Origin of the sequence: Klebsiella pneumoniae complex sp. WS1778 (assembly GCF_049472055.1) — a bacterium.
GTDB classification, from domain to species: domain Bacteria; phylum Pseudomonadota; class Gammaproteobacteria; order Enterobacterales; family Enterobacteriaceae; genus Klebsiella; species Klebsiella quasipneumoniae.
In genome coordinates this window covers 230,236-286,314 of record NZ_JBKGTJ010000002.1, presented here as the reverse complement: position 1 = coordinate 286,314, position 56,079 = coordinate 230,236, and the positions used below count along the sequence as shown (strand labels likewise).

General features: G+C 58.5%; 55 protein-coding genes, 1 pseudogene and 1 riboswitch (2 of these 57 cut by a window edge). Of the genes and pseudogenes, 26 read left to right on the top strand and 30 right to left on the bottom strand.

The genetic code is table 11. The annotated features are described in order from the left end of the window. The 3 genes in view from bioF to bioD are tightly spaced (each overlapping or abutting the next) and all read left to right on the top strand, a layout consistent with a single transcriptional unit that may run on beyond the window. Positions 1-231, top strand: the end of a protein-coding gene (bioF, locus tag ACLEXF_RS11310) for an 8-amino-7-oxononanoate synthase (protein WP_004886112.1). 927 nt of this gene lie to the left of the window's left edge; only the last 231 of its 1,158 coding nucleotides appear in the window; its start codon lies beyond the left edge, outside the window; the stop codon is at positions 229-231. Beyond that, complete coding sequence (gene bioC, locus ACLEXF_RS11305) at positions 215-970, top strand: malonyl-ACP O-methyltransferase BioC (RefSeq protein WP_004886115.1); 756 nt, start codon at positions 215-217, stop codon at positions 968-970. Before bioF ends, bioC begins: the two co-directional genes overlap by 17 nt. Then, complete coding sequence (gene bioD / locus ACLEXF_RS11300) at positions 963-1,685, top strand: dethiobiotin synthase (RefSeq protein ID WP_004886117.1); 723 nt, start codon at positions 963-965, stop codon at positions 1,683-1,685. The genes bioC and bioD overlap by 8 nt, the downstream gene beginning before the upstream one ends. Here bioD and ACLEXF_RS11295 read toward each other — a convergent pair. Then, on the bottom strand, positions 1,627-2,349 hold the full coding sequence (locus ACLEXF_RS11295; RefSeq protein ID WP_017900923.1) for an ABC transporter ATP-binding protein: 723 nt from the start codon (positions 2,347-2,349) through the stop codon (positions 1,627-1,629). The two genes, bioD and ACLEXF_RS11295, sit on opposite strands and share 59 nt — an antisense overlap. Before the next feature lie 86 nt (positions 2,350-2,435). Continuing rightward, a complete protein-coding gene (locus tag ACLEXF_RS11290) occupies positions 2,436-2,648 on the bottom strand; it encodes a hypothetical protein (RefSeq protein ID WP_004886124.1) in 213 nt (70 codons plus the stop codon). Positions 2,649-3,058: 410 nt separating this feature from the next. Between ACLEXF_RS11290 and uvrB the strand changes: the two genes are divergently transcribed. Next, on the top strand, positions 3,059-5,080 hold the full coding sequence (uvrB, locus tag ACLEXF_RS11285; RefSeq protein ID WP_004886127.1) for an excinuclease ABC subunit UvrB: 2,022 nt from the start codon (positions 3,059-3,061) through the stop codon (positions 5,078-5,080). A 252-nt stretch (positions 5,081-5,332) separates the two neighbouring features. On the opposite strand, the gene pmrB is transcribed toward uvrB, so the two are convergent. From pmrB to yvcK, 4 genes are all read right to left on the bottom strand, one after another. Beyond that, positions 5,333-6,430 carry a two-component system sensor histidine kinase PmrB gene (gene pmrB / locus ACLEXF_RS11280; RefSeq protein WP_407259882.1) on the bottom strand — a complete coding sequence of 366 codons (1,098 nt, stop codon included), beginning with the start codon at positions 6,428-6,430 and terminating at the stop codon, positions 5,333-5,335. A gap of 3 nt (positions 6,431-6,433) precedes the next feature. Next, positions 6,434-7,105 (bottom strand): two-component system response regulator PmrA, encoded by a 672-nt coding sequence (pmrA, locus tag ACLEXF_RS11275; RefSeq protein ID WP_004886130.1) that lies wholly within the window; start codon positions 7,103-7,105, stop codon positions 6,434-6,436. Next, positions 7,105-8,745, bottom strand: coding sequence for a phosphoethanolamine transferase EptA (gene eptA, locus ACLEXF_RS11270; RefSeq protein WP_064189345.1), 1,641 nt, complete (start codon positions 8,743-8,745; stop codon positions 7,105-7,107). The genes pmrA and eptA overlap by 1 nt, the downstream gene beginning before the upstream one ends. 103 nt (positions 8,746-8,848) lie before the next feature. Beyond that, the gene (gene yvcK, locus ACLEXF_RS11265) at positions 8,849-9,754 is read right to left on the bottom strand and encodes a uridine diphosphate-N-acetylglucosamine-binding protein YvcK (RefSeq protein WP_004886135.1); all 906 of its coding nucleotides are present in this window, start codon (positions 9,752-9,754) and stop codon (positions 8,849-8,851) included. 208 nt (positions 9,755-9,962) lie between these two features. After that, positions 9,963-10,101, top strand: a riboswitch (molybdenum cofactor riboswitch). Here yvcK and moaA point away from each other — a divergent pair. The 6 genes from moaA to ACLEXF_RS11235 all read left to right on the top strand — a co-directional run bounded on the left by moaA (position 10,089) and on the right by ACLEXF_RS11235 (position 13,551). Beyond that, entirely contained in the window at positions 10,089-11,078 is a 990-nt protein-coding gene (gene moaA, locus ACLEXF_RS11260; protein ID WP_004886137.1) for a GTP 3',8-cyclase MoaA, read from the top strand. Its footprint overlaps the riboswitch before it by 13 nt. A 23-nt stretch (positions 11,079-11,101) precedes the next feature. Continuing rightward, positions 11,102-11,614 carry a molybdenum cofactor biosynthesis protein B gene (moaB, locus tag ACLEXF_RS11255; protein ID WP_004886139.1) on the top strand — a complete coding sequence of 171 codons (513 nt, stop codon included), beginning with the start codon at positions 11,102-11,104 and terminating at the stop codon, positions 11,612-11,614. 3 nt (positions 11,615-11,617) lie between these two features. Beyond that, the gene (gene moaC / locus ACLEXF_RS11250) at positions 11,618-12,106 is read left to right on the top strand and encodes a cyclic pyranopterin monophosphate synthase MoaC (protein ID WP_004886142.1); all 489 of its coding nucleotides are present in this window, start codon (positions 11,618-11,620) and stop codon (positions 12,104-12,106) included. After that, complete coding sequence (gene moaD / locus ACLEXF_RS11245; RefSeq protein ID WP_004886145.1) at positions 12,099-12,347, top strand: molybdopterin synthase sulfur carrier subunit; 249 nt, start codon at positions 12,099-12,101, stop codon at positions 12,345-12,347. The genes moaC and moaD overlap by 8 nt, the downstream gene beginning before the upstream one ends. Before the next feature lies 1 nt (position 12,348). Continuing rightward, positions 12,349-12,801 carry a molybdopterin synthase catalytic subunit MoaE gene (gene moaE, locus ACLEXF_RS11240; RefSeq protein WP_114464978.1) on the top strand — a complete coding sequence of 151 codons (453 nt, stop codon included), beginning with the start codon at positions 12,349-12,351 and terminating at the stop codon, positions 12,799-12,801. A 45-nt stretch (positions 12,802-12,846) separates the two neighbouring features. Then, positions 12,847-13,551 carry a Bax inhibitor-1/YccA family protein gene (locus tag ACLEXF_RS11235; RefSeq protein ID WP_017900170.1) on the top strand — a complete coding sequence of 235 codons (705 nt, stop codon included), beginning with the start codon at positions 12,847-12,849 and terminating at the stop codon, positions 13,549-13,551. A gap of 296 nt (positions 13,552-13,847) precedes the next feature. Here the strand turns inward: ACLEXF_RS11235 and ACLEXF_RS11230 are convergent, their stop codons facing one another. The 3 genes from ACLEXF_RS11230 to ACLEXF_RS11220 are packed head-to-tail and all read right to left on the bottom strand — an operon-like array spanning position 13,848 to position 16,812. Next, positions 13,848-14,813: a lysylphosphatidylglycerol synthase domain-containing protein gene (locus ACLEXF_RS11230; protein ID WP_017900169.1), complete on the bottom strand. Its 966-nt coding sequence runs from the start codon at positions 14,811-14,813 to the stop codon at positions 13,848-13,850. Next, complete coding sequence (gene clsB / locus ACLEXF_RS11225) at positions 14,810-16,054, bottom strand: cardiolipin synthase ClsB (protein ID WP_004886156.1); 1,245 nt, start codon at positions 16,052-16,054, stop codon at positions 14,810-14,812. Before clsB ends, ACLEXF_RS11230 begins: the two co-directional genes overlap by 4 nt. After that, positions 16,051-16,812 carry an endonuclease/exonuclease/phosphatase family protein gene (locus ACLEXF_RS11220; RefSeq protein ID WP_017900168.1) on the bottom strand — a complete coding sequence of 254 codons (762 nt, stop codon included), beginning with the start codon at positions 16,810-16,812 and terminating at the stop codon, positions 16,051-16,053. Before ACLEXF_RS11220 ends, clsB begins: the two co-directional genes overlap by 4 nt. A gap of 131 nt (positions 16,813-16,943) precedes the next feature. Here ACLEXF_RS11220 and ACLEXF_RS11215 point away from each other — a divergent pair, with 131 nt between their 5' ends. Then, entirely contained in the window at positions 16,944-17,354 is a 411-nt protein-coding gene (locus tag ACLEXF_RS11215; RefSeq protein ID WP_012542390.1) for a YbhQ family protein, read from the top strand. Here the strand turns inward: ACLEXF_RS11215 and ACLEXF_RS11210 are convergent. The 6 genes from ACLEXF_RS11210 to ACLEXF_RS11185 all read right to left on the bottom strand — a co-directional run bounded on the left by ACLEXF_RS11210 (position 17,316) and on the right by ACLEXF_RS11185 (position 24,057). After that, entirely contained in the window at positions 17,316-18,422 is a 1,107-nt protein-coding gene (locus ACLEXF_RS11210) for an ABC transporter permease (protein ID WP_004886162.1), read from the bottom strand. The genes ACLEXF_RS11215 and ACLEXF_RS11210 overlap by 39 nt on opposite strands. A 129-nt stretch (positions 18,423-18,551) precedes the next feature. Beyond that, positions 18,552-19,685: an ABC transporter permease gene (locus ACLEXF_RS11205; protein ID WP_004886164.1), complete on the bottom strand. Its 1,134-nt coding sequence runs from the start codon at positions 19,683-19,685 to the stop codon at positions 18,552-18,554. Then, positions 19,675-21,414: an ATP-binding cassette domain-containing protein gene (locus ACLEXF_RS11200; protein WP_032455747.1), complete on the bottom strand. Its 1,740-nt coding sequence runs from the start codon at positions 21,412-21,414 to the stop codon at positions 19,675-19,677. The genes ACLEXF_RS11205 and ACLEXF_RS11200 overlap by 11 nt, the downstream gene beginning before the upstream one ends. Further along, positions 21,407-22,402, bottom strand: coding sequence for a secretion protein HlyD (gene hlyD / locus ACLEXF_RS11195; RefSeq protein ID WP_136084601.1), 996 nt, complete (start codon positions 22,400-22,402; stop codon positions 21,407-21,409). Before hlyD ends, ACLEXF_RS11200 begins: the two co-directional genes overlap by 8 nt. After that, entirely contained in the window at positions 22,402-23,076 is a 675-nt protein-coding gene (gene cecR / locus ACLEXF_RS11190; RefSeq protein ID WP_085956527.1) for a transcriptional regulator CecR, read from the bottom strand. The genes hlyD and cecR overlap by 1 nt, the downstream gene beginning before the upstream one ends. Positions 23,077-23,133: 57 nt before the next feature. Then, positions 23,134-24,057 carry a LysR substrate-binding domain-containing protein gene (locus ACLEXF_RS11185; protein WP_023320018.1) on the bottom strand — a complete coding sequence of 308 codons (924 nt, stop codon included), beginning with the start codon at positions 24,055-24,057 and terminating at the stop codon, positions 23,134-23,136. Between ACLEXF_RS11185 and ACLEXF_RS11180 the strand changes: the two genes are divergently transcribed. The 8 genes from ACLEXF_RS11180 (at position 24,049) to ybiB (ending at position 33,373) form a co-directional block, all read left to right on the top strand. Then, on the top strand, positions 24,049-24,186 hold the full coding sequence (locus tag ACLEXF_RS11180) for a hypothetical protein (protein ID WP_032431308.1): 138 nt from the start codon (positions 24,049-24,051) through the stop codon (positions 24,184-24,186). The genes ACLEXF_RS11185 and ACLEXF_RS11180 overlap by 9 nt on opposite strands. Before the next feature lie 288 nt (positions 24,187-24,474). Then, positions 24,475-25,809, top strand: a complete 1,335-nt coding sequence (locus ACLEXF_RS11175) for an MFS transporter (protein ID WP_048294416.1) — start codon at positions 24,475-24,477, stop codon at positions 25,807-25,809. Between the two features lie 50 nt (positions 25,810-25,859). Beyond that, the gene (locus tag ACLEXF_RS11170) at positions 25,860-26,609 is read left to right on the top strand and encodes an SDR family NAD(P)-dependent oxidoreductase (RefSeq protein ID WP_004886175.1); all 750 of its coding nucleotides are present in this window, start codon (positions 25,860-25,862) and stop codon (positions 26,607-26,609) included. A gap of 13 nt (positions 26,610-26,622) precedes the next feature. After that, a complete protein-coding gene (locus ACLEXF_RS11165; protein ID WP_049092359.1) occupies positions 26,623-27,468 on the top strand; it encodes a transketolase in 846 nt (281 codons plus the stop codon). Next, entirely contained in the window at positions 27,468-28,460 is a 993-nt protein-coding gene (locus tag ACLEXF_RS11160; protein WP_017900160.1) for a transketolase family protein, read from the top strand. The genes ACLEXF_RS11165 and ACLEXF_RS11160 overlap by 1 nt, the downstream gene beginning before the upstream one ends. 215 nt (positions 28,461-28,675) lie before the next feature. Continuing rightward, positions 28,676-30,031: an ATP-dependent RNA helicase RhlE gene (rhlE, locus tag ACLEXF_RS11155; protein WP_407259880.1), complete on the top strand. Its 1,356-nt coding sequence runs from the start codon at positions 28,676-28,678 to the stop codon at positions 30,029-30,031. A 192-nt stretch (positions 30,032-30,223) separates the two neighbouring features. After that, entirely contained in the window at positions 30,224-32,380 is a 2,157-nt protein-coding gene (dinG, locus tag ACLEXF_RS11150) for an ATP-dependent DNA helicase DinG (RefSeq protein ID WP_407259879.1), read from the top strand. Between the two features lie 27 nt (positions 32,381-32,407). Further along, complete coding sequence (gene ybiB / locus ACLEXF_RS11145) at positions 32,408-33,373, top strand: DNA-binding protein YbiB (protein WP_004886183.1); 966 nt, start codon at positions 32,408-32,410, stop codon at positions 33,371-33,373. A 109-nt stretch (positions 33,374-33,482) separates the two neighbouring features. On the opposite strand, the gene ybiJ is transcribed toward ybiB, so the two are convergent. From ybiJ to ACLEXF_RS11125, 4 genes are all read right to left on the bottom strand, one after another. Beyond that, on the bottom strand, positions 33,483-33,743 hold the full coding sequence (gene ybiJ / locus ACLEXF_RS11140; protein WP_004176772.1) for a DUF1471 family protein YbiJ: 261 nt from the start codon (positions 33,741-33,743) through the stop codon (positions 33,483-33,485). Between the two features lie 285 nt (positions 33,744-34,028). Continuing rightward, positions 34,029-34,295, bottom strand: a complete 267-nt coding sequence (locus ACLEXF_RS11135) for a DksA/TraR family C4-type zinc finger protein (protein WP_002895824.1) — start codon at positions 34,293-34,295, stop codon at positions 34,029-34,031. Positions 34,296-34,315: 20 nt separating this feature from the next. Beyond that, positions 34,316-34,576 carry a DUF1471 domain-containing protein gene (locus ACLEXF_RS11130; protein ID WP_025999233.1) on the bottom strand — a complete coding sequence of 87 codons (261 nt, stop codon included), beginning with the start codon at positions 34,574-34,576 and terminating at the stop codon, positions 34,316-34,318. A 140-nt stretch (positions 34,577-34,716) separates the two neighbouring features. Further along, positions 34,717-35,331, bottom strand: a complete 615-nt coding sequence (locus tag ACLEXF_RS11125; RefSeq protein ID WP_004886190.1) for a flavin reductase family protein — start codon at positions 35,329-35,331, stop codon at positions 34,717-34,719. Positions 35,332-35,427: 96 nt separating this feature from the next. Between ACLEXF_RS11125 and rlmF the strand changes: the two genes are divergently transcribed. Next, positions 35,428-36,342: a 23S rRNA (adenine(1618)-N(6))-methyltransferase RlmF gene (gene rlmF / locus ACLEXF_RS11120; RefSeq protein ID WP_017900155.1), complete on the top strand. Its 915-nt coding sequence runs from the start codon at positions 35,428-35,430 to the stop codon at positions 36,340-36,342. Here the strand turns inward: rlmF and ybiO are convergent, their stop codons facing one another. The 6 genes from ybiO to rhtA form a co-directional block, all read right to left on the bottom strand. After that, entirely contained in the window at positions 36,343-38,538 is a 2,196-nt protein-coding gene (gene ybiO / locus ACLEXF_RS11115) for a mechanosensitive channel protein (protein WP_004886194.1), read from the bottom strand. Positions 38,539-38,648: 110 nt separating this feature from the next. Further along, a complete protein-coding gene (gene glnQ / locus ACLEXF_RS11110) occupies positions 38,649-39,371 on the bottom strand; it encodes a glutamine ABC transporter ATP-binding protein GlnQ (protein WP_004212183.1) in 723 nt (240 codons plus the stop codon). Beyond that, positions 39,368-40,027 (bottom strand): glutamine ABC transporter permease GlnP, encoded by a 660-nt coding sequence (gene glnP / locus ACLEXF_RS11105; RefSeq protein ID WP_002895837.1) that lies wholly within the window; start codon positions 40,025-40,027, stop codon positions 39,368-39,370. The genes glnQ and glnP overlap by 4 nt, the downstream gene beginning before the upstream one ends. 125 nt (positions 40,028-40,152) lie before the next feature. Beyond that, entirely contained in the window at positions 40,153-40,899 is a 747-nt protein-coding gene (glnH, locus tag ACLEXF_RS11100) for a glutamine ABC transporter substrate-binding protein GlnH (protein ID WP_004886198.1), read from the bottom strand. Between the two features lie 415 nt (positions 40,900-41,314). Beyond that, entirely contained in the window at positions 41,315-41,818 is a 504-nt protein-coding gene (dps, locus tag ACLEXF_RS11095) for a DNA starvation/stationary phase protection protein Dps (protein WP_004886200.1), read from the bottom strand. Positions 41,819-42,055: 237 nt separating this feature from the next. Beyond that, positions 42,056-42,943, bottom strand: a complete 888-nt coding sequence (gene rhtA, locus ACLEXF_RS11090) for a threonine/homoserine exporter RhtA (RefSeq protein ID WP_004886203.1) — start codon at positions 42,941-42,943, stop codon at positions 42,056-42,058. Positions 42,944-43,294: 351 nt separating this feature from the next. Between rhtA and ompX the strand changes: the two genes are divergently transcribed. Then, positions 43,295-43,807, top strand: coding sequence for an outer membrane protein OmpX (gene ompX / locus ACLEXF_RS11085; RefSeq protein ID WP_004886207.1), 513 nt, complete (start codon positions 43,295-43,297; stop codon positions 43,805-43,807). 96 nt (positions 43,808-43,903) lie between these two features. Here the strand turns inward: ompX and ACLEXF_RS11080 are convergent, their stop codons facing one another. Both ACLEXF_RS11080 and mntS read right to left on the bottom strand, forming a co-directional pair. Beyond that, a complete protein-coding gene (locus tag ACLEXF_RS11080; RefSeq protein WP_423265765.1) occupies positions 43,904-45,484 on the bottom strand; it encodes a phosphoethanolamine transferase in 1,581 nt (526 codons plus the stop codon). A gap of 268 nt (positions 45,485-45,752) precedes the next feature. Next, positions 45,753-45,878: a manganase accumulation protein MntS gene (gene mntS, locus ACLEXF_RS11075; RefSeq protein WP_004886214.1), complete on the bottom strand. Its 126-nt coding sequence runs from the start codon at positions 45,876-45,878 to the stop codon at positions 45,753-45,755. Positions 45,879-46,063: 185 nt separating this feature from the next. Between mntS and mntR the strand changes: the two genes are divergently transcribed. From mntR to ACLEXF_RS11055, 4 genes are all read left to right on the top strand, one after another. Next, positions 46,064-46,537, top strand: a complete 474-nt coding sequence (gene mntR / locus ACLEXF_RS11070) for a manganese-binding transcriptional regulator MntR (protein WP_004886216.1) — start codon at positions 46,064-46,066, stop codon at positions 46,535-46,537. After that, positions 46,534-47,646: an anion transporter gene (locus tag ACLEXF_RS11065; protein WP_004886219.1), complete on the top strand. Its 1,113-nt coding sequence runs from the start codon at positions 46,534-46,536 to the stop codon at positions 47,644-47,646. Before mntR ends, ACLEXF_RS11065 begins: the two co-directional genes overlap by 4 nt. A gap of 170 nt (positions 47,647-47,816) precedes the next feature. Next, positions 47,817-49,193 carry a glycoside hydrolase family 1 protein gene (locus ACLEXF_RS11060; protein WP_004886222.1) on the top strand — a complete coding sequence of 459 codons (1,377 nt, stop codon included), beginning with the start codon at positions 47,817-47,819 and terminating at the stop codon, positions 49,191-49,193. 67 nt (positions 49,194-49,260) lie between these two features. Next, complete coding sequence (locus tag ACLEXF_RS11055; protein ID WP_004886227.1) at positions 49,261-49,977, top strand: GntR family transcriptional regulator; 717 nt, start codon at positions 49,261-49,263, stop codon at positions 49,975-49,977. 130 nt (positions 49,978-50,107) lie between these two features. On the opposite strand, the gene ldtB is transcribed toward ACLEXF_RS11055, so the two are convergent. Both ldtB and ACLEXF_RS11045 read right to left on the bottom strand, forming a co-directional pair. Continuing rightward, positions 50,108-51,022: a L,D-transpeptidase gene (gene ldtB / locus ACLEXF_RS11050; protein WP_004886230.1), complete on the bottom strand. Its 915-nt coding sequence runs from the start codon at positions 51,020-51,022 to the stop codon at positions 50,108-50,110. A gap of 177 nt (positions 51,023-51,199) precedes the next feature. Beyond that, positions 51,200-52,115: pseudogene (locus ACLEXF_RS11045) on the bottom strand (tyrosine-protein phosphatase). A 48-nt stretch (positions 52,116-52,163) separates the two neighbouring features. On the opposite strand from ACLEXF_RS11045, the gene ACLEXF_RS11040 reads away from it, so the two are divergent. After that, a complete protein-coding gene (locus ACLEXF_RS11040; protein WP_004886235.1) occupies positions 52,164-53,756 on the top strand; it encodes an ABC-F family ATPase in 1,593 nt (530 codons plus the stop codon). A 376-nt stretch (positions 53,757-54,132) separates the two neighbouring features. Here ACLEXF_RS11040 and ACLEXF_RS11035 read toward each other — a convergent pair whose 3' ends face one another. Next, positions 54,133-56,079: the 3' portion of a glycoside hydrolase family 31 protein gene (locus tag ACLEXF_RS11035; protein ID WP_004886238.1), read on the bottom strand. Its footprint extends 417 nt past the window's final position; the window shows 1,947 of its 2,364 coding nt (coding positions 418-2,364); its start codon lies off the right edge, out of view; the stop codon is at positions 54,133-54,135.

Genomic DNA, 56,079 nt, shown 5'->3' with positions numbered 1-56,079 from the left:
TCGCTGGGGTTGACCGACTCCGTCAGCGCGATCCAGCCGCTGATCGTCGGCGATAACGGCCGGGCGCTGAGCCTGGCCGCACGTCTGCGCGACGCGGGCTGCTGGACGACGGCGATCCGTCCACCGACGGTGCCGGTCGGCAGCGCTCGTCTGCGCCTGACCCTGACCGCCGCCCATCAGGCTGAGGACATTAACCGTTTACTGGAGGTGCTGCATGGCCACGGTGAATAAGCAGGCGGTGGCCGCGGCGTTTGGCCGGGCGGCCGGCGGCTATTCGCAACATGATGAACTGCAGCGGCGCAGCGCGGAATTGCTGCTGCGCCAGCTGGCGCGTCGCGATTTTCCCCGGGTGCTGGATGCTGGCTGCGGCCCCGGCGGCATGAGCCGCCGCTGGCGTGAGGCGGGCAGCGTGGTGACCGCGCTGGATCTCTCCCCCGGGATGCTGGCAGAGGCGCAGCGTAACGACGCCGCTCAGTATTACCTGCTGGGCGACATTGAGGCGCTGCCGTTGCCGGACGCCTGCGTCGATCTGGCGTGGAGCAATCTGGCGGTGCAGTGGTGCGACGATCTGCGCGCCGCCCTTGGCGAGCTGTACCGGGTGGTGCGCCCCGGCGGCAGGGTGGCGTTTAGCACGCTGCTGGCCGACTCGCTGCCGGAGCTCAATCAGGCGTGGCAGGCCATCGACGACCGGCCGCATGCCAACCGTTTTCTCAGCGAAGCGGCGGTGCGCGCGGCGCTGAGCGGCCTGCGGGCGTCCGGCGAGGTGCATCAGATTAGCCTGCCGTTCGCCGACGCGCTGAGCGCCATGCGATCGCTGAAGGGCATCGGCGCCACCCATTTGCACCAGGGGCGGGCATCGGCCCCGCTTGGCCGCGGCAAACTGCGCGAGCTACAGCTGGCCTGGCCGCAGCGGCAGGGCGTCTGCCCGCTGACGTATTCTCTTTTTACAGGAGTCATTGAGCGTGACTAAACGTTTTTTTGTCACCGGGACCGATACTGAAGTCGGGAAAACCATCGCCAGCAGCGCCCTGCTGCAGGCGGCGAATCAGCTGGGTTTTCACACCGCTGGCTACAAGCCGGTGGCTTCCGGCAGCGAGCTTACCGCCGCAGGGCTGCGTAATGAAGACGCCCTGGCGCTGCAGCGTCATAGCCGGGTCGCGCTGCGCTATGAACAGGTTAACCCGTATACCTTCGCCGAGCCGACCTCACCGCACATCATCAGCGCCGACGAAGGGCGGCCGATCGCCGCGGCGAGGCTCTCCAGCGGGCTGCGCGAGTTAGAACGCCTCGCCGACTGGGTGCTGGTGGAAGGGGCCGGCGGCTGGTTTACGCCGCTGTCGGAAACCCTGACCTTTGCCGACTGGGCGCAGGCGGAGCAGCTGCCGGTGATTCTGGTGGTGGGCGTCAAGCTCGGCTGCATCAATCACGCGATGCTTACCGCCCAGGCGGTACGCCAGGCAGGGCTGCCGCTCGCGGGGTGGATCGCCAATGACGTGCAGCCGCCGGGCAAGCGCCACGCCGAGTATCTGGCGACGCTGAAAAACCGGCTGGCCGCGCCGTTCCTCGGCGAAATACCGTGGCTTGCCGATATCGCGCAGCGCGACGATCTCGGCCAGCATCTGGATCTCAGGGCGCTGGATCCGGCGTCATCCACTGCGCCAGCAGCGGTTCATCCAGCGCCATAATATCGCCTTCGGCGACGTTACGGCCCCGGTGCAAAACACAGAAACGATCCGCCACCCGGCGGATAAAGGGCAGGTGCTGCTCGGCGAGCAGCACCGTCAGGCCGATATCGCGATTCAACCGCAGCAGCAGATCCGCCAGCTTTTGCAGACAGCGCGGCCCTCTGCCGCGCGAGGGTTCATCAAGGATCAGCAGCCGAGGCTGGACAATCAGCGCCCTGGCCAGCGCCAGTTGGTACTGATCGTCGTCGCTCAGCGAGGCGCCTTTGCGCTGCCGTAGGGCATAGAGTTCGGGAAAATGCTCATAGATTTCGCCGCCGCTGGCGTTAGCCCCGGGTTTCCCGGCCGCGAGGGCAATATGCAGATTCTCTTCCACGCTGAGCTGCGAAAAGATGCGTTTATCCTGCGGCACATAGCCGATACCGATGGCGCTGCGCGACTGGGCCGACAGGGGGGTGAGATCCTGCGGCGGGGCGCCAATGTCATGCCAGGTCATCCGGCCGCTGGCCACCGGCAGGTGCCCGGCAATGCAGTTAACCAGGGTGGTTTTTCCCATGCCCTCGCGTCCCAGTACGCCAATGCACTCCCCCGGGCGTAGTTCAAGATCGACATTCCACAGCGAATGCTGGTTGCCGTAAAAGTGATTTACTGCCTGTAAATTCAACATGGACGTTTTCTCCTTATCCTGGCGTCAGGGCGACAGAAAGATGCTGCAAAACTCTTGCCAGGAAAAAGAACGCTCGGAAAAAAACGCTAAATGCCGATACCATCAGGCACAGCCAGCGCCTGGGGTGCACTTTTCCGGTGCCCGACGCTAAAGGGTGGTGCAAAAAGCAGCAAAAATCGAGCGGCTTTAAGCGGATAGTTATCAAAAATAGTTCGATAAAAATTTTTCGCCACGTGATTAAGGCCGCCAGACGATTTGCGCCGGGCGGCGGCGGTCTTGGGCTGCAGACAGTTATCCACTATTCCTGTGGATAACCTTGTGTATTAGAGTTAGAAAACCTGCGGTAAGCTAGAGCGTACGCGGCTTGCGGCTGAATTGGCGCGAAAGGCGTCTTTTCTTTAAAAGCATTAAATATCAGCTTGTTAGATAAAATCAATGGGTGTAAGAAAAGCGTCATCTGCTGCCATAAAACTTTCACCCGTCCGCTTGACAAATGTTAAAAGGTAAAAATTTCTGGGGATAACCCTGACGGCCGGAGGATTATTCCGCCCGGCGCGCGTTTTATACCCTGCTTACCGGCAAAAAAGGCCATATTGTGGCGCTATCATAAGCACGCACTGTTTAAATATCCAGTATAATTTATTGGCAAAAAACGGCCCGGGGGGTAGAATTAAACACCGGCCGCTAAATCTTTTTCAGGTTCTGATTGATGAGTAAATCGTTTGTTCTGCATTCCGCCTTTCGCCCCTCCGGAGACCAACCGGAAGCCATCCGCCGCCTGGAAGAGGGGCTGGAGGATGGGCTCGCGCATCAAACGCTGCTGGGGGTCACCGGCTCCGGTAAGACCTTTACCATCGCCAACGTGATTGCCGATCTGCAGCGGCCGACGATGGTGCTGGCGCCAAACAAAACTCTGGCGGCCCAGCTCTACGGCGAGATGAAAGAGTTTTTCCCGGAGAATGCCGTCGAGTATTTCGTCTCCTACTACGATTACTATCAGCCGGAAGCCTATGTCCCCAGCTCAGATACCTTCATTGAGAAAGATGCCTCGGTAAACGAACATATCGAGCAGATGCGCCTGTCGGCCACCAAAGCGCTGCTTGAGCGGCGCGATGTGGTGGTGGTGGCCTCGGTCTCGGCTATTTACGGCCTCGGCGACCCGGACCTGTATCTGAAAATGATGTTGCATCTGACGGTGGGGATGCTGATTGACCAGCGGGCGATCCTGCGCCGCCTGGCGGAACTGCAGTATACCCGCAACGATCAGGCCTTCCAGCGCGGCACCTTCCGGGTGCGCGGCGAGGTGATCGACGTCTTCCCGGCGGAATCGGACGATATCGCCCTGCGCATTGAGCTGTTTGACGAAGAAGTTGAGCGCCTGTCGCTGTTCGACCCGCTCACCGGCCATGTGGAATCGACGGTGCCGCGCTACACCATTTATCCCAAGACCCACTACGTGACGCCGCGGGAGCGCATTGTCCAGGCGATGGAAGAGATCAAGCTGGAGCTGGCGGAGCGGCGTAAGGTGCTGCTGGCCAACAACAAGCTGCTGGAAGAGCAGCGCTTAACCCAGCGCACCCAGTTCGACCTCGAAATGATGAACGAGCTGGGCTACTGCTCGGGCATTGAAAACTACTCGCGCTTCCTCTCCGGGCGCGGCCCCGGCGAGCCGCCGCCCACCCTGTTCGACTACCTGCCGGCAGACGGCCTGCTGGTGATTGACGAATCTCACGTCACGGTGCCGCAGATCGGCGGTATGTACCGCGGCGACCGGGCGCGCAAAGAGACGCTGGTGGAGTACGGCTTCCGCCTGCCGTCGGCGCTGGATAACCGGCCGATGAAGTTTGAAGAATTCGAAGCGCTGGCGCCGCAAACCATCTACGTGTCGGCCACCCCCGGCGCCTACGAGCTGGATAAATCCGGCGGCGAGGTGGTGGATCAGGTGGTGCGGCCGACCGGTCTGCTGGATCCGATCATCGAAGTGCGGCCGGTGGCGACCCAGGTCGACGATCTGCTGTCGGAGATCCGCCTGCGCACGGCCATCAACGAGCGCGTGCTGGTCACCACCCTCACCAAGCGGATGGCGGAAGACTTAACCGAGTACCTTGAGGAGCACGGCGAGCGGGTGCGCTATCTGCACTCGGATATCGACACCGTCGAACGTATGGAGATTATCCGCGACCTGCGTCTTGGCGAGTTTGACGTGCTGGTCGGGATCAACCTGCTGCGTGAGGGGCTGGATATGCCGGAGGTGTCGCTGGTGGCGATCCTGGATGCGGACAAAGAGGGCTTCCTGCGCTCCGAACGCTCGCTGATCCAGACCATCGGCCGCGCGGCGCGCAACGTCAACGGCAAGGCTATCCTGTACGGCGATAAGATCACCCCCTCGATGGCGAAAGCCATCGGCGAGACAGAGCGTCGACGGGAGAAACAGCAGCGCTATAACGAAGAGCACGGCATTGTGCCGCAGGGGCTCAACAAGAAAGTGGTGGATATCCTGCAGCTGGGCCAGAGCCTGGCGAAAACCAAAGCCAAAGGGCGCGGTAAAGCGAAGGCCGTCGAGCCTGCCGGGCTCAGCGGCGTGGATATGACGCCAAAAGCGCTGCAGCAGAAAATCCACGAGCTGGAAGGGCAGATGATGCAGCACGCGCAAAACCTCGAGTTCGAAGAGGCGGCGCAAATTCGCGACCAGCTGCATCAGCTGCGCGAACTGTTTATCGCCGCCTCCTGAGTCCCGGCGTGTACTGCCGGGAGGTGGACGTGCGGGAAGCAGACAAGGCGTGGCCCTTATCGCCCTGTTCCGCAGCCAGATAACCATTCGCGGTGAAGAAAAAAGGCCGCAAAGCGGCCTTCTTAATGTTTGCTTAATCTCGCCAGGCGACACTATCCTCAACCTGATGAGGATAGCGCCCATGCAAAAAATCAACTTCCGTGAATATCTGGCGGTCGCCACCGCCCTGGTCATTATTGTTGCCTTCTTCCATCAGTGGGTGCTGACGTTCTGACCCGCGCGCCGCGGGAATAACACCCACGCGCGGACCCCTGGCCCCGGCTGGCGGTTATGTAAAAAGAACTGGGCGTCATGCAGCTGAGCGATGCGCGTGACGATGCTCAGTCCTAGCCCTATACCGCCGTAGCGACTGTCCATGCGCACGAAGGCCTTACTGAGTTCGCCGCTTTTCGCCTCATCAATCCCCGGTCCTTCATCTTCCACTGCCATCACTGGCATCAGACCCGCTTTCACCGACACGCGGATCCTCGACCCTTGCGGGCTATAGCGATGGGCATTTTCCACCAGATTGCGCAGAATGACGCGGATGAGCGTCGCGTCGCCAGAGACGACGGCCTCGCTTTCGACATCCGTCAGCAGCAGCCGTTGCTGGCGCTCGGCCAGCATGGTCTCCAGCTCATCCTGCAGCGGTTTGACCACGTCATCCAGCAGCAGCACCTGCTGATAGCTGCCGGCGGAAAAGGACTGACCGACGCGCGCCAGCTGCAGTAGCTGCGAAATGCTGGTGGTCATCTGGTCGAGCCGCTGGATCAGCGGGTCGACGCCCACGCCGTGCACTTTCGCCAGCAGCTCCAGGTGCAGCCGCAGTCCGGCCAGCGGGGTGCGCAGCTCGTGCGCCACGTCGGCGGTAAACAGCCGTTCGCGATCGAGAGTCAGATTGAGGCGGGAAACCAGCTGATTCAGGGCGGTGGTCACCGCCGTCACCTCGGGCACCGATTCGCTGAGTACGATAGGAGTGAGGTTATCCGGAGTGCGACTCTCCAGCTCGCTTTGCAGACGTGACAGCGGGCGGGTGATTTTGCGTACCGCCAGCATGCTGATATACAGCGCCAGACCCACGATCAGCAGGCTCGGCACCAGCAGGCTGGCGACCGCTTCCCGAACCTCATGCTCCACATGCTTTTGGTTGTTGTGCCCTTCGATGGCGCTGGCCACCAGCAGCTGGATCTGCTCTTTGCTCTCATGCCATAGCCAGAAGACGCTGATCAGCTGGCAGACCACCAGAATGGCGCCGATGGTCAACAGCAGCCGGTGACGCATGGTCCAGTTTTCGGTTGCAAACAGAGCCATGGTCTATTCCGTATCGATGTGGTTAGCCAGCATATAGCCGAAGCCCCTGACGGTGCGGATCCGCGATTTGCCAATCTTATCGCGCAGGTTATGGATATGCACTTCCAGGGTATTGGTCGCTGGCTCATTGTCCCAGCTGTAGATATCGTTGTAGAGGATCTCACGATGTACCGGGCTGCCGGCTTTCATCATCAGCCGCGACAGCAGGGCATACTCCTTCGGCGTCAGATCCAGCGCCGTCTCACCGAGCCACACCTGGCGGCGGGTGACGTTGAGGCGCAGATCGCCGACGCTGATTTCGTTATCGCCCTGATTATTATGCCGACGGAGCAGGGCGCGAATGCGCGCGTTTAGCTCTTCCAGGGCAAAGGGTTTCACCAGATAGTCATCCGCGCCGGTGTCGAGACCGCTAATGCGATCCTCAAGGGTATCGCGGGCGGTGAGGATCAGCACCGGCTGGGTCATTTTCTCCCGCCGCATACGGGCGAGAAAATGCAGGCCGTCTTCGTCCGGCAGGCCGAGGTCGAGTACGATCAGGCTGTAGTGATTGCTGGCCAGCGACAGCGCCGCTTCGTGCGCCGTGGAGACGCCGTCGCACACGTATCCTTCGCTTTGCATCGCCAGGATTAACCCCTGCAACAACAGCGCATCGTCTTCAATGACTAAGATTTTCATCAACCAGCCTCTCTACATGGCGTTAAAATATCATCTGCCGCCTGGTACTCGTGGGTGCTGACGCCGAGCAGGCCGAGCAGGGTGGAGAACAGATTATCTTGTGAATAATCCTTCGTCTTAGCCTGTTGTTGCAAACACTGGCTGGAAACACCGTAACGTTGCTGGTAATCCGGCGACAGCCACAGCAGCATGGGCACGTGCTTTTGCGTATCCGGCGCAATGGAGTACGGCAGACCATGCAAATAGACGCCATTTTCGCCCAGCGATTCGCCGTGGTCGGACAAATAAACCAGGCTAGTGGTGAATTTGTCCTGTTTAGATTGCAGTAGTTTTATCGCTTTATCAACGACATAGTCGACATACAGAATGGTGTTATCGTAGGTATTGGTCAACTGTTGTTGCGTACAACTTTGGATTTCATTGGTATCGCAGGTTGGGGTGAATTTTTTGAACTCAGCCGGATAGCGATTGTAATAGGTTGGGCCGTGGCTGCCGATGGTATGCAGTACGATAATGCCATCCTGTTGCAGGTTATCGATATAGCTGTCGAGATTATGGAACAGCACGTCGTCGTAGCACTCGCCGTCGATGCACTGTCCGGTTAGCTTCAGATCGGTCACGTTCTGATGCGGTACCCGATCGCATGCCCCCTTGCAGCCGCCATCGTTGTCGTTCCACAGCACCTGGATGCCGGCGCGCTGCAGAATATCCAGGACGCCTTCCTGGTGATGGGCCAGCTCTTCGTCGTAGCGCGCGCGCGGCATATTGGAGAACATGCAGGGCACGGAAACCGCAGTTGCTGTGCCGCAGGAGGTGGTTTTCGGGAAGTACACCACGTTGTCCTGTTGCAGGCGCGGGTTAGTCTCCCGATCGTAGCCGCCCAGTGAGAAGTTATCCGCTCGCGAAGTCTCGCCGAGCACCACAATCGTCAGGTTCTTACGGGGACCGTTATGCATCACCGGTTTCTGTTTGGCATCTTCGCCAATCTTCACCAGAGGCAGGTTGTCCATGCGATGGTGCGCATACCAGGAGTTCAGCGCCACAATGCTGTTGGAGGGGCTCAGGGATTTCACCAGCTCTTTGTTGTTACGGAACACCGAGGCGTAATCTTTGTAGAACAGCGCGGCCACCAGAATTATCAGTAGTGCCGAAACGGCGATATTGAGCAGACGCATCGCCGCGCCGCGCCAGAAAGAGGCAGGTTTACGAACTTTAATCCACCAGGCCACCAGAACCATCAACAGGCCGGAAACTCCAAGCACGATGACCATTTTCGTCGACAACAGAGCGAAGCTTTCCGCCGGTGTGGTATCGAAGATATTGGCGATCATCGAACGGTCAATCACCACGCCGAAGGACCAGATAAAGTACTGAGCCGAAGCGCTGAGTAGAATAAAAAGGCTAATCACCAGCCGGTCCAGCTTCAGGAACGAGGCGAGGGTGGTGAGGATATTCATCACGCAAATGGCCACGATTGGCATACTGAGGAATACCAGCCAGTTATGCAGGCTATTTACCGGCAGTAGCGGGAAAACCTGGCGATAAAAAGCCAGGTTGAGAAAGATACCGATATAGCAAGCAAAGAGAATCAGATACGTTGTGCGGCTGAGAACGGGCCGACGCAGAGGCAATAAAGACATAACACCTACCTACAGAAAGAGATATGGGTATAATGCCAGCTCTGTTTTAAGACAACCTTAAGATTTTAAGGTGCGCCGAAAGCCGATCCTCCGGCGCGCAGGATCAGCCCGGCAGCTGGAGCGCTTTCTCCAGCGCCCCGCGCAGCAGCGCCCGGTCATGGCGATAGGGAACGTCGCTGGCCTCCAGCGGCGTCTGAATCACCAGCCTGTTGTCGATGCCGCTGATATCGGCTTTTGGGCCGGCGATAACCGCATCCACCACCCGCTTGCCCACATAGCGCTCCATAATTGCGATGCGCTCCGCCAGCGACAGCCTCGCGGCCGGGCTGTGCTCTTTGCCGAGGTTATCGATAAACACCATTGGCGCCGGAGTGCGACGCAGCGCCTGGGCCATCTCGTCAAGCAGCAGGATTGGCAGCAGGCTGGTATAGAAACTGCCCGGGCCGATAAGGATCAGATCGGCTTCGGCGATGGCCTCCACCGCCTCACGGGTGGCCGGTACCGGCGGGGTGAGCATCAGCTCCTGCGGCACGCTATCGAGCTGATCGATATTGACTTCACCGTAAACTTCATGGCCTTCATGATCGAGCGCCATCAAATCCACCGGTTGTTCCGACATCGGAATAAGAAAAGCGTCCACTTTGAGCAGGTTTCTGATCAAATTGATCGCTTCCAACGGCCGCACGCTGAGGTGATCCAGCGCCTTTAACATCAGATTTCCCAGGTTATGGCCGGAAAGCTCGCCATTGCCGCTAAAACGGTACTCAAACATCGCCGACGCCACGCTCGGCTCGGCGATTAACTGATTGATGCAGTTGCGCATATCGCCCCAGGCAATGCCGCCTTCCGAGCGGCGGATCCGCCCGGTGGATCCCCCGTTGTCGGTGGTGGTCACAATGCCAGTCAGCCGTGAGCCCAGCGAGGACAGGGAGGACATTACCCGACCCAGACCATGCCCGCCGCCGAGCGCCACCACCCGATCCAGGTCAGCGAATGTACGATTGCGCATAGAAATTCCTTATTTCACATAAACGGCCACACACTACCCGATCTACCCCTAAAAGACGATGGGAGGAGCCCGACAAACTGACCGATATCAAGGCAAAAAGATGATTTATGGCTATTCTGTAGCGAAAATGCACGAAGGTAGCGATATATACAAGAATATATAGCGAAATCGCAAATGGCGAAACCGTCTGGAACGCGCTACTATCGGCATAACCTGTTAACACTCTAGCCTCTTCGCCTGTGTCAAAAGATATGGCGGTTTGGCCGCGACGCCGCCGGTTGTCGCCAGGGCGTGGGAAGAAATGACCGCGTCTCCCGTATTTGGAAAGGTGTATATGGCCTCACAGCTTACCGATGCATTCGCGCGTAAGTTTTATTACCTGCGTCTGTCGATTACCGATGTGTGCAATTTCCGTTGCACCTACTGCCTGCCGGATGGCTACAAGCCCGGCGCCGTCAATAACAACGGCTTTCTTAGCGTAGACGAAGTGCGCCGGGTCACGCGCGCTTTCTCCGCGCTGGGCACTGAAAAAGTTCGTCTCACCGGTGGGGAACCCTCCCTGCGCCGTGACTTCACCGAGATCATCGCCGCCGTGCGTGAAAACCCGGCGATCCGTCAGATTGCCGTCACCACTAACGGTTATCGCCTGGCGCGCGATGTCGAACGCTGGCGCGATGCCGGGCTGACGGCGATCAACGTCAGTGTCGATAGCCTCGACGCCCGCCAGTTCCATGCCATCACCGGCCAGGATAAATTCCACCAGGTGATGGACGGGATTGACGCCGCCTTCGCCGCGGGCTTTGACAAGGTGAAGGTGAATACCGTACTGATGCGCGATGTTAATCATCACCAGCTTGATACCTTCCTCGCCTGGATCCAGCCGCGTCGTATTCAGCTGCGTTTTATTGAGCTGATGGAAACCGGCGAGGGCAGCGACCTGTTCCGCCGTCACCATCTCTCCGGCATGGTGCTGCGCGACGAGCTGCTGCGTCGCGGCTGGATCCACCAGATCCGCCAGCGCAGCGATGGTCCGGCGCAGGTCTTTTGTCATCCGGACTACGCCGGCGAGATCGGCCTCATCATGCCGTACGAAAAAGACTTCTGCACCACCTGCAACCGTCTGCGCGTCTCCTCCGTCGGCAAATTGCACCTGTGCCTGTTTGGCGAAGGCGGCGTCGACCTGCGCGACCTGATGGCCGATGATCGGCAGCAGGCCGCGCTGGAAGCGCGGATCGCCGAAGCCTTAACCCATAAAAAGCAGACCCATTTCCTGCATCAGGGCAACACCGGTATTACGCAGAACCTGTCCTATATTGGCGGATAATCGTTTTCGAAAGGAGCATTCAGATGAGCCAGGCTAGCGCTGAGTTTATTCCGACCCGTATTGCTATTCTTACCGTTTCCAGTCGTCGCGGCGAAGCGGACGACACTTCCGGCCACTGGCTGCGTGAGGCGGCGCAGGAGGCGGGGCACCATGTCGTCGATAAGGCGATAGTCAAAGAGAACCGCTACGCCATCCGCGCCCAGGTATCGGTGTGGATCGCCAGCGATGAGGTACAGGTGGTGCTGATCACCGGCGGGACCGGGTTCACCGAAGGGGACCAGGCGCCGGAAGCGCTGCTGCCGCTGTTTGACCGTGAGGTGGAAGGTTTTGGCGAAGTGTTCCGCATGCTGTCGTTCGAAGAGATCGGCACCTCGACGCTGCAGTCCCGGGCCGTGGCCGGCGTCGCCAACCACACGCTGATCTTCGCTATGCCGGGCTCGACGAAAGCCTGCCGCACGGCGTGGGACAACATCATTGCCCCGCAGCTGGATGCCCGCACCCGTCCTTGTAATTTTATTCCTCACCTGAAGAAATAATGTATGTCACAACTGACCCATATTAACGCCGCGGGCGAAGCCCATATGGTGGATGTCTCCGGCAAAGCGGAAACGGTACGCGAAGCGCGCGCCGAGGCTTATGTCGAGATGCAGGCGACAACCCTGGCGATGATTATCGACGGCAGCCATCATAAAGGCGACGTTTTCGCCACCGCGCGTATCGCCGGGATCCAGGCGGCCAAGCGCACCTGGGAGCTGATCCCGCTGTGCCATCCGCTGATGCTCAGCAAAGTGGAAGTCAATTTGCAGGCGCAGCCGGAACATAACCGGGTGCGCATCGAATCGCTCTGCCGCCTGACCGGCAAAACCGGCGTCGAGATGGAAGCCCTTACCGCCGCCTCGGTTGCCGCGCTGACCATTTACGATATGTGCAAGGCGGTGCAGAAGGATATGGTGATTGGCCCGGTGCGCCTGCTGGCGAAAAGCGGCGGCAAGTCCGGCGATTTTAAGGTGGACGAACGCCATGATTAAGGTTCTGTTTTTTGCCCAGGTGCGCGAGCTGGTGGGGACTGATTCGCTGACTCTCGACGCCAGCGAGCTGGCCACCGTTGAGGCTGTGCGTCAGCAGCTTGCCGCTCGCGGCGATCGCTGGGCGCTGGCCCTGGAGGAGGGCAAGCTGCTGGCGGCGGTTAACCAGACGCTGACCGCCTTTGACCATCCTGTCGCCAGCGGGGATGAAGTGGCGTTCTTCCCACCGGTCACCGGGGGCTGACATGACGCAAACTCGTATCGTCGTTAGCCCGGCGCGCTTTAGCGTTGGCGAGGAGTATCTCTGGCTGGCCGAACGCGATGAAGACGGCGCGGTGGTTACCTTCACCGGCAAAGTGCGCAATCACAACCTCGGCGACAGCGTGAAAGCGCTGACTCTTGAGCACTATCCGGGGATGACCGAGAAATCGCTGGCGGAGATTGTCGACCAGGCGCGCGAGCGCTGGCCGCTGGGCCGGGTGACCATTATCCATCGCATCGGCGAAATGTGGCCGGGGGAAGAGATTGTGTTTGTCGGCGTCACCAGCGCCCACCGCGGCAGCGCCTTCGCCGCCGGCGAGTTTATGATGGACTACCTGAAAACCCGCGCGCCGTTCTGGAAACGCGAGGCGACACCGGAGGGCGAGCGCTGGATCGATGCCCGCGACAGCGATCGTCAGGCGGCAGAGCGCTGGTAGTGTGATACGCTTACAGAGTGAAACTTTGTTAATCAGGAGAGAGTCATGGACAGATATCCGCGTTCCGATTCAATAGTGCAGGGCCGCAGCGGCCTGCAGACTTATATGGCGCAGGTGTACGGCTGGATGACGGTCGGCCTGCTGCTGACGGCGTTTATCGCGTGGTTTGCGGCGAATACCCCGGCGGTGATGATGTTCGTCTTTTCGAGCAAAATCACCTTTTTCGGGCTGATCATCGCCCAGCTGGCGCTGGTGTTTGTGCTGTCGGGGATGGTGCAGCGGCTGAGCGCCGGGATGGCGACCACCCTGTTTATGCTCTATTCGGCGCTCACCGGGTTGACGCTGTCGAGCATTTTTATCGCCTACACCTACTCCTCCATCGCCAGCACCTTTGTGGTCACCGGCGGGATGTTCGGGGCGATGAGTCTGTACGGCTACACCACCAAGCGCGACCTGAGCGGCTTCGGCAGCATGCTGTTTATGGGGCTGATTGGCATCGTGTTGGCGTCGCTGGTTAACCTGTGGCTGAAGAGCGAGGCGCTGATGTGGGCCGTGACCTACATCGGGGTGGTGCTGTTTGTCGGCCTGACCGCCTACGATACCCAGAAGCTGAAAAACATCGGCGAGCAGATTGATACCCGCGACAGCGCCAATCTGCGTAAATACTCGATCCTCGGCGCCTTAACGCTGTATCTGGATTTCATCAACCTGTTCCTGATGCTGCTGCGTATTATGGGCAACCGCCGCTAACCTGTTTATATCAAAAGGTTGCATCCCCTACCGCCCGGCAAGCGCAGCGCCGCCGGGCAATAATCAGGCACGGTACCCGTGATTTCGCCGGGTGGCGGCTGCGCCTTACTCGGCCTACAGGATCCTCTCGCAGGCTCACACCCCGTAGGCCCGCGCAAGCGCAGCGCCGCCGGGCAATAATCAGGCACGGTACCCGTGATTTCGCCGGATGGTGGCTGCGCCTTATCCGGCCTACAGGATCCTCTCGCAGGCTCACACCCCGTAGGCCCGTGCAAGCGCAGCGCCGCCGGGCGATTTCACTCGCGGGCCAGCTTGCGCTGGTTCTTTTGCCGCAGCTTTTTCGCCCGACTCTCCAGCAGCAAATAGGCCACCGTCGCCAGCAGCAGCGGCAGGAAGTAATAGAGTGCGCGCCAGGCGAGGAGAGCGGCGATGATCGCTCCCTTCGAAATCTCTTCCCCGGAGAGCATGGCGATGAACACCGCCTCCAGCACGCCAATCCCGGCCGGAATGTGGATAATCACCCCGGCGATACTGCTCACCAGCAGTACCCCCAATACAAGGAAATAGTTAATCTCGCTGCCCAACAGCAGCCAGATGATCGCCCCCATCGCCATCCAGTTCGCCGCCGAGACCCCCATCTGCAGCAGCGCGAATCGCCAGGAGGGCAGCACCAGCCGCTGACCTTTGATCGTCAGGTGACGGCGTTTGGCGAAGGCGCAGCCAAACAGATAGCACAGTGTGAGAAACAGCATCACTCCGCCGATAATGCGCAGGGTGGTCTGGCTGATGTACCAGTGCGGCGGCAGCTTCACCAGATCCGCTGTAAATATCACCCCACCGAGCAGGATATAGCCCAGCCAGTTGGTGGTGATGCTTAATGAAAAAATACGGGTGATGGTGCCGCCGTTGAGCCCCAGCCGCGAGTACAGCCGGTAGCGCATGCCGATGCCGCCGACCCAGGTGCTGAGGGTCAGGTTGAAGGCATAGCAAATAAACGACACCAGCATCACCTGGCGTTTCGCCAGCTTATGCCCGCAATAGGCCCGGCCAAGCAGATCGTAGCAGCCGTAGATCAGATAGCTGACGATGACCAGCGCAATGGCGCTGAACAAGGCCAGCCGATCATAGCCGCGGATCACCTTCCATACTTCCTGCCAGTCGACCTTCTGCGCGTAAATCACCAGCAGGACGATTACGGCGATAAAAAAGAGTACGGTCAGCACTCTTTTTGCCATCCGCCAGCGAGGGTGCGATTTGCTCATAGTGGATTATCCCTGGTAGGTGACTCGACGCGATCCTGAGTTTCAATCTCCGGCTGCACCGGCGGGCTGACCCTGGCCAGCCGCGGAGTATGGGCCGGCAGCCAGCCGACCCACGCCGGAAAGTGGCGCAGAAAGTGGAAGGCCATCACGCTCACCCCCAGCCGCCACCAGTTGCGTTTCGGCAGCATCGTTTTATCGATCCGCTGACAATCCCGGGCGATAAGCCCGTTAAGATTATCGCGCAGCGTCTGGTTAAACACCCGGTCGTGGATGATCAGATTGGCTTCCAGATTCAACGACAGGCTGAGCGGATCGAGGTTGCTCGACCCGACGGTGGCCCAGTGGTCGTCCGCGAGGGCGACTTTGCCATGCAGCGGACGGCGGCGATATTCGTAGATCTGCACGCCGCCTTTGACGAGGTAGTGGTAGAGCAGGTGGGCGCCGAACTTCACAATCGGAATATCCGGTTCGCCCTGGACGATCAGCTTCACCCGCACCCCGCGCCGCGCGGCATTGCGCATCGCATGCAACAGACGGTAGCCGGGGAAAAAATAGGCGTTCGCGATTATCACCTCCCGGCGGGCGCTGGTCAGCATCTTCAGGTAGTGGCGTTCGATATCGTCGCGGTGATCCTGGTTATCGCGCCAGACGAACAGCGCCTGCGCCTCGCCGGGGGTCTGGTTGATCTCCGGCTGATGGCGACGACGGCGCCACCAGCGGCGGGCGGTTTCGCTGTTGGGCAGATTCTCCAGTTCGAACTGCAGAATATCGAGCACCACCGGCCCTTCGACCTGCACCGTGTAATCCTGTTTGGCCTCCGGGCCATAGTCGCTCATATGTTCGGCGGAGTAGTTGATGCCGCCGACAAAGGCGGTGGTGTCGTCGATCACCACGATTTTACGGTGCATGCGACGGAACAGGTTGGTACGCATTCCCATCAGCTTAGGGCGCGGGTCGTAATAGCGGAAAATCACCCCCGCGGCGGTCAGTTCACCGACAAACTCATCGCTAAGATCCGGCGAGCCGTAGCCGTCAAGCAGCACTTCCACCTGGATGCCGCGGCGGGCTGCCTTCAGCAGAACCGCGTGCAGCCGCCAGCCGACCTCATCTTCAAACCAGATAAAGGATTCGAGGATCACCCGCCGGCTGGCGCGACCGATGGCCGCAAACAGCGCCGGGTAATACTGGTCGCCGTTCTCCAGTAGCGTAATGCGGTTGCCTTCCTGCCAACGACATTTCACAAATGAATCTCCACGCTAAGGGGTGCATGATCGGACAGATGCCGCCACTGTTTGAGGGCCAGCGCCTTCGGGCGGCTGGCGTGGGCGTTCTTGACGTAAATGCGATCGAGGCGCAGCAGCGGAAAACTGACCGGAAAGGTGCGCGCCGGCCGTCCGCGGGCGCGGGTAAAGATCTCTTCCAGCCCTGCCTGGACCTTTAACGGCTGGTTAGCCTGCTGACGCCAGTCGTTAAAATCTCCGGCCACCACCACCGGCTCGCCGGCGGGCAGGGTATTGACCCACTCCGCCAGCATCGCCAGCTGCGCCTGCCGCTGGTCGGCACGCAGTCCGAGATGGACGCAAATGACGTGAATCGTAACGCCGCTCTGCGGCGGTACGATGCGGCAGTACAGCAGGCCGCGTTTCTCCCCGTTGCCGACCGAGATATCGCGATTTTCATAGTATTCAATCGGAAAGCGCGACAGCACGGCATTCCCGTGGTGACCTTCCGGATAGACCGCGTTGCGCCCGTAGGCGTAGTCGCTCCACATGGTGTCGGCAAGAAATTCGTAATGGGTCTTATCTGGCCAGTTTTCGATATGCAGCGGGTGAACTTCGTGAGCGCCCATCACTTCCTGCAGGCAAACTATGTCAGCGCTGACGCTGCGAACGGCTTCGCGCAGCTCGGGCAAAATAAAACGCCGATTAAACGCCGTAAAGCCTTTATGGGTGTTAATTGTCAGCACGTTCAACGAAAATCCCGACGTTGGCTCAGCCATAATTCTCCAGTAAATGTCACTTTCCTGAATAAAATAGTGTAGTAGACGTCACAAAAAGATGCGGTGATACGGAATTTTCCGTAAAGTGCGGTACTCTGAGTAGCAGAGAAAAATCCTTCAGGAGAGAAGCCATGAAGTGGCAACAACGTGTACGCGTCGCAACAGGTCTTAGTTGCTGGCAGATTATGTTGCATCTACTGGTCGTGGCAGTGCTGGTGATGGGATGGATGAGCGGCGCGCTGGTGCGCGTCGGATTAGGGCTGTGCGTCCTCTACAGCGTCACGCTGCTGGCGATGCTGTTTCTGCAGCGTCACCATGAGGCGCGCTGGCGCGATGTGGGAGACTTCCTTGAGGAGCTCACCACCACCTGGTACTTCGGCGCCGCCATGATAGCGCTGTGGTTGCTGTCGCGCGTGCTGCACAACAACCTGCTGCTGGCCCTCGCCGGGCTGGTGATACTGGCAGGCCCGGCGGTGGTCTCGCTGCTGGCGAAAGATAAAAAATTACGCAATCTTTCTTCGGAACATCGCATACGCCGCTGAGCCGGTGGTGGCCGCTATGACCAGTAGCGGCCACAAACTTCCCCACACAATCTCCAGACTCGCATCCTTCAAATAAATTTGCTTGGTGATATCGGTAAAGTGGCGGATCGGGTTTATCCACGTCAGATCCTGCAGCCACTGCGGCATGTTTTCCACCGGTGAAACATAGCCGGAGAGAAGAATCGCCGGCATCATAAAGACGAACACGCCAATAAACGCCTGCTGTTGCGTTGAACATAGCGATGAGATCAATAAGCCAAATCCCACCAGCGACAGACCGTAAATCACCATGGTGAAATAGAACAGCAGCAGCGAGCCGGCAAACGGGATCTGATAGGCCCAGATACCAATCGCCAGCACGATAGTCGCCTGCAGGGTGGCGACGATCAGCGCCGGTACCGCTTTACCGACAAAGATTTGCCAGGTGGCGAGGGGCGAGACCAGCAGCTGATCGAGGGTGCCCTGCTCGCGCTCGCGGGCCACCGACAGCGAGGTGACGATCATCACTCCGATGGTGGTGATCATGGCGATGAGCGACGGCACCACGAACCATTTGTAGTCGAGATTCGGGTTATACCAGTTGCGCACCACCAGTTCGCTGTTGTTCGGCTTCGCTTTGTCCTCCAGCAGTTCCTGCTGATAATTTTTCACGACCTGTTGCAGATAGTTGGCGGCGATTTGCGCGCTGTTGGAGTTGCGCCCGTCGAGCAGGAGCTGCAGCGGGGCGGTTTGATAGTTGTCGAGGTTGCGAGAGAAATCCGCCGGGAAGCGCACCACCAGCAGGGCTTTTTGTTCATCGATGGTCGGCTGGATCGCCTGCGGGCTTTTCAGCAGCAGGACATGGGTAAAGGCTTTGGCGCGGGCGAAGCGCTGAGTGAGTTCCACCGCGTGGCGACCGCTGTCTTCGTTGTAGATGGCGATGGTGGCGTTGGTCACCTCCAGCGTCGCGGCAAAGGGAAACAGCAGCACCTGAATCAGCACCGGCATGATTAAAATTGCCCGCGTCTGTGGTTCGCGCAGCAGCGACTGCAGCTCTTTGCGGATCAATGTCCATAAACGGTGAAACATAATAGCTCCTTTGGCCCATTCAACAACGCCGGGCGGCACTGCGTTTGCCCGGCTGGGGGGATCGGCGAACCGTATAATCGATGTTGGTCAAACCGTAGGCCCGGTCAGCGCAGCGCCACCGGGCAAAACCTAATCCAGACGCCGCTTGGTTTTCAACCATGTCAGACCGATAAACATCACCGCCGAAGCAATCAAAAACAGCACATTCACCAGCAGTACCACTGGAATATTGCCCGCCAGAAACAGGCTTTGCAGGGTGTTGACGAAATAGCGCGCCGGGATCACGTAGGTCACGGCGCGGATCACCGCCGGCATACTATCTATCTGGAAAATAAACCCGGACAGCATAATCGACGGTAAAAACGCGGCGTTCAGCGCCACCTGCGCGGCGTTAAACTGGTTGCGGGTAATGGTTGAGATAAGCAGCCCCATCCCCAGGGTGCTGAGCAAAAACAGACTGGTGATGACAAACAGGATCGGCAGCGAACCGCGATAGGGCACGCCGAGAATAAATACTGACACCAGCATACACAGCAGCATCGCCAGCATGCCGAGGAAGTAGTAGGGAATGAGCTTGCACAGCAGCAGTTCGGCGCGGGTGATCTCCGTCGACAGTAGCGCCTCCATGGTGCCGCGCTCCCATTCCCGCGCCACCACCAGCGAGGTCAGTATCGCGCCGACTACGGTCATGATAATGGTGATCGCCCCGGGGATAATAAAGTGCTGGCTGATAGCCGCCGGGTTAAACCAGTAGCGCATCTGCACGTCGATCAGCGGTTCAAAGGTCTCGCCGCGATCTTCCGCCCGCTGCTGCTGCCAGATCTGCCAGATCCCCTCCACGTAGCCCTGGGCGAAGTTAGCGGTATTGGGCTCGCTGCCGTCGGTGATGAGCTGGAGCGGCGCGCTGGCGCCGGGGCGGGCCATCTGGCGGTCGAAGTCCACCGGAATGACCACCATGGCGCGGATGCGACCGGCCTGCATCAGCTGAATTAACTGCTGGCGATTATCGCTGACGGTGGCGTCGATGTAGGGTGAGCCGGTCATGGTATGGACGAAATCCAGCGCCTCTTCGCTCTGCTGCTCCAGCAGAACCCCCACCCGCAGCTTGCTGGAGTCGAGGTTAATGCCGTAGCCGAAGATAAACAGCAGCAATAGCGGGATCACCACCGCAATCAGCCAGCTGCTGGGATCGCGGACGATCTGCCGGGTCTCTTTCACGCACAGGGCGCGGACCCGTCGCCAGGAGAGAAGGTTACTGCTCATGGCCATTCTCCTTATCCCAACGGTTAATCAGGGTAATAAACGCCTGCTCCATGGTCGGGTCCGTCTGGTTGTCATCAGCCGCCTGGGCCTTCAGCGCGTCCGGGGTGCCGCTGGCGATAAGCTTGCCGTGATAGACCAGCCCAATGCGGTCGCAATACTCCGCCTCATCCATAAAGTGAGTGGTGACCATCACCGTCACCCCTTTATCCACCATGCTGTTGATATGCAACCAGAATTCGCGACGAGTGAGGGGATCGACCCCGGAGGTGGGTTCGTCGAGAAACAGAATGTCGGGCTCATGCATCAGCGAGCAGGCCAACGCCAGCCGCTGCTTATAGCCGAGCGGCAGCTCGTCGGCGGCGTGGCGGGCAATGCTGTTCAGACCGAAGGCATCGCTCATGCGGGCGATTTTGTCATTTTGCGCCCGACCGCGCAGGCCGTAGACGCCGGAGAAAAAGCGCAGGTTCTGCTCGACGCTGAGGTTGCCGTACAGCGAAAATTTTTGCGCCATATAGCCCAGATGCTGACGCGCCTTGCCGGAGCTGACCTTAAGATCCATCCCCAGCACCAGCGCTTTGCCGGAGGTGGGCACCAGCAGGCCGCACATCATTTTGAAGGTGGTGGATTTACCGGCGCCGTTGGGGCCGAGCAGGCCGAAGATCTCGCCGCGCTTGACCTGGAAATCGACGTGGTCGGTGGCGGCGAAATCGCCAAATTTTTTCGTCAGCGACTGCGCCTCAATCACCGTTTCGTCTTTACTGCCGTCAACGCGATGGATAATCGCCCCCAGCGGCGATTCGGCGGTGCCGGCGCCGCCAAGCAGGTCGATAAAGGCGTCTTCAAAGCGCGGCGCGGTGTCGGCCACCTGCAGCGGCGGCATATCGTCATGTTCCTGAACCTCATCGATGCGGGCCTCCTTTTTCAGGATCAGACGCACCGATTTGCCCTGAATCACGCCGTCGCTAACCTGCGGCAGCTTCAGCGCCCGCTGCAGCAGGCGGCGGTTGTTCTCCTGCGGGCTGGAGACCAGAAAGCTGCGCCCGGCCATGGTTTGCGTCAGGGCCGTCGGCTCTCCTTGATAAAGCAATTTGCCTTCGTTCATCAGCAGCACATCGCGACACTGCTCGGCTTCATCGAGATAAGAGGTGCTCCACAGGATCAACATGCCGTCGCCGGCCAGCTCGTGCACCATCTGCCATAGCTCGCGGCGGGAGATCGGGTCGACGCCGACGCCGGGTTCATCCAGCAGCAGCACCTTCGGGTCACCCACAAGGGTACAGGCGAGCCCCAGTTTTTGCTTCATACCGCCGGAGAGCTTGCCCGCCAGCCGTTCGGTGAACGGGCCAAGGGCGGTAAAATCCAGCAGGCGGTCGAAAATTTTCTTCCGTGCCTCGCCGGTGACGCTGCGCAGGTCGGCGTACAGGGTCAGGTTTTCCATCACCGTCAGATCTTCATACAGGCCGAACTTCTGCGGCATATAGCCGAGCACCGCGTGCAGAGCGCTGTCGTCTTTTAGCGGATCAAAGCCGATCACCCTGGCGCTGCCCTCATCAGGCTTGAGCAACCCGGCGAGCATCCGCATCAGGGTGGTTTTCCCTGCGCCGTCGGGGCCCACCAGCCCGGTGACGTAGCCGGCGCGGATCGTACAGGTCAGCGGCGCCACCGCTGGCCTGTCCATCCCGGGGAAACGGCGGCTCAGGCCGTTTAAGGCGATGACGGCCTCACTCATGTCCGTTCCCGTGGTTAAAGGAGACTGTCACCGGCATCCCCTGGCGCAGGGCGCCGTCGGCATCGGTCACCACAATACGCAGACGATAAACGAGGTCGGTACGCAGATCCGGCGTTTCAACGGTCTTCGGCGTGAACTCAGCGCTTGGCGAGACAAAGCCGATTTTGCCGTGATAGGGCTTATCCGGCCGGCTGTCGGTATAGATCAGCACCTCTTGTCCCGGCTGCGCCTGGCCGAGGTTTGTCTCATCAACGTAGGCCCGGACCCATACCGGATGGGTTAATGACAGCGTCAGCACCGTGCTGCCGGCGTTGAGCATGGTGCCGGGCTCGACGGCGCGGGTCATCAGCGTGCCGTCGGAAGGGGCGGTCAGCACCGTATCGTGCAGGTCCAGTTTGGCCTGCGCCAGCGCTGCCTGCGCCTGTTCGAGGCTGGCTTTGGCCTGGGCTATCTCCTGCGGACGGTTGCCGGCGCGGTATTGACGCAGTTTATCCTGCGCTGACTTCAGCGTTGCCTGCGCCTGGTCGCGCGAGGAGCGGGCGTTCTCCAGATCGTTGGCGGAAATGGCGCTGCTGGCGCGTAAACCCAGCTGGCGCTGATAAAAGTTTTGCGCGTAGTCGTAAGCGGCCTGCGCCTGGTTTACCGCCGCCGCGGCCTGGGCAATCTCTTCCGAGCGGTAGCCGGCCATCATCAGGTCATACTGCGCCTGGGCGGTGGAGACGTTGGCCTGCGCCTGCAGCAGGGCGTTTTCATAGGGAGCTCGGTCAAGCGCGCCGAGGGTTTGCCCGGCGCGGATGCTGTCGCCTTCGTCGACGGTCAGCGAGGCCAGCCTGCCGCCGACGCGGAAGCTCATATTGACGGTGCGGATATCGACATTGCCATACAGGGTCAGCGGCTGCTGCCGGCTGCTCTGGTACCACCACCAGCCGCCGCCCAGCGCGGCGAGAAGAATCACGATCAGCAGAATGACGACGACGGGTTTTTTCATCAGCCCAAACTCCTTTGCGATAACCCATGCAGGATGAAATCGATATGACAGGTAATGACCTCAAAAATCTGTTCGGTTTTTTGCGCGTCAAACTGCGTCCAGCCGGTGCGCAGCAGGATAGTTTCACGCCCGAGACGGAAAGCGAGCACCTCGCCCAGCAGGGCGTGGGTATGAAGGATCATTTGCGTATCACCGGCATCGCGGCCGGTCCAGGCGGCGATTAGCCGGGTGAGATAGTGGTGCAGGGGGGCGATCACCTGCTGGTGGATCAGATGGTACGCGGCGGTGGGCGCCAGCTGTTCCCGGGAAATAAATTTGCTCAAGTTGACCGTATCCTCCTGGGTCAGCAGCAGGATCATGTTATGGCAGGCGCTGAGGATAAGGGCGCGGATCGCCTGGCGATCCGGCGACTCTCCGGCGAGCAGAGCCTCCGCCGCTTCGGCGTGCGGGCGAAAATTGTCACCGATAAAATCGGCGATCCACTGGCCGCAGGCGAGATACAGGTCGTCTTTCGAGCCAAAATAGTAGGTGATAGCGGCGATATTCTGCCCGGCCTGGGCGGCGATGTCGCGGGTGGTGGCGTGCTGGCCATACTCGCCAAACTGGGCGATAGCGGCCGCGATAAGCTGACTTTTTGCCTGTTCGCCTTTACTGGTCATCGCGCTCTTAAAAATTAATCAATCGATTGATTAACTTTAGGCGTCGACTTGCGCTTTGTCCACCCGCCAGGGCTAAATATGAAAGCCGTCTTCCTCTAGCTCCCCGGCGACCCAGGCGAAGAAGCGCTGCACTTTTTCCTTCTGTTCATTAGCGTGGGGAAGGACGAAGTGGTGCGCGCCGACCGGCATGCTCCGTTCGTCGGCAAACACCGGCGTCAGCTGTCCCTGGCGCACATGGCCGCCGGCCAGCAGATTGCTTTCCAGGATCACCCCCATCCCCATCCGGGCCGCCTCGATGCTCATGTACGACCGGTCGAAATTAAAAATAAAGTTTTTGTGCCAGCCGCGGACCTTGTGCCACGACAGCCAGTTGCTCCAGTTAATTAAGGTGCTGTCGGAATGGATCAGATCGCAGGCCAGCAGATCTTCCGGGGCGTGAACCGCATGGCGGGTTAAATAAGAGGCGGCGCTGTAGGGCAGGACGCACTCATTTTTAATGGTTCTGACCAGCAGCGTCGGCCACTGCGACAGCCCGTGGCGAATATCGATATCAATATTATCCCGGGAAAACTGGATGCTTTCGTAAGAGCAGGTGAGGCTGATTTTTAACTCCGGCCACGCCTGACGGAATTTATCCAGCCGCGGCATTAGCCACAGCAGGCCGAAGCTTGGCGCCGAGTGAATGCGTAAATAATCCTGATGAATATCGTTAATCACCTGGCTGGTGGCCTGGCCAATCATATTCAGCGCTCCGGAGACCTCTTTGAGATATTTTTCTCCCACCGCGGTTAACATCACGCCTTTGCTGCTGCGGGAGAACAGTTTTTTTCCCAGCAAGTGCTCCAGACTGGCTATCTGATGGCTGACCGCCGAGGCGGTAATGTTGAGATTCTCTGCCGCCAGGTTGAGGCTGCCGGTCGCGGCGACTTCAATAAAAGCCTGGATATTGCGTAAAGAGGGCATCGGCAGATTTTTATTGGGCAGTGGTTGACTCATGGCGGCATCCTGCGCGGGGCGCGAATAAAAGAAAATGGCGAACAGCGTGGCGCAGCCGTGATGAACAGCCCAGGGAAAAGCGAAAAAACCATTTTAATTTGTGATGGGCTTAACAATTTATCTCGTTAAAAGCACGCCTCTCAGTAAACGCTAAAAATTTGCGGGGGGTCACTAACTCAATTTTTCTCAATCATAATTGAGCTTTTTTGAATACCTTTTCATTTTTGGGTTGTTATATTCCCCTCACAGGCCTGATCACAAACTGCGATGCGCTTGGATCGCAATAATAAAACACCTAACCACCTGTTTCGCTGTGCAAAAAGACATGTCTCTCTTGTTGCGCCGGGGCGCGTGAAACGCGGCGACCCAGACGGCAACCTACGGCGAAGTGGATGAGGTATAAGATGAGGAAACCCTATGTCACGTATAGATACGCTGGTCTGTACTGACGCCAGGAAAACAAAATATCGTTTTGTGGTTTTGACGATGATTTTCCTGGTGTATGCCATCAATTACGCCGACAGAACGAATATCGGCGCGGTACTGCCGTTTATCATTGATGAATTTCATATCAATAATTTTGAGGCCGGAGCGATTGCCAGTATGTTTTTCCTCGGCTATGCGGTCAGCCAGATCCCGGCCGGCTTTTTCATCGCCAGACGCGGCACCCGGGGGCTGGTTTCACTATCCATTTTCGGCTTTTCCGCTTTTACCTGGCTGATGGGCACGGTGAGCTCCGTGTTTGGCCTGAAGCTGGTGCGGCTGGGCTTGGGGCTGAGCGAAGGTCCCTGCCCGGTGGGGCTGGCGTCGACGATAAATAACTGGTTTCCGCCGAAAGAGAAAGCCACAGCAACCGGCGTTTACATTGCGGCGACCATGTTTGCGCCGATTATCGTGCCGCCGCTGGCGGTGTGGATTGCGGTGACCTGGGGCTGGCGGTGGGTCTTTTTCTCCTTTGCCATTCCCGGGATCGTGGCGGCGATAGCGTGGTACCTGTTGGTCAAGTCAAAGCCTGCGGAGAGCGGATTTGTATCTCAAAGCGAACTGACAGAGATTAACGCCGGGCGCGACAGCCATCATAACGACGGTGTACGCGAAAATATATTAATCGCCGATCGCTTCACCTGGCTGGATAAAATTATTCGGGTGAAAAAAATGGCGCCTGTGGATACGGCGAAGGGCTTATTTACCTCAAAAAATATTCTCGGAGACTGCCTGGCCTATTTTATGATGGTCAGCGTGTTATATGGGTTATTAACCTGGATTCCGCTGTATTTAGTGAAAGAGCGCGGTTTCGATGTGATGAGTATGGGCTTCGTAGCCAGTATGCCGTGCATTGGCGGCTTTATTGGCGCGATTGGCGGCGGATGGATTTCGGATAAATTATTAGGCCGCCGGCGCAAACCCACCATGATATTCACAGCGGTATCAACCGTAGTCATGATGTTAATTATGCTAAATATACCGGCAAGCACCCTGGCGGTCTGTATTGGTTTATTCTTTGTCGGTTTCTGTTTGAATATCGGCTGGCCGGCTTTTACCGCCTACGGTATGGCGGTTTCGGATACGAAAACTTATCCCATTGCCTCTTCTATTATAAATAGCGGCGGTAACCTCGGCGGATTTGTAGCGCCGATGGTGGCCGGTTTCTTACTGGATAAGACGGGGAGCTTTAATTCTGTATTTACCTATTTTGGTATCTGCGCCGCATTGGGTTTGGTGGTGATTCTTTTCCTCGATGAGCCACAATAACGAAAATAGATCCTGTTAATTAATATGACGTAATGTCATGGAGTGAAACTATGTTATTAAAAGATAAAGTCGCCATTATTACTGGCGCGGCCTCCGCACGCGGTTTGGGTTTTGCGACTGCGAAATTATTCGCCGAAAACGGCGCGAAAGTGGTCATTATCGACCTCAATGGCGAAGCCAGTAAAACCGCCGCGGCGGCACTGGGCGAAGGCCATCTCGGCCTGGCGGCGAACGTCGCCGACGAAGTGCAGGTGCAGGCGGCCATCGAACAAATTTTGGCGAAATACGGCCGGGTCGATGTGCTGGTCAATAACGCCGGGATCACCCAGCCGCTGAAGCTGATGGACATCAAACGCGCCAACTATGACGCGGTGCTCGATGTCAGCCTGCGCGGCACGCTGCTGATGTCGCAGGCGGTGATCCCCACGATGCGGGCGCAAAAATCCGGCAGCATCGTCTGCATCTCGTCCGTTTCCGCCCAGCGCGGCGGCGGTATCTTCGGCGGTCCGCACTATAGCGCGGCAAAAGCCGGCGTGCTCGGCCTGGCGCGAGCGATGGCGCGCGAACTTGGCCCGGATAACGTCCGCGTTAACTGCATTACCCCAGGGCTGATTCAGACCGACATCACCGCCGGCAAGCTGACGGACGACATGACGGCCAATATTCTTGCCGGCATTCCGATGAACCGCCTCGGCGACGCGGTGGACATCGCCCGCGCCGCGCTGTTCCTCGGCAGCGACCTCTCTTCCTACTCCACCGGTATCACCCTGGACGTTAACGGCGGCATGTTAATTCACTAAGCGAGGCACAGAGATGAAGATCACCGAATCACAAAAAGTCGCTGCGGCGGCGTGGCGTATCCGCCGCTACGCCCTGCAAATGGGTGAAGTGCAGGGGCAGGGCTATATTGGCCAGGCGCTGGGATATGCCGATGTACTGGCTACCGCCTTCAGCCACGCCATGACCTATCGCCCGGAAGATCCTGAGTGGGAGGGGCGCGATCGCTTCCTGCTTTCTCATGGCCATTACGCTATCGCTTATTATGCCGCGCTGCTGGAGGCGGGCATTATTCCGGAAGCGGAACTGGAAACCTACGGCTCCGACGACAGCCGCCTGCCGATGTCCGGCATGGCGACCTACACCCCGGGGATGGAGATGTCCGGCGGCTCGCTGGGGCAGGGACTGTCTATCGCCGTCGGCATGGCGCTCGGCCTGCGGCAGAAACAGAGCACGGCCTGGGTCTACAACTCGATGTCCGATGGGGAGCTGGACGAAGGTTCGACCTGGGAAGCGGCGATGTCGGCGGCTCACTATGGCCTGAGCAACCTGATTAACCTTGTCGACGTCAACAAACAGCAGGCCGACGGCGATTCACGCAAGATCCTCGGCTTTGAGCCGCTGCAGGATAAATGGGCCGCCTTCGGGTGGTACGTACAGCGCGTAGACGGTAACGATCTGCCGGCGGTGATGGCCGCCTTTGACAACGCGAAAAGTTATTCCGGCAACCAGCCGCGGGTCATTTTATGCGACACGCTGATGGGCAAAGGGGTGCCGTTCCTCGAAACCCGCGATAAGAACCATTTTATTCGCGTCGATGCCGACGAATGGCAAAAAGCGATTGCGGTGCTGGACGCTAACAAACCGGAAGGAGTGCTGTAATGAGCCAGAGTAAACCCCGTTTAAAAACGTCGGCGATGATTGCTTCGATTGCCGATGAAGGCCAGGCGACCGTCTCTGCGCCCTTCGGCGTCGCGCTGTCGAAACTGGCGGCGCAGCGCCCTGAAATCGTCGGTATGACCGCGGACCTGTCAAAATATACTGACCTGCATATTTTCGCCCAGGCCTTCCCGGATCGTTTTTTCCAGATGGGAATGGCGGAGCAGCTGCTGATGGCGGCGGCGGGAGGCATGGCGAAGGAGGGATTTATTCCCTTCGCCACCACCTATGCCGCCTTTGCGACCCGTCGCGCCTATGATTTTATTCATCAGGTGATCGCTGAAGAACATCTGAACGTCAAGATCTGCGCGGCGCTGCCGGGCCTGACGACCGGCTATGGCCCCAGCCATCAGGCCACCGAAGATCTGGCGATCATGCGCGGTATCCCCGGCATGGTCATCGTCGATCCCTGCGATGCGCTGGAGATTGAGCAGGCGGTACCGGCCATTGCCGATCACCAGGGGCCGGTGTATATGCGTCTGCTGCGCGGGAAGGTGCCGCTGGTGCTGGATAAATACGACTATCAGTTCGAACTGGGCAAAGCGAAGCTGCTGGAGGACGGCAACGACGTGCTGATTATCTCCTCCGGGCTGATGACCATGCGCGCCCTGGAGGCGGTTGAAAAGCTGCGGGCCGATAATATCAGCGTGGCGGTCCTGCACGTGCCGACCATCAAACCGCTGGATGAAAAAGCGATTATTGAACAGGCGTCGAAGCCGGGTCGGCTGGTGGTCACCGCCGAAAACCACACCGCTGTCGGCGGGTTAGGGGAGGCGGTGGCCGCCCTGCTGATGCGCAAGGGGGTTCGCTGCGAGATGGATACCGTTGGTCTGCCTGACGCGTTTCTGTTGGCCGGCGCGCTGCCGACCCTCCACGATCGCTACGGCATCTCCACCGCGAAGATCGTCGAAAAGATTAAGTATCGTCTGCGTTAACCGCGCTGCGGCGACGCGCCTGGCCGCTGAGCGCTCTCAGCGGCCTTCTTCCTCCCGCCAGCCAGGCGCGGCATTCTTTTACAGATTTTATGCGGCCTGTCACAAAATCTGCTAGACTGCGCCCCTTCATGGCATTGTGGTTTTTGCCATCTCTTATCGCAATAATCTCCCTGAAAACTACGCCCTTCACCGGGCCGGGGCGGTTCGGAGTTGTTATGTCTTTTGATTCCCTTGGCCTGAATCCCGATATCCTGCGCGCTGTCGCTGAGCAGGGCTACGTTGAGCCGACCCCTATCCAGCAGCAGGCGATCCCGGCGGTACTGCAGGGCCGCGACCTGATGGCCAGCGCCCAGACCGGCACCGGTAAAACGGCGGGCTTTACTCTGCCGCTGCTGCAGCGCCTGATCCAGAACGAGCCGCACGCGAAGGGCCGTCGTCCGGTGCGCGCGCTGATCCTGACCCCGACCCGCGAGCTGGCGGCGCAGGTGGGCGAGAACGTGCGGGATTACAGCAAATATCTGAATATTCGCTCGATGGTGGTGTTCGGCGGCGTGAGTATCAACCCGCAGATGATGAAGCTGCGCGGCGGCGTCGATATCCTCGTCGCCACCCCGGGCCGTCTGCTGGACCTCGAACATCAGAACGCCGTCAGCCTCGATAAAGTGGAAATCCTCGTACTGGATGAAGCGGACCGCATGCTGGATATGGGCTTTATCCATGACATTCGCCGCGTACTGGCGAAACTGCCGCCGCGTCGGCAGAACCTGCTGTTCTCGGCGACCTTCTCCGACGAGATCAAAGGCCTGGCGGAGAAACTGCTGCACAACCCGCTGGAAGTGGAAGTGGCGCGTCGCAACACCGCCTCCGAGCAGATCACCCAGCACGTCCATTTTGTTGATAAGAACCGCAAGCGCGAACTGCTGTCGCAGCTTATCGGCGAAGGCAACTGGCAGCAGGTGCTGGTCTTTACCCGCACCAAGCATGGCGCCAACCACCTCGCGGAGCAGCTCAACAAAGACGGCATCCGCAGCGCGGCGATCCATGGCAACAAGAGCCAGGGGGCGCGTACCCGCGCGCTGGCCGACTTTAAATCCGGCGGCATTCGCGTGCTGGTGGCGACCGATATCGCCGCCCGCGGACTGGATATCGAAGAGCTGCCGCACGTGGTGAACTACGAGCTGCCGAACGTGCCGGAAGATTATGTCCACCGTATTGGGCGTACCGGTCGCGCGGCGGCCACCGGCGAAGCCTTGTCGCTGGTGTGCGTCGATGAGCACAAGCTGCTGCGCGATATCGAGCGCCTGCTGAAAAAAGAGATTCCGCGCATCGCGATTGCCGGCTATGAGCCGGACCCGTCGATTAAAGCCGAACCTATCCAGAACGGTCGCCAGCAGCGCGGCGGCGGTCGTGGTCAGGGGCAGGGACGCGGCGGCCAGGGGCAGGGGCGCAGCGGACAGCCGCGCAGCCAGAGCAGCGCCCCGCGTCGCCAGGACGGCGAGGCGCCGAAAGCGCGCACTCAGGACGGCAAACCGCCGCGCCGCCGTCGCCCGCGTAAGCCGGCTGGCGAATAACAGGCTGATGCCCGGGCCGCGATAACGCGGTTAAGCACGGCTCAGGCCCGTCTGTCCGCTACGCGGCGGCGGGCCTTTTTCTTTCCATTACACTATTTGTCGAGCACGCTTCCACACACAGCAGAAAGCAATACCTCCGGACGGGTAAAAATGGCACAATAGTGGCTGTTTATACAGTATTCAGGTTTTCTCATGGCTTTGACCGCTGCGCTGAAAGCGCAAATCGCCGCCTGGTATAAGGCGCTTCAGGAACAGATCCCGGACTTTATTCCCCGCCCCCCGCAGCGGCAGATGATCGCTGATGTGGCGAAAACCCTCGCCGGGGATGAGGGCAGGCATCTGGCTATCGAAGCGCCGACCGGCGTCGGTAAAACGCTGTCATACCTTATCCCTGGCATTGCCATCGCCCGTGAGGAACAAAAAACGCTGGTGGTCAGCACCGCCAACGTCGCCCTGCAGGATCAAATCTACAGTAAAGACCTGCCGCTGCTGCGCAAGATTATCCCCGACCTGCGCTTCACCGCCGCCTTTGGTCGCGGACGCTACGTCTGCCCGCGCAACCTGGCGGCGCTGGCCAGCACCGAGCCGACGCAGCAGGATCTGCTGGCTTTCCTCGACGACGATCTCACCCCGAACAACCAGACGGAGCAGAAACTGTGCGCGACGCTGAAGCAGGACCTTGACAGCTATCGCTGGGACGGCCTGCGCGACCATACCGACAAACCCATCGACGATGGACTATGGAGCCGGCTGAGCACCGATAAGGCCAGCTGCCTGAACCGCAACTGCCACTATTATCGCGAGTGTCCGTTCTTTGTGGCGCGGCGGGAAATTCAGGAGGCGGAAGTGGTGGTAGCCAACCATGCGCTGGTGATGGCGGCGATGGAGAGCGAGGCGGTGCTGCCGGAGCCGAAAAACCTGCTGCTGGTCCTTGATGAAGGCCATCATCTGCCGGACGTCGCCCGCGACGCGTTGGAGATGAGCGCCGAGATCACCGCCCCCTGGTTTCGCCTGCAGCTGGATCTGTTCTGCAAGCTGGTGGCTACCTGCATGGAGCAGTTCCGCCCGAAAACCACGCCGCCGCTGGCCAATCCGGAGCGGCTCGCCGGCCATTGCGAAGAGCTGTTCGAGCTGATTGCGTCGTTGAATAATATTCTCAATCTCTACATGCCCGCCGGCCAGGAAGCGGAGCATCGCTTCCCGATGGGCGAACTGCCGCAGGAGGTGATGGAGATCTGCCAGCGGCTGGCGAAGCTCACCGAGACGCTGCGCGGGCTGGCGGAGCTGTTTCTTAACGATCTCAGCGAAAAGACCGGCAGCCATGACGTGGTGCGTCTGCATCGGGTGCTGCTGCAGATGAACCGCGCCCTCGGCATGTTTGAAAGCCAAAGCAAGCTGTGGCGTCTGGCGTCGCTGGCGCAGTCCTCTGGCGCGCCGGTGACCAAATGGGCGACGCGGGTAGTGCGAGACGGCCAGATCCACGTCTGGTTCCACTGCGTCGGCATCCGCGTCAGCGATCAGCTTGAGCGGCTGCTGTGGCGCAGCGTGCCGCATATCGTGGTGACGTCAGCGACGCTGCGCTCTCTTAACAGCTTCTCGCGCCTGCAGGAGATGAGCGGCCTGAAGGAAAAAGCGGGTGACCGCTTCGTGGCGCTGGATTCGCCGTTCAACCACGTGGAGCAGGGGAAAATTATTATTCCTCAAATGCGCTATGAACCGTTGATGGATAACGAAGAGCAGCACATTGCCGAGATGGCGGCCTATTTTCGCCAGCAGGTGGAGAGCAAGAAGCATCTCGGGATGCTGGTGCTGTTTGCCAGTGGGCGAGCGATGAATCGCTTCCTGGAGCATGTGACCGACCTGCGTCTGATGCTGCTGGTGCAGGGCGACCAGCCGCGCTACCGGCTGGTGGAGCTGCATCGCAAACGGGTGGAAAGCGGCGAGCGCAGCGTGCTGGTGGGCCTGCAGTCCTTTGCCGAAGGTCTCGATTTAAAGGGCGATCTGTTAAGCCAGGTACATATCCATAAAATCGCCTTTCCGCCCATCGACAGCCCGGTAGTGATCACCGAAGGCGAATGGCTGAAAAGCCTCAATCGTTATCCCTTCGAGGTACAGAGTTTGCCCAGCGCCTCCTTTAATCTTATTCAGCAGGTGGGGCGTTTGATCCGTAGCCATCACTGCTGGGGAGAGGTGGTAATTTACGATAAGCGTCTGTTGACCAAAAACTACGGCGCGCGTCTACTGAACGCGTTACCTGTTTTTCCCATTGAGCAGCCGGGCGTTCCGGAGGTTATAGTAAAACGGAAAGCAAAACAGACAGCAAAACAGACAGGCCGCAAACGTCGCTGACGACGGCGCGTTGCACCAGGGGGAGCCATGGAGTACAGCAAAATTATAAAAGAGGTGGGCCGCGGTAAGAATCATGCCCGCGACCTGGATGAAGAGACCGCCCGTGCGCTCTACGCGCGGATGCTGAACGGCGAGGTGCCGGAGCTGGAGCTGGGAGGAATATTAATCGCCCTGCGCATCAAAGGCGAAGGCGAAGCGGAGATGAAAGGCTTTTACGCCGCGATGCAGCAGCATACGCTGCGCCTGACCCCGCCGGCAGGCAAGCCGATGCCGATCGTTATCCCCAGCTACAATGGCGCGCGCAAGCAGGCGAACCTGACGCCGCTGCTGGCGATGCTCCTGCATAAGCTGGGGTTTCCGGTCGTGGTTCACGGCGTCAGTCACGATCCGACCCGGGTGCTGACCGAGACCATTTTTACCCTGCTGGACATTCCGGCTACCCGGCATGCCGGTCAGGCGCAGGCGCAGCTGGAGGGGCATGAACCGGTGTATATCCCGGTGGGCGCCTTCTGCCCGCCGCTGGAGAAACAGCTGGCGATGCGCTGGCGGATGGGCGTACGCAACAGCGCCCATACGCTGGCCAAACTGGCCACGCCGTTTGGCGAAGGGGAGGCGCTACGCCTCTCCAGCGTGTCGCATCCGGAATATGTTCCCCGGGTGGCGGGCTTCTTTCGCGAGACCGGTGGCCGCGCGCTGCTGATGCACGGTACCGAAGGCGAAGTGTACGCCAACCCGCAGCGCTGCCCGCAGATCAGCCTGATTGATGACCAGGGCGTGCGGGTGCTGTGCGACCGCCAGACCGAGGCGGCGGCGGAAGTTATTCTGCCGGCCTCGAAAGATCCCGAAGTGACCGCGCGCTGGATCGAGCGCTGCGTCGCCGGCGTCGAACCGGTACCCCACTCGCTGAAGATCCAGCTCGCCTGCTGTCTGCTGGCCTGCGGCGAGGTCTCAACCCTGGAGCAGGGTCTCAGCCGCGTCAACGACTGCTGGTGAGCGGATCGGCAGGATAAAAAAAAGCCCGTCCGGTGGCTCGGACGGGCAAGGCAAGGGTATTAAAGGTCTTTTCAGGGTTAATTCAGTGGCTTACAGGGTTGAGTTGCGATTATTTATAGATAACCGCGGTACCGCTCAGTTTGTTGTTGGTGTTAGCGGAAGTGATGCTATAGCCGGTTGCGCCAGCGGCTTCGGCTTTAGCAGCCAGTTTCGCTTCCAGACCATCTAACGTGGTTGCGCCTTGCGCAGACACCACACCGATCTTATTCATGCTTTCAGCCTGAGCGGGGGTAACCGGCTCGGCGGCAAAGGCGCCGAAGGAAAGGGCGGTCAGAGCGATGGCAGCGGCAGCATATTTGATGTTTTTCATAGTTAATCTCTCGCAGGTTGTTCTGTTCAGGGGACGATGTTCCGTCGATGTGATAAGTATCACGCTTTTTTGCGGGAGATAAAATCGAAGGAAATTCACAGTCTTCATCGATTTTTTTGAATGACTAATAATTTACTGATTATTAATAAATTATTTCTGATTCTTTTCGTCTGATGGCGGAGCGAGGGAGACCGGCACGCTTAAGGGCACATATTGCGACATTTATCGCCAAAAAGTGTGCGCGAAAAGATAATGCGAAAAGCTGTCATGAACGGTAAAGGAAAGTCAGCGTAGCTGGCTATCCTTGGAACCACGGCGATTATATCCTGAAAATGTATTGTTATGTAAATCTTTCTCCTGTTGGCACTTCACGCAGTATCTGACGCCAGGAATAGCCTGTCGGCGAGCCTCCGGAATCGGTTCTCCGCATTCATCACAAAATTTGTTGCTTTCGCCGCGTGGAAGCTCGCGGCGGGCGCGAGCCACCGCATCGTCAATGGTGCTGTCGATCTGATCCTGAACGGCGCCGTCGCCTGCCCAACCTGATGCCATCGTCTGCCTCCTGTAAAAGGTTATTGATAAATTATAGCTGAACCGTACAGCCGGTTACCGCTGCTGGCGGCATTGACCCGCCAGGCTATCGCCCCACGGCGGTGGGCCTTATCCGCGAGGGCAGCAACCAGGTCGTCAAGGGTAGGGGCGCCGGAGGCGGAGACGGTGCCGACAGGGCGCAGCGGCCCGTCATAGGGCAGTTCAGGTGTCAGCGGCAGGGAAGAGGCCGCATTGGCCTGAGCGGCAAGCGCAGCGGCAAACAGCAGCGAGGTGATTTTCATCAGCATATCCTCATAAACAGCATGGGACATAGCTTAAGTGTAGGCCTTTCCAGACCGCGCAGCAGGGAATTTTTTATGCAAAAACAAGGTGTTTTGCATGCTACCGGCGCAGGGTAGCGATACTCTGGCCGGTAAATTATTTAGCGGGCGTCCGGGCGGATCATGTCAAAACGCAGGCTGTCATCAATACTGTAATAGGCGCTCGGACCTCCGGCGCGCAGGATCGGCTGAGCGCGGGCGGTTTGATAGATGCCGTTATCCAGCAGTGATTCATCGATATGCACGGCGACCACTTCGCCGAGCACCAGCCATGTATCGACAAGATTGCCGTCGGCGGTGGCGAGCTGAATACATTGCGACAGGCGGCACTCAAAGTTCACCGGGCTCTCCGCCACCCGGGGGGCCTTGACCAGGCGGCTGGCGGCGGCGGTGAGCCCGGCGCGCACGAATTCATCCTCATGGTGCGGGATCGAGGCGGAGGTTTCGTTCATCGCTTCGGCCAGCGGGCGCGTCGCCAGGTTCCAGACGAACTCCTTCGTTTCGACGATATTTCGCACGCTGTCTTTCCAGCCGCTGCTGGCGAAACCAATGATCGGCGGACGATAGTTAAAGCAGTTAAAAAAGCTGTATGGCGCCAGATTATGCTGGCCCTCGGCGTCCTGCGAGGCGATCCAGCCTATCGGGCGAGGCCCGATTATCGCGTTCAGCGGGTCATGCGGCAGGCCGTGGCCCTGCGAAGGTTGATAAAAGTACATGCTGCACCTGTCACGGATAAAGGAGATATCCAGACTCCCTTATTTACCGCGCCGCCGTCAACGGGTATCTTACGCGGCTGTTCAAAGGAGATTGTCATGAAAGCCCAGAAACCGGGGTTACACCCGCGTAACCGCCACCATCAACGCTACGACCTGCCCGCGCTCTGCCAGGCTCATCCTGACCTGCAGGGATACATTACGCTCAATCCGCGGGGTGAGCAGACCATTGATTTTGCCAATCCGCAGGCGGTTAAGGCGTTGAATAAAGCGCTGCTGGCGCATTTCTACGCGGTCAAACACTGGGACATTCCTGACGGTTTTCTCTGTCCGCCGGTGCCCGGGCGGGCCGATTATATTCATCATCTGGCGGATCTGCTGGCCGGGGACAGCGGCGAAGTGCCGAAGCAAGCCACGATCCTCGATATTGGCACCGGCGCCAACCTCATCTATCCCCTGATCGGCGTTCACGAATATGGCTGGCGCTTTACCGGCAGCGAAATCAGCCCGGAAGCCTTCGCCAGCGCGCAGGCGATTGTTAATGGCAACCCGGGATTGACCCGGCAGATCCGTCTGCGTCGGCAAAAAGAGAGCCAGGCCATCTTCCACGGCGTGATCCACAAAAACGAGACCTATGACGCCACCCTGTGCAATCCGCCGTTCCATGACTCCGCAGAGAGCGCCCGGGCGGGCGGCGAGCGCAAGCGCCGCAATCTCGGACTCGGCGCCGACAGCGGGCTTAACTTTGGCGGTCAGCAGCAGGAGCTGTGGTGCGAGGGGGGCGAAGTGGCCTTTATCTCGCAGATGATCCGCGAAAGTCAGGCCTTCGCCCGCCAGGTGAAATGGTTTACCTCGCTGGTGTCGCGCGGCGACAATCTGCCGCCGCTCTACCGCCTGCTGACCGAGGTCGGGGCAGTGAAAGTGGTGAAAAAAGAGATGGCCCAGGGGCAAAAGCAGAGCCGCTTTATCGCCTGGAGCTTTATGGACGACGCCAAACGCCGCCGTCCGTTCTAACTACTCCACGGCCGGGCTGTCGGCACCCGGCATCGGCAATTGCTGCCAGGTCTGTACCGGGGCGCGAACCCCGGCGCGGTCGAAGTGCTTTTTCACCTGGGTATCAAGGGCAAAGCGCACCGTCCACTGCTTCAGCGGCAAGGTGGTGAAGCTGACGCGCAGCGTAAAGGCGGTATTGCTCAACCCCACCAGCCCGGCGAACGACGGTTCGCCAATGATCAGGCCGCGGATCTCCTCCTGGGCCAGCAGATCGTCCACTGCCGCCTTCAGCGCCTGGCTGGCTTTATCCAGATCCTCATGGCGATCGACGTCATAGTTAGCCACCACCGAGCCAATGCCGCGCACGAAGTTGGCAAAGGTGGTGATCGAGGACCAGGGAATAATGTGATAGGCGCCGGTATCCTGGCGCACCCCCACTGAGCGAATCGACATCCGTTCCACCGTGCCGGTCAAAGGCCCGATGGTGACCAGGTCGCCGGTATTCATCCCGTTCTCAAACTGGATAAAAATGCCGGTGATAATGTCTTTAACCAGGGTTTGCGCGCCAAACGAGATGGCCAGCCCTAACGCCCCGGCGCCCGCCAGCAGCGGCGCGATATTAACCCCAATCTCCGAGAGCAAAATCATCACCGTGATGGTGCTGATCACCACCGCCAGCGCGTTGCGAAACAGGGTTAGCAGCGTACGGGCCCGCGCGCTGGGCAGCGGACGGCCATGGATATCCGAGGCCAGACGGTTTTCGATCAGGCTGGCCAGCACCGTCCAGCCGATAGCGGAGAAGAAGAGGATAAGAGCGATACGGATCAGCACATCCACCGTTTTTTGCCCGGCATCGTTGTGCAGCCATTCGCGGAAGTCAAACAGCCCCCAGGCGCTCAGGAGCAGCATTATGGCGACACAGACGGTGAGAATGCGCGCTGCCTTCAGCGAGGCGGAGATCCAGCCGTTCAGCCGCTTTTGCAGCTCAGGATAGTTGCGCTGGGTGGCAGGGGAGAGAGTGATGGTTTTGGCTATCCAGCGCGACAGGATGCCGGACACCAGCGCCGCGCCGCCGATAATCGCCAGGCTGCGCAGGGTGGCGCCCATCATAAATTTCAGGCTGTTGCCTGGGTCGAACAGGGAAAAGAAGAAGAGCACCACAAAGTAGGCGCAGGCCAGCCAGTGCCAGATCAGGGCGAAGGCGCGGATAAACAGGCTAAAAAAGGAGAGCGAGCGGTCAGCCAGATGGATCAGCCCCTGCGTAATCACCGCTTTGTTATGAAAAATCAGATACAGCGCCCACAGCGTAATGCACAGCATGATGATGACGTTAGCCAGCGCGCCGACCTGAACATTCACCTGGTTAGAGATAATCGGCACCGCGACGATCAGGCCGTAGCCGATCAGGCTGCTGAGGGCGCTCAGGCGCAGACTCCAGTAGGAGGCGGCCTCGTCGCTGAGGTTAAAGGGCCTGAGCGCTGGAATGCGCGGGCAGAAAATGAGCCGCAGGATAGCTTTAAAGAACTCGATCAGCGCGAAGGCGTTGAGGAAAAGGCTCTGCTGAAAGGCGATAGTGGGGTTGTTGCCATCCAGACGATCGCTCAACAGCTGACCGACAAACAGGGTCAGCGCCAGCAGCAGCAGATCGATAATAAACGCCCCGGCGATGGTCAACGGCAGCTGGAGCCAGTTTCCGCGATCGCGGTTTTTATGCCGTCCCCATTCGCCCATTTTACGATACAGCGGCAGCGCCGCGAGGCGTACCAGCCACCAGAAGGCAAACACCAGCCCGGCCAGCAGTAAAAAATGCCAGGCGGCGCTGGTAAAGGTTTGTGGATTAAAGGGCTTATGCGGCGAGCCGGTAATATTGCGCCACAGCTGGGAAAAGCGCGATGAGAGCTCATCGCCATATTCCCGGCTGATCTGCGTGACGTTCTCCAGCACGGTGGTCTCTTCTTTCACCGCCGGCGGCGTCAGCGTCGGGGTGCTGTCGGGCGGCGGCGTGGCGGCCGCTTTACGCAGCTGGTCAATGAGCTCCTGGCGGGCGGCGTCGTTGGCCAGCACGTCGGCCAGCGCGGCATAGGCCGCTCTTTTCTGTTCTACATCGGGTTCGCTGGCGCTGGTTTTATCGGCGTTAGCGGTCGGCACGCCGGGCAGGGCGGCGGCGGAAAGCGGGGCAGTAAACAGCGCAGCGAGCAAAAGCAGGATCCACGGCATGGGCACCTCCGTTGCAACGTAAACGGGTAAGTATAGAAGCCGCTGGCGGAAGGGGAGGGAAGAGGAATCTGGAAAGCGGCTCTCTCCGCGAGGGAGAGAGCCGTTGTGGGTCAGGCGACGTGCTGCAGGAATTCGCGCAGACGCGGGCTTGGCGGGTTGTTCACCAACTCCTGTGGATTGCCGTCTTCGGCAATTCGTCCTTTGTCGATAAAGATCAGTCGCGAGGCCACTTTTTCGGCAAAGCCGATTTCGTGGGTCACAATCACCATCGTCATACCCTCTTCCGCCAGATCCTGCATCACCTTGAGCACTTCATGGCGCAGTTCCGGGTCGAGCGCGGAGGTGGGCTCATCAAACAGCATCATCTTCGGCTTCACCGCCAGCGCGCGGGCGATGGCCACACGCTGCTGCTGGCCGCCGGAGAGTTCAGACGGATAGTGATGCGCGCGCTCAGCCAGACCGACTTTCGCCAGCAGATCTTTCGCCAGCTTCTCCGCTGCCTGTTTGCTGGCGCCGCGTACCCGCAGCGGGCCAAACATCACGTTTTCCAGCGCCGTCAGGTGCGGGAACAGGTAAAACTGCTGGAACACCATTCCTGCTTCCTGACGAATCAGACGTTCGTCCACCTTTGGATCGTTGACCTTCAGGCCATCGACAATCAGATCGCCGCTGGTGATCTCTTCCAGTTTATTGATACAGCGCAGCATCGTCGATTTACCGGAGCCGGACGGGCCGATGATGACCACCACTTCACCCTGATTGATTTTCAGAGAGATATCGTGCAGCACCTGGGTTGGGCCAAAGTGCTTGGAGACGTTTTTAAATTCAATCACAGGATTTTCATCCTTCTTTCAAGACGACGCAGAATAAAGCTCAGGACCAGGGTGATGATCAGGTAGATCACGGCAACGGCGCTCCAGATTTCCAGCGCGCGGAAGTTGCCGGCGATGATCTCCTGTCCCTGACGGGTCAGTTCGGCGACGCCGATGACGATGAACAGCGAGGTATCCTTGATGCTGATGATCCACTGGTTGCCCAGCGGCGGCAGCATGCGGCGCAGCGCCAGCGGCAGGATCACGTGGCGAATGGTTTCGCGACGCGACAGGCCGAGCGCCAGGCCCGCTTCGCGGAAGCCTTTATGAATGGAGAGCACCGCGCCGCGGGTAATTTCCGCGATATAGGCGCCCGAGTTGATCATGATGGTCACTACCGCCGCGGAGAAGGGGTCAATGCGCAGATCGCTAAAGGCCATCGGCAGCGCAAAGTAGATGAACATAACCTGCACCACAATCGGGGTGCCGCGAATGATTTCAATAAACACCAGCGCGATGTGGTTGGCGATCCAGCCGCCGAAGCAGCGGGCGAAACCGGCCACCAGACCGATGATCAGGCCGCCGGCCAGGCCGAGGACGGAAATCCACAGCGTCATTTTGGCGCCTTCCAGCAAAATCGGAATGGCGGGCCAGATGGCACTCCAGTCAAACTGCATAATACGTTCCTGTTACCGTGTCGAGAGCAGAGGAAAGCCTCCGCTAAAATACGGTCTCCCGCAGCGTCTGTGCCGGAAGACCGTTGTGATGTCGCCGGGCCTGCGCCCGGCGAAGGACATTTTTATTATTTTGGTTCAGTGCCGAACCATTTTTTATAAATTTCGTTGTAGGTGCCGTTCTCGCGCAGCGTTTTCAGCGCACCGTTCACTTTCTCACGCAGCTCGTCGCTGCCTTTCGGGAAGGCGATACCGTAGTTTTGCGCTTCCAGTGATTCACCTACCGCTTTGAATTTGCCGTTGCCCGCAGTTTTGATGAAGTAGAGGATGTTCGGCGTATCGTGCAGGACGGCATCCGCGCGGCCGGTACCCAGCTCCATATAGGCGTTATCGATGTTCGGGAACTGACGCAGATCTTTGGTTTTGATATTAGCTTTGGCGTAGTCAACGGAGCCGGTGCCGCTCTTCACCGCGACCACTTTGCCGTTCAGATCTTTCACATCTTTGATGTCGTTATTATTGGCGTTGACCATCACCAGCAGGCCGCTTTTGTAGTAGCCGTCAGAGAAGTCGATGGCTTTTTTACGCTCGTCGGTAATGGTGATCCCCGCCAACGCCAGATCGATATTTTTGGTTTGCAGCGCCGGGATAATGCCGCTGAAGTCCATCGGCTTCAGGGTGTAGTCGAGCTTCAGCTCTTTGGCGATGGCCGCCCACAGGTCAACGTCAAAACCCACATACTTATCGCCTTGCTTAAATTCGAACGGGACGAACGCCGTATCGGTGGCGACAACCAGGGTCTTATTGGCGGCATGGGAAGAAACCGCAAAAGCCAGGGTCAGTGCAGCCAGTGAAACTTTAAATACAGACTTCATAGCATTTCCTTTTATATCCACGGGACGATCCCCTGCGAGAACGACTAGCCTAATGAAAAAATCGTGCCACTTTTACAACCTGTTGTTTTTAAACAAACGAAGCGGTAGCCGCTGCACAATATCGATCATTTCAGGCAAAGAGTGCACCATAACGGGGCGTTATTTTGGTGCATCCTGAGGTCGCTGAATAACGAGCCCATTTTTAGCGCAAACCCTGATGGGAAAACAATCTCGGTGTAACGATTGTGTGAGGTGATTATTACAATTGTTTTACTTTTGTGCGCATTTTCATCAATTTGACGCCCTGAAATGGTGCAAGGACAGCGGGTGAGGGAAAGGCGGAGGGGAAAAACAGCAAGGGTTGGGATGGGAAAGCAAAGGCGCCGTCGACCGCGCTACGGCCGACGGCAAAGCCTTACTCGATGTTCGCTTCAATAAACCACAGGAATTTATCCAGGTCGCGGGAAGCGGCGGTGAAGATATCTGCGGTATCTTCGTCTTTGGCTTCACCGATCGCTTTGCGCACATCGTTCGCCACTACCGCGTAACGGTCCGCCAGCGCTTTCAGGTGATCCTGAACATGATGGATATCCAGCGGATAGCTCTGCAGCGGGGTTTTGCTGTTGATCACCTGAGTGGTGCCCAGGGCGACGCCGCCCAGCTGTACGGCGCGCTCCGCCATGGTATCCAGATGCTCAGTGAGCGCGGTACGGAAGCCATCCAGCATTTCGTGCACGGCGATAAAGTTCGCACCGCGCATATTCCAGTGTGCCTGCTTGGTGATAAGGGACAGGTCAATGAACTGGATCACCTGGCGATTCAACAGCTCAATGGTCGCTTTCTTTTCGCTGTCAGCGACATCGTTGCGGGTATAGACCAGATTAGATGCTTTTGATTTAACCAGTTTAGCGGTACTCATCGTTTCATATCCTCTTGATATTGATGCTCGTCACACTTCAAAGCTGAATGATGTGGAGCGTTGTCCCAGGTAACTTCGGGACTAAGTATAGCAAGGGTTTTAAAGTATGAGGCATCGGCAGGCCATATTACTCCGATAGCGTAAAGTGGTTGGCTATTTGAAAAAGCAAGCTAAGTCAGAAGGTTAGCGGAGGCTGGCGGGCCCGTAACTCGCGCGGGCCGCCGCCGTAACAGAATGTTAATTGATATCGACTTGCTTAATTTTGCTCTGCCGCTGCATGGTCAGCGTGGCGCCCATTGAGGCGATGATAATAGCGCCCAGCGCCAGGGTCTGGGAGAGATTCAGGGTTTCGCCGAGGAAGACCATACCGGACAGGGCGGCTAGCGCCGGCTCGAGGCTCATCAGCGTGCCGAAGGTGCGCGTCGGCAGACGCGTCAGGGCCATCATCTCCAGGGAGTAGGGGAGTGCAGTGGAGAGAATGGCAATCCCCAGCCCCAGGGGCAGCAGCGACCATTGCCACAGCGTATCGGTAGCTTGCGCCATGCCTAACGGGACAAAGACCAGCGAGGCGATAAGCGACCCCATCGCCACCGTGGCTGGACCATGCTCCTCGCCCGCGCGCTGGCCGGTCAGAATATAGACCGCCCAACAGGCTCCGGCGCCGAGAGCGAACAGCGCGCCGGTTAAATCCACCTGCGCCACGTTCTGGCCCAGCGGCAGGAGATACCACAGCCCGAGGATCGCCAGCGCCACCCAGACAAAATCCAGCGGGCGACGCGAGCCGAAAAGCGCCACCGCCAGCGGGCCGGTAAACTCGAGGGCTACCGCCACGCCGAGCGGAATACGCTGCAGGGATAAATAAAACAGATAGTTCATCGCCCCGAGCGCCAGGCCATACAGCAGCAGCGGCACGCGCTGGGCCGGAGAGAAACGCAGCCGCCAGGGCTTGAACACCACCACCAGGATCAGCGTCCCGAGCGCCAGGCGCAGGGCGGTAACCCCCGGGGCGCCGACCACCGGGAACAGCGATTTGGCGAGCGATGCGCCGCTCTGAATCGAGGTCATAGCGATTAAAATCACCACTATTGGCAACCATGCCGCCGCTTTTCGGGATGGACCGGGCATCCTTTCTCCTGTCAGTTTTTGTCAAAAGGGGTAAAAGTTCCAGTGTACTGGAATTAGCTGCTGACGGTTGAGCTAATGTTGAAAAAAACACGGGCAAAAACAGTACAATGGCGAACGTTGCTGAGAAATTCACCAGGTGATTAGGATTAATCTGGATGCTTGCGAATTTCTTAATGAGCGTTAAACTGTAAGTTAACGCCAAAAACTGTTGTTTTCCATATTGTTATAGAAATATGGAAACTTTTGGTTACATGAAAAAGTATGTTAGACAATGTAAACTCCAAAGAGTTTCCCAAAAGTTTTTGATATATTTAAGGCTTAGGACTTATTAGAAACACATTTGAGGTGGTTATGAATAAAATTGCACGTCTTTCAGCACTGGCCGTTGTTCTGGCTGCATCCGTAGGTACCACTGCATTTGCTGCAACTTCTACTGTAACCGGCGGTTACGCGCAGAGCGACATGCAGGGTAAAGCGAACAAAGCTGGCGGTTTCAACCTGAAATACCGTTACGAGCAAGATAACAACCCGCTGGGTGTTATCGGTTCCTTCACCTACACCGAGAAGGATAACAACAGCAACGGTACTTACAACAAAGGTCAGTACTACGGCATCACCGCAGGTCCGGCTTACCGTCTGAACGACTGGGCAAGCATCTACGGCGTAGTGGGTGTTGGTTACGGTAAATTCCAGAACAACAACTTCCCTAATAAATCCGATATGAGCGACTACGGTTTCTCCTACGGTGCTGGTCTGCAGTTCAACCCGATCGAAAACGTTGCCCTGGACTTCTCCTACGAGCAGTCTCGTATTCGTAACGTTGACGTCGGCACCTGGATTGCTGGCGTGGGTTACCGCTTCTAATCACTCCGGTGATATAAAAAATCCGCCTCCCGGGGCGGATTTTTTTTGCCTGGCGATCGCCAGCCCGGCCGGCTGGCCGGCGCTGATCGCGTCGTTTTAGTTGATGGTGAACTCATCGCTGCCGAGGTGTGAATAGTCTACCTTCTGCAGCTGGAAGTTGGTGATATACACCGGGCCGGCCTTCTGCTCAGAGATAAACCGATAGCGCGGGGCGATTTCCGCCGCCTTGATTCCGGTCCATTGCGAGAAGAAACTGAGGAAATCATTCGCCGAGCGCTGCGCCTTAATCACTTTATGCGCTTTGTCATCGCTGGAGAGCACCATAAACGGCACCTGGAAGTTCTGCTGGAACTTATCGTCGTGCGCCAGATACTGCACCTCTTTGCCTCGCTCCTTGAACGCCAGACCATGATCGGAAAAGTAGGTCAGGGAAAAGGTGGCGCCGGAATTTTGCAACTGACTGTAGAGCTTAGCCAGCAGGGTATCGGTTTGCGTCATGCTGTAGAGATAGCAGGAGGTCTCTTTCGACTGGACGAAAACCGTGTATTTGCCTTTGGTCCGGTCGCAGGCCTGCGGGTGCGAGCCCATCAGGTGCAGAACAATCAGCTGCGGCTGGGTGCGCTGGGTGGAGAGCACCTGCTCGGTCAACTTGAGTAACTGCTCGTCCTGGGTGTTTTTATTGGCTTCGAAATCGCCGTTTTTCAGGAACTGCACTTCGTCCGCCCGTTTGGCGATACTGGCGATAGCGGTGTCGTACTCGCCGATCTGTCCCTGATTGGAGAACCACCAGGTCTGGAAACCGGCGCGGTTGGCGAGGGTGACAAAGTTATCCTGAAACTGCGGTTTGCCATCGACCACCCGGTTAAGCGTCAGGCCGAGGGATTTTTGCGTCGAGCCGCTGGCGGCGACGTAGTTGTTAAACAGATACCCGTTCACCGAACTGGCAAACGGCGTGTTGTCCCAGTGGCCGCCGAAGGCGCCGAGGGCGTCGCGGCGGGCGCTTTCACCGATCACCACCACATAGAGATGGTACTTCGGCTTCACCGCCAGCACGTGCCAGCTGTCTTTCATGCCGGCCAGCAGCGCCATCCGCGCCTGCTCGTCCAGCACCTCGTTATTATTCACCACCACGTCTTTGACAAAACGGAAGGCCGGGTAACCGGTATCGATCACCTTGAATACCCCGCCCCAGGCGAGATTTTGCACCGGCTGGAGAAAAAAGATCCCGATGCTGAACAGCAGGCCCAGGGTCTCCATTTTTCCCCAGCGGGTCTGCTCGACGATCCTGCGGCGGACCGCAATGATCCCCAGCGCGAAGATAAATACCGCCAGCAGATAGTTGTACCACGGGAAGATGGTGAGAATTTCGGTGGACTCTTCCACGTTGGTGGCGTGCAGCGCCAGCAGGGTGTTGAAGTTGGGCGCGCCGTAAGCCTGGCCAAACGGGTAGTAGAGGGCCGCCAGCAGAGAATAGGCGCCGACCACCCCTTTCTGCACGCGCGGAAAGGCGCGCCACAGAAGATGTAACACGCAGGTAAATGCCACGGTATAGAGCAGGCTAAATTCATAGCCCAGCGCCAGGTTAATCAACAGCGATTGTAAAAAGTAGAATCCTGTCCATGGGTTCAGTGCCAGTCGGCGGGCGACCAGCGTATCTTTCAGGGTGGTGACATTCATAGTAAACAATCAAAAAGAAGCCATGCGCATCCCCTGGCGTCAAGGGGTAAAACCTGCTGGACAGTGCGTGAAGAGGGTCTCTGCGAGCCGCGAATGTGGCAGGGCTGTGCAAAGATAGGGCTTGTAAATGGTAAGGTCAACCAGACATAACAGATTGTTTTGCGAGGGCGCTTACAAAACTTGAAAAAAGGTGGGGGAAACGGGAAAAACCGGTCAGTTTAGCGGCAAACGATGACAGAAAAATGAAGCGGCGTACCGCGACGCCGCCTCAGGAATGGGGTTTGTCCTGCTGCGGTTTACCGTTGATCATCTCGCACAGCATACCGAGCAGCATTAAGCGTACTTTAAAGGGGGAATGACTAAACACGTTTAAGCACCTCTTGAATTCGTTCATCTGCTCTCCTCCTGCCTGTTCGCTCCATCATTCCCTGATGGATGTTTGCATTATATACAGATATAGCACAGGCTATATTTTATAGCTATGGCTAAAACGTTAATTTTTTGTGCTCTTGGCGCAATCCATTACAATGTGGATCTTTTTATATGATGCTTGACGCGTCACACGAATGAGGAAGCACAATGAACCGTCGCGCAGGTAAGCCAATAACAAAAAAAGTGACGCAGTTGGTAAATGTTGAAGAGCACGTTGAAGGATTCCGCCAGGTGCGGGAAGCGCATCGGCGCGAGCTGATTGACGACTATGTTGAACTGATTTCCGATCTCATCCGCGAGGTGGGCGAGGCGCGTCAGGTGGATATGGCCGCCCGGCTGGGGGTCTCGCAGCCCACCGTCGCCAAGATGCTCAAACGGCTGGCCAGCGTCGGCCTTATCGAACAGATCCCGTGGCGCGGCATATTCTTAACGGCGGAGGGTGAGAAGCTGGCCCAGGAGAGCCGCGAGCGCCATCAAATCGTGGAGAACTTCCTGCTGGCTATCGGCGTCAGCCCGGAGATTGCCCGCCGCGATGCGGAGGGAATGGAGCATCACGTGAGCGAGGAGACGCTGGCGATGTTCCTGAAATTTACCCAAACACAGGGATCTCAGGAAGCATGACTCTTCCCTTCGTCCAGTCGCTGCTGCGCGACCGTTTTCTCCATCTGCTGCTGATTATCGCCTGCGTACTCAGCGTGATGGTGCCGTTTGTCCCGGCAAGCTGGCCGGCGGCCATTGACTGGCATACTATCATCACCCTCAGCGGCCTGATGCTGTTGACCAAGGGGATTGAACTGAGCGGTTATTTTGACGTGCTGGGGCGTAAAATGGCCCGCCGCTTTGTCACCGAGCGCCAGCTGGCTATGTTTATGGTGCTGGCGGCGGCGCTGCTATCCACCTTCCTCACCAACGACGTCGCGCTGTTTATCGTGGTGCCCCTGACCCTGACGCTGAAGAAGTGGTGCGCCATCCCGGTGAACCGGCTGATTATTTTCGAAGCGCTGGCGGTGAACGCCGGGTCGCTGCTGACGCCGATCGGCAACCCGCAGAATATCTTACTGTGGGGACGCTCCGGTCTCTCTTTCCCTGGATTCATCGGCCAGATGCTGCCGCTGGCGGCGGCAATGATGCTGACCCTGCTGGCGCTGTGCTGGTTCTGTTTCCCGGCAAACCGGCTCAACTACCAGAGTAGCGATAAGGCGCCATCGTGGCAGCCAAAGCTGGTCTGGAGCTGTCTGGGATTGTATCTGGTGTTCCTGACCGCGCTGGAGATGAATCAGGCGCTGTGGGGGCTGGCGCTGGTGCTGCTGGGCTTCCTGATACTGGCCCGGGCGGTGATCGTCCATGTAGACTGGTCGCTACTGCTGGTGTTTATGGTGATGTTTATCGACGTCCATCTGCTGACCCAGCTTCCGGCGCTGCACCAGGTGCTGAGCGGGGTCGGGACGCTCTCCGGCGGTGGACTGTGGCTGACCGCCATCGGCCTGTCGCAGGTGATCAGCAATGTGCCCTCGACCATTCTGCTGCTCAACTATGTCCCGCCTTCGATCCTGCTCGCCTGGGCGGTTAACGTGGGCGGCTTTGGTCTGCTGCCGGGCTCGCTGGCCAATATCATCGCGCTGCGCATGGCAGGCGATCGGCGGATCTGGTGGCGTTTCCATCTCTACTCCATTCCCATGCTGCTGTGGGCGGCCCTTACCGGCTATTGGCTCTTCAAACTCTGCGCCTGATTTCCGCAGCGGTACGCCGCCCTCCACGCCGTTCGACAGGATCGCCCCTCGGGGCGATCTTTTTTTTGCCCGGCTCACAGAAAACGATCCCTGGCTTTGCGCATCCGTTCGCTTTTCGGTATATGACTAGTCATGAAATTTAAATGACTAGTCATATACCGAGGCGCAGGATGAAGAACAGACTACCGGCAGATTTCTTATGGGGTAATTCCGTCTCCAGCATGCAGACGGAGGGGGCGTGGAACGAGGGCGGCAAGGGGATGTCGGTGTACGATATCCGGCAACCGGCGGAATTCGCTTCCGACTGGAAGGTGGCGACCGACTCCTATCATCGCTATCGGGAAGATTTCGATCTGATGCAGGATCTGGGCATGAACTGCTACCGTTTTCAGATAGCCTGGAGCCGGGTGTGTCCTGAGGGAGACGGCGAATTTAATGAAGAGGGCATCGCCTTCTACCATCAGTTTATTGATGAACTGATCGCCCGCGGCATCGAGCCGATGATCTGCCTGTACCACTTCGATATGCCGCTCTCGCTGGCGGAGCGCTACAACGGATTCACCGACCGCCGGGTGATGGACGCCTTTATTCGCTATGGCCAGAAGATGATCGCCTGCTATGGCGACAAGGTGAAATACTGGCTCACCTTTAATGAACAGAATCTGTACCATTCGCCGGAAGCGTTTCTGATTTCCGGCTACCTGCAGGGGGAGAAGACCCTGCGCGAGCTGTATCTGATCCAGCATCATGTGATGATGGCGCACGTCCATCTGACCGATCACCTGCATCAGACGAAGCCGCAGTGTCTGATGGGCGGAATGCTGGCCCACGCCCTGGTTTATCCGGCGACCTGCAAACCGCGCGATATCCTGTGCGCCCAGCAGCTGGACGAGTTTTTAAACCAGAACCTGCTGCGGGCTTACGCCGGGGAGGGCTACAGCCCGGAAGTGATGCATTTTGTCGCCGCTGAAGGGTTCGATGATATCTATCGTCCTGAGGATCTGGCGCTGATGGCGACGGTGAAGGTCGATTATCTGGCGTTCAGCTATTACGCCAGCCGGACGCTGAACAGCGACACCATCCCGGCGGGAACGGCGGTTAACAACTATATGCTGTTTGGCAATCAGGATAACCCGTTCCTGAAAGCGACAGAATGGAACTGGCAGATCGATCCGCTGGGCTTCCGGACCATCATCACCCGCTATTATAACGACTGGCGCCTGCCGGTGTTCCCGATTGAAAACGGCATCGGGGTGATTGAGTCGTGGGACGGTGAACATCCGGTTGCCGACGATTACCGCATCGCCTACCATCGCGACCATATCAACGCCATGAAAGCGGCCATGTTTGAGGATGGGGCGCAGGTGATCGGCTATCTCGGTTGGGGATTAATCGATATCCTGAGCTCGCAGGGTGATATGCGTAAGCGCTACGGCGTGGTCTACGTCAATCGCGAGAACCATGACCTCAAGGATCTGCGGCGGGTGCCGAAGAAGAGCTATGCGTGGCTGAAGCAGGTGATCCACAGCAACGGCGACGTGATGTAACGATGTTCTGGCGGTCAGGTCTAGTATGCTGCCCGCCAGTCACTCACAGAATGTAAAAGGACCGGGAATGACGGCGAAGTATCTGCAAATTGCGCGGGAAATAAAAAAACGCATCATCAGCCAGCAGTATCCTGCCAGCGCGCCGCTACCCGACCAGTTTGCGCTGGCGGCGGAGTTCAACACCAGCCGGATGACCATCCAGCAGGCGATGCGCCAGTTAATCGTCGAAGGGCTTATCTATACTCGCAAAGGGCAGGGCACCTTTGTGCGGAAAAATTTCCTTCAGCTGTCGCAGTGGGAGCTGCCCGGTAGCGACTATTTCGGCGCCACCAAAACCTGGGAACATCTTGGCGAGGTGCAAAGCGAAGTGGTGCGCTTCGAGGTGCGTTTTCCCACTGACAAGGAGCAGAGTTCGCTGCTGATCGACGCCGATGCCCCGGTGTATGACTTTGTCCGCCTGCGGCTGCTCAACGGCGAGCCGGTGTCGCTGGATTTGACGGTCATGCCGGTGGGGCTGGTTCCGGGGTTAACCAAAAGCCATCTTGAGGGTTCGGTGTTTCGCTACGTGCAGGAGACGCTGGGGCTGAAGCTGATGGGATCTTACCGCGTGGTGCGGGCGATGAAGCCGGACGAACTGGATAAACAGCATCTTCACTGCGAGGCCACCGATCCGGTGCTGGAGGTGGAACAGGTTATCTATCTGGAAGACGGCACGCCGCTGGAGTACGCCCACTGCCACTATCGCTACGACCACGGCGGGATTATTCTGGTGAATAACGGCTAGACCGGGGGAACCTGCCGGCGCAGCGCTCAGCAGGGCCACGGTGTTGTCAGGTTTAGCCAGCCGCAGCCCGGGACAATACAGATAAAAAAACGGCGGGCATCAGGCCCGCCGTTTTTGCTGTCATGCTGACTTAGTTCAGACGCACCGGCATACCGGAGCGGTTCTGGATAGCCTGCTCAACCACGCTCTGATCGACATCAGACTGGCTGGTGATCGCCTGTACCGGCTGAGTCAGGGTAATAGGCACGATCTCGCCGCCCTGGAACTGGGCTTCGGTGGTCGACAGCGGGTTATGAACCTCGATGTAACGGCTGCCGTCCGGCTCGGTGGTGGCTTTTACCGGCTCATCGATAAACTGCACGCGGGTGCCGACCGGCACGTTCTCAAACAGGAATTTGATGTCATCGTTGCGCAGACGCACGCAGCCGTGGCTCACGCGCAGGCCGATACCGAAGTTAGCGTTGGTACCGTGGATGGCGTACAGGCGGCCGATATACAGCGCGTACAGACCCATCGGGTTATCCGGACCGGCCGGTACGACGGCAGGCAGCGGGTTGCCGGCGGCAGCGTATTCCGCATGCATCTTGGCGGTCGGGGTCCAGGTCGGGCCAGCCTTCTTACGTTCGACTTTGGTGGTCCAGTTGATTGGCGTATCTTTACCCAACTGGCCGATGCCGATCGGCAGAACGATCACGGTATTGGTGCCTTTCGGGTAGTAGTACAGACGCATTTCCGCGCTGTTGATGATGATCCCTTCATGCACGGTATCCGGCAGGATCAGCTGCTGAGGGATGTTCAGGACGCTACCGCCCTTCGGCAGATAGGTATCCACCCCCGGGTTGGCTTCCAGCATGTTGGAAAGCCCCATCTGATATTTGGCCGCGAAGTATTCCAGCGGCTGCTTGTTATCATCCGGAATGGTGATGACCTGGTTCTGACCAACCAAACGGCTGCCATCGGTTGGCAAAGGATAGGTGACAGCAGACGCTGTATTGCAAAAGCCTACGATGGCGAAGGCTGCCGCTAAGAGTGTAGATAATTTCATAGTTTTTAATGTCGTGTGCGAAATCAACGCCACACAGGCCTTTGTTAATGATTGAGACAGTAGATGGGAGCGCATTATATGTGCATTCCGCTGAACAGGTAAATCAGATGTGTACGAAATCACATTTTTTTCCCTGTCGCCTCGGCTGCCGCGCCCTGGCGTTCGGGGCGACAGGGGTTAGTCTTCCAGCAGCCGGGCCTGCAGCGCGACGCGGGCTGGGGCGGTGAGCTGATACTCTTCCGCCAGCCAGGCGTCGACATTGCCATAGCGCTGCTGAATGGCCGACAGTGCGGCGGCGAGATAGGACTCTTTCACCGTCAGGATGTCCGCCAGGCTCTGGCGCCCCTGGGCCGTCAGGTCGTTGCCGAGCATCTCCAGCATCCAGGCCTCCACCTGCGTCAGCATGCCATGGGTGAGGAGATACTCCTCCATCACCGTCTCGCTGTCGCATCCGACGGCGAACAGGGTTAACGCGCAGCCGACGCCGGTGCGATCTTTTCCGACCGCGCAGTGTTGCAGCAAGGCGCCGTCGAAAGGGGTCGTCAGCCACGCGGCGAGCTGGCGATAGGCCGGGTTGTTAAACGGCAGCTGGCGATAGAGTTGCAGCATAAACTGCTCGCCGTTCAGCGCATTAAGGGTGGCGGCATTCAGCTCGGTGACCTTCGCATTGACCTCGCCGAGCGGCGGATTGGCCGGCGCGTTGAGATAGTGGGTGAGCGGGCTCAGTTTGTCCGGGATGCGCTGCACTTCACCGGGGTCGCGGTAGTCGAGCACCCGGCTGAGCGGCAGGGTATCCAGGTGGTTGAGATCCTCAGCCGTTAGCCGGTTTAGCGCGCCGGAGCGCAGCAGCTTGCCGCTGCGTACCCGGCGTCCGTCGGCGGTGCGCTGGCCGCCCAGGTCGCGAAAATTGATGCCGCCCTGCAGGGATAAAAAGGCCGGATGTCGCGGTAGGCTGGTGGTCATGGGACTCCTCATCATCACGTACAGAATAACGGTTTGCGCGCAGGTCTCTGGCGCATCTGACAAAGACCATAGCACAAGCGCCGCGGCGGAATTTACCGCAGACCGTGAAAAGTGCGTCATTTACTGGCATAATGTCTGCTGTATCACACCCCTCATACTCTTTTTTCAGGATATCCCCGTGCTAGTATCCAGCAACGTTACCATGCAGTTTGGCAGTAAGCCGCTGTTCGAAAATATCTCCGTTAAATTTGGCGGCGGCAACCGTTATGGTCTGATCGGCGCCAACGGCAGCGGTAAATCGACCTTTATGAAGATCCTCGGCGGCGATCTCGAACCGACGCTGGGCAACGTTTCTCTCGACCCGAACGAGCGCATCGGTAAGCTGCGTCAGGATCAGTTCGCCTTTGAAGCGTTCACCGTGCTGGATACGGTGATCATGGGCCACAGCGAGCTGTGGGAAGTGAAGCAGGAGCGCGATCGCATCTACGCCCTCGCTGAGATGAGCGAAGAAGATGGCTATAAAGTGGCCGACCTGGAAGTTAAATATGGCGAAATGGACGGCTACTCTGCTGAAGCGCGCGCGGGCGAACTGCTGCTGGGCGTGGGCATTCCGGTTGAACAACACTACGGCCCGATGAGCGAAGTCGCCCCGGGCTGGAAGCTGCGCGTCCTGCTGGCGCAGGCGCTGTTCTCTAACCCGGACATTCTGTTGCTCGACGAACCGACCAACAACCTGGACATCGACACCATTCGCTGGCTGGAGCAGACGCTGAACGACCGCGACAGCACGATGATTATCATCTCGCACGACCGTCACTTCCTGAACATGGTCTGTACGCACATGGCGGATCTGGACTACGGCGAGCTGCGCGTCTATCCGGGCAACTACGACGAATACATGACGGCGGCCACCCAGGCGCGTGAGCGTCTGCTAGCGGACAACGCCAAGAAAAAAGCGCAGATTGCCGACCTGCAGTCCTTTGTTAGCCGCTTCAGCGCCAACGCCTCTAAATCGCGTCAGGCCACCTCGCGCGCGCGTCAGATTGACAAGATCAAGCTGGAAGAGGTTAAAGCCTCCAGCCGTCAGAACCCGTTTATCCGCTTCGAGCAGGACAAGAAACTGTTCCGCAACGCGCTGGAAGTGGAAGCCCTCACCAAAGGCTTTGAAGAAGGTCCGCTGTTCAAAAACGTCAACCTGCTGCTGGAAGTGGGCGAGAAGATTGCCATTCTGGGCGCCAACGGCGTGGGTAAATCCACGATGCTGAAAACCCTGGTGGGCGAACTGCAGCCCGATAACGGCACCGTGAAATGGTCTGAAAACGCGCAACTTGGCTACTACGCGCAGGATCATGAATACGAGTTCGAAAACGACCTGACGGTCTTCGAGTGGATGAGCCAGTGGAAACAGGAAGGCGACGACGAGCAGGCGGTGCGCAGTATCCTTGGTCGACTGCTGTTTAGCCAGGATGACATCAAGAAGCCGGCGAAAGTACTGTCCGGTGGTGAGAAGGGGCGGATGCTGTTTGGTAAGCTGATGATGCAGAAGCCAAACATCCTGATCATGGACGAACCGACCAACCACCTGGATATGGAATCCATCGAATCGCTGAACATGGCGCTGGAGATGTATCAGGGTACCCTGATATTCGTCTCCCACGACCGTGAGTTCGTCAGCTCGCTGGCCACCCGCGTGCTGGAGATTACCCCGGAACGGGTGATCGACTTCAGCGGCAACTACGAAGACTACCTGCGCAGCAAAGGTATCGAGTAATCCCTCTTCGTTACCCGGGTAGCGGCTATGCCTTACCCGGGCTACGCCTGGCATGGGATCTGTAGGCCCGCGCAAGCGTAGCGCCACCGGGCAATAACCGCGGGTAAAGAGCCACTTTCGCGCCGGATGGCGGCTGCGCCTTATCCGGCCTACGGTCGGTGCTATTGTGAGCTTAAGAGCCCTATCTTGTACCCATGGTTACTGGAACTGTCCGTTACCGGGGCTACCAAACCGCACAGTGCTGTAGCCCCGGTAAGCGGTAGCGCCACCGGGGGTTTTGAGGCCACCCGTTTGTAGCCCGGATTAGCGTAGCGCAATCCGGGAACATCATTAAATCCAGGCCGGGCAAGGCGTAAGCCGCCGCCCGGCATATCGCTTAGCGCCTCCACTCCGTTCCTTCAACGCCATTCACCAGCAGTTTGCGTTTTTCTCCCGCCGGTAATGACAGCTTCAGCGCTTTCCACGCCGGGCGATAGTTGCCGCGGGCGTTGACCTTCAGGTTGATGGTGCTGCTGTCGCACGCCATTTCCCACTCCAGCCATAGCGCATCGCCCTGTTTATAGCCCCAGCTTTCGCCGTCATCCTCAAACAGCAGACCCGAAGAGGTTCCGACGCCTTTCAGCGGGAACAGCTGCAGTTCGCGACGATCGTCCTGTTGCGCCGCAACATGACGGATGCGCTCGCTGAGCGGCAATCCGGCCCCGGCGCGGACCAGCAGCGGCAGCTTTTCCAGCGGCGCGTCGAGGGTGACCCACTGGCCACCGGCGAACCACTGGTGGCTGTAGAAATCGTACCAGCCGGCCTGATTATCCGGCAGCCACACCTCACGCTGACGGGCGCCAGGCTCGACCACGCTGGCCACCAGCAGGTCGCGCCCCAGCAGGAAGTCATCGCATTCGGCGAAGGTCTGCGCGTCGTGTTGATGATCGAGGAAGGTCGGGCGCAACATCGGCTCGTCGTCAGCATGCGCCTGCCACAGCAGGGTATACAGATAGGGCAGCAGGCGGTAGCGCAGCTCAATCGCGGAACGAATGGCCGGGGTAACGGCCGGATACATCCAGGCTTCGTTGACCGTCTGGTCGTCATTCCATGAGTGAATGGTAAAGCGCGGGTGCATCACGCCGTTTTGTACCCAGCGCACAAACAGCTCCGGCTCCGGTTTATCGCCGGAGAAACCGCCGACGTCGTGGCCGACGTTAAACAGCCCGGAAAGGCTCATGCCCAGCCCCATGCGGATGTTATAGCGCAGCGTATCCCAGTTGGTGCGGTTATCGCCGCTCCAGGTCTGGACGTAGCGCTGCATCCCGGCGCAGCCGGAACGAGAGATGAGATACGGGCGCTTTTCCGGCGCAAAGCGCTGCTGGGCTTCCATCGAGGCGCGCATCATCAGCAGCGGCATCACCGGGCGAATATGCTTGATGGCGATTTCGCGGCCAAAGCCGTAGCAGCGCGCTTCGCCGTCCCACACCTCATACTCGTTATTATCGTTCCAGGTCGAGTCTATGCCCATCTCCAGCAGCTGGCTGGTGACCCCTTCCTGCCACCAGGCCACGGTTTGCGGATTGGTGAAGTCGAGGTGCGATCCTTCATCGTCCCAGAAGCTGGAGCGCTCCGGAGCGTCGGTTTGCGAATCGCGAACGAAAAGGCCGCGCTCCGCCACCTCGCCATAGCGCGGATGGTCCTGCAGCAGGCAGGGTTTGATATTGGCGGCCAGCTTCAGCCCGGCGTCGTGAAACGACTGGCTCATCACTTTCGGCTGCGGCACCTTGTCGTAGTTCCAGTTAAAGACGTAGCGCTTGCCGTTAATCGAGGTATAGCCGGATGAGAGCTGGAACGAATCGCACGGAATAGCGTGCTCATCGCACAGGCGGATGAAGTTCATCAGCTGATTTTGCGCATCCGGCGCGTCGGTGTAGTGCATGGTCGAGCCGCTGTAGCCGAGGCTCCATTTTGGCCCGAACAGGGTTTTACCGGTCAGACGTACAAAGGCTTTGGTGACATCCAGCACCTGTTTACCGGTGAACAGGTAGTAATCGATATCGCCGGCTTCCGCCTGCCAGCGGCGGTAGGCGGTGTGGTAGTTGTCGATTTCGTTACCCAAATCCAGCCAGCAGCTGCTCAGGTTGTCGTAAAACAGACCATAGCTGACGTCGCTGCGCTGGGTGATGGTGAACGGAATATGTTTATACAGCGGGTCGGTGCTGGCGGCGTTGTAGCCCATGGCGTCGAGGTTGCGCATCTCATAACGCTTACCGGTGCGCTGCAGATCGCCGGCCTTTTCGCCCAGACCATAGAAACGCTCGTCTTTCCGGCGGCTCAGATA

What these genes read in the sequence shown, in the direction of transcription:
- moaD (WP_004886145.1), top strand. Translation starts at nt 12,099, where the DNA reads ATGATTAAGGTTCTGTTTTTTGCCCAGGTGCGCGAGCTGGTGGGGACT.
- ACLEXF_RS11130 (WP_025999233.1), bottom strand. Translation starts at nt 34,576, where the DNA reads ATGAAAATCACCTCGCTGCTGTTTGCCGCTGCGCTTGCCGCTCAGGCC.
- ACLEXF_RS11230 (WP_017900169.1), bottom strand. Translation starts at nt 14,813, where the DNA reads ATGAGCAAATCGCACCCTCGCTGGCGGATGGCAAAAAGAGTGCTGACC.
- moaC (WP_004886142.1), top strand. Translation starts at nt 11,618, where the DNA reads ATGTCACAACTGACCCATATTAACGCCGCGGGCGAAGCCCATATGGTG.
- eptA (WP_064189345.1), bottom strand. Translation starts at nt 8,745, where the DNA reads ATGTCTTTATTGCCTCTGCGTCGGCCCGTTCTCAGCCGCACAACGTAT.
- ACLEXF_RS11135 (WP_002895824.1), bottom strand. Translation starts at nt 34,295, where the DNA reads ATGGCATCAGGTTGGGCAGGCGACGGCGCCGTTCAGGATCAGATCGAC.
- dinG (WP_407259879.1), top strand. Translation starts at nt 30,224, where the DNA reads ATGGCTTTGACCGCTGCGCTGAAAGCGCAAATCGCCGCCTGGTATAAG.
- yvcK (WP_004886135.1), bottom strand. Translation starts at nt 9,754, where the DNA reads ATGCGCAATCGTACATTCGCTGACCTGGATCGGGTGGTGGCGCTCGGC.
- ACLEXF_RS11160 (WP_017900160.1), top strand. Translation starts at nt 27,468, where the DNA reads ATGAGCCAGAGTAAACCCCGTTTAAAAACGTCGGCGATGATTGCTTCG.
- dps (WP_004886200.1), bottom strand. Translation starts at nt 41,818, where the DNA reads ATGAGTACCGCTAAACTGGTTAAATCAAAAGCATCTAATCTGGTCTAT.
- ybiJ (WP_004176772.1), bottom strand. Translation starts at nt 33,743, where the DNA reads ATGAAAAACATCAAATATGCTGCCGCTGCCATCGCTCTGACCGCCCTT.
- glnH (WP_004886198.1), bottom strand. Translation starts at nt 40,899, where the DNA reads ATGAAGTCTGTATTTAAAGTTTCACTGGCTGCACTGACCCTGGCTTTT.
- pmrB (WP_407259882.1), bottom strand. Translation starts at nt 6,430, where the DNA reads ATGGCTCTGTTTGCAACCGAAAACTGGACCATGCGTCACCGGCTGCTG.
- ACLEXF_RS11080 (WP_423265765.1), bottom strand. Translation starts at nt 45,484, where the DNA reads ATGAATGTCACCACCCTGAAAGATACGCTGGTCGCCCGCCGACTGGCA.
- ACLEXF_RS11205 (WP_004886164.1), bottom strand. Translation starts at nt 19,685, where the DNA reads ATGAGCAGTAACCTTCTCTCCTGGCGACGGGTCCGCGCCCTGTGCGTG.
- rhlE (WP_407259880.1), top strand. Translation starts at nt 28,676, where the DNA reads ATGTCTTTTGATTCCCTTGGCCTGAATCCCGATATCCTGCGCGCTGTC.
- ACLEXF_RS11235 (WP_017900170.1), top strand. Translation starts at nt 12,847, where the DNA reads ATGGACAGATATCCGCGTTCCGATTCAATAGTGCAGGGCCGCAGCGGC.
- ACLEXF_RS11295 (WP_017900923.1), bottom strand. Translation starts at nt 2,349, where the DNA reads ATGTTGAATTTACAGGCAGTAAATCACTTTTACGGCAACCAGCATTCG.
- ACLEXF_RS11175 (WP_048294416.1), top strand. Translation starts at nt 24,475, where the DNA reads ATGTCACGTATAGATACGCTGGTCTGTACTGACGCCAGGAAAACAAAA.
- uvrB (WP_004886127.1), top strand. Translation starts at nt 3,059, where the DNA reads ATGAGTAAATCGTTTGTTCTGCATTCCGCCTTTCGCCCCTCCGGAGAC.
- ACLEXF_RS11170 (WP_004886175.1), top strand. Translation starts at nt 25,860, where the DNA reads ATGTTATTAAAAGATAAAGTCGCCATTATTACTGGCGCGGCCTCCGCA.
- hlyD (WP_136084601.1), bottom strand. Translation starts at nt 22,402, where the DNA reads ATGAAAAAACCCGTCGTCGTCATTCTGCTGATCGTGATTCTTCTCGCC.
- glnP (WP_002895837.1), bottom strand. Translation starts at nt 40,027, where the DNA reads ATGCAGTTTGACTGGAGTGCCATCTGGCCCGCCATTCCGATTTTGCTG.
- pmrA (WP_004886130.1), bottom strand. Translation starts at nt 7,105, where the DNA reads ATGAAAATCTTAGTCATTGAAGACGATGCGCTGTTGTTGCAGGGGTTA.
- rhtA (WP_004886203.1), bottom strand. Translation starts at nt 42,943, where the DNA reads ATGCCCGGTCCATCCCGAAAAGCGGCGGCATGGTTGCCAATAGTGGTG.
- ompX (WP_004886207.1), top strand. Translation starts at nt 43,295, where the DNA reads ATGAATAAAATTGCACGTCTTTCAGCACTGGCCGTTGTTCTGGCTGCA.
- moaB (WP_004886139.1), top strand. Translation starts at nt 11,102, where the DNA reads ATGAGCCAGGCTAGCGCTGAGTTTATTCCGACCCGTATTGCTATTCTT.
- ACLEXF_RS11185 (WP_023320018.1), bottom strand. Translation starts at nt 24,057, where the DNA reads ATGAGTCAACCACTGCCCAATAAAAATCTGCCGATGCCCTCTTTACGC.
- mntR (WP_004886216.1), top strand. Translation starts at nt 46,064, where the DNA reads ATGAACCGTCGCGCAGGTAAGCCAATAACAAAAAAAGTGACGCAGTTG.
- mntS (WP_004886214.1), bottom strand. Translation starts at nt 45,878, where the DNA reads ATGAACGAATTCAAGAGGTGCTTAAACGTGTTTAGTCATTCCCCCTTT.
- ACLEXF_RS11215 (WP_012542390.1), top strand. Translation starts at nt 16,944, where the DNA reads ATGAAGTGGCAACAACGTGTACGCGTCGCAACAGGTCTTAGTTGCTGG.
- ACLEXF_RS11200 (WP_032455747.1), bottom strand. Translation starts at nt 21,414, where the DNA reads ATGAGTGAGGCCGTCATCGCCTTAAACGGCCTGAGCCGCCGTTTCCCC.
- rlmF (WP_017900155.1), top strand. Translation starts at nt 35,428, where the DNA reads ATGAAAGCCCAGAAACCGGGGTTACACCCGCGTAACCGCCACCATCAA.
- ACLEXF_RS11220 (WP_017900168.1), bottom strand. Translation starts at nt 16,812, where the DNA reads ATGGCTGAGCCAACGTCGGGATTTTCGTTGAACGTGCTGACAATTAAC.
- moaA (WP_004886137.1), top strand. Translation starts at nt 10,089, where the DNA reads ATGGCCTCACAGCTTACCGATGCATTCGCGCGTAAGTTTTATTACCTG.
- ACLEXF_RS11055 (WP_004886227.1), top strand. Translation starts at nt 49,261, where the DNA reads ATGACGGCGAAGTATCTGCAAATTGCGCGGGAAATAAAAAAACGCATC.
- ACLEXF_RS11060 (WP_004886222.1), top strand. Translation starts at nt 47,817, where the DNA reads ATGAAGAACAGACTACCGGCAGATTTCTTATGGGGTAATTCCGTCTCC.
- bioC (WP_004886115.1), top strand. Translation starts at nt 215, where the DNA reads ATGGCCACGGTGAATAAGCAGGCGGTGGCCGCGGCGTTTGGCCGGGCG.
- ACLEXF_RS11165 (WP_049092359.1), top strand. Translation starts at nt 26,623, where the DNA reads ATGAAGATCACCGAATCACAAAAAGTCGCTGCGGCGGCGTGGCGTATC.
- moaE (WP_114464978.1), top strand. Translation starts at nt 12,349, where the DNA reads ATGACGCAAACTCGTATCGTCGTTAGCCCGGCGCGCTTTAGCGTTGGC.
- ACLEXF_RS11065 (WP_004886219.1), top strand. Translation starts at nt 46,534, where the DNA reads ATGACTCTTCCCTTCGTCCAGTCGCTGCTGCGCGACCGTTTTCTCCAT.
- ybiO (WP_004886194.1), bottom strand. Translation starts at nt 38,538, where the DNA reads ATGCCGTGGATCCTGCTTTTGCTCGCTGCGCTGTTTACTGCCCCGCTT.
- ldtB (WP_004886230.1), bottom strand. Translation starts at nt 51,022, where the DNA reads ATGAAATTATCTACACTCTTAGCGGCAGCCTTCGCCATCGTAGGCTTT.
- ybiB (WP_004886183.1), top strand. Translation starts at nt 32,408, where the DNA reads ATGGAGTACAGCAAAATTATAAAAGAGGTGGGCCGCGGTAAGAATCAT.
- ACLEXF_RS11125 (WP_004886190.1), bottom strand. Translation starts at nt 35,331, where the DNA reads ATGTACTTTTATCAACCTTCGCAGGGCCACGGCCTGCCGCATGACCCG.
- ACLEXF_RS11210 (WP_004886162.1), bottom strand. Translation starts at nt 18,422, where the DNA reads ATGTTTCACCGTTTATGGACATTGATCCGCAAAGAGCTGCAGTCGCTG.